Source organism: Haloferax sp. Atlit-6N, assembly GCF_003383195.1.
GTDB lineage: Archaea > Halobacteriota > Halobacteria > Halobacteriales > Haloferacaceae > Haloferax > Haloferax gibbonsii.
In genome coordinates this window covers 1-57,671 of sequence record NZ_QEQJ01000004.1, presented here as the reverse complement: position 1 = coordinate 57,671, position 57,671 = coordinate 1, and the positions used below count along the sequence as shown (strand labels likewise).

General features: G+C 56.7%; 43 protein-coding genes and 1 pseudogene (1 of these 44 running past the window's edge). 20 read left to right on the top strand and 24 right to left on the bottom strand.

Annotated elements, in window-relative coordinates:
* On the top strand, positions 1-295 hold the 3' end of the coding sequence (locus tag DEQ92_RS14315; protein ID WP_004975975.1) for an ABC transporter permease. It extends 848 nt beyond the left edge of the window; only the last 295 of its 1,143 coding nucleotides appear in the window; the start codon falls outside the window, past its left edge; the stop codon is at positions 293-295.
* A 107-nt stretch (positions 296-402) separates the two neighbouring features.
* Here DEQ92_RS14315 and DEQ92_RS23910 read toward each other — a convergent pair whose 3' ends face one another.
* The gene (locus DEQ92_RS23910) at positions 403-552 is read right to left on the bottom strand and encodes a hypothetical protein (RefSeq protein ID WP_199522919.1); all 150 of its coding nucleotides are present in this window, start codon (positions 550-552) and stop codon (positions 403-405) included.
* Positions 553-705: 153 nt separating this feature from the next.
* On the opposite strand from DEQ92_RS23910, the gene DEQ92_RS14310 reads away from it, so the two are divergent.
* Complete coding sequence (locus tag DEQ92_RS14310; protein ID WP_115821055.1) at positions 706-957, top strand: DUF456 domain-containing protein; 252 nt, start codon at positions 706-708, stop codon at positions 955-957.
* Positions 958-1,141: 184 nt separating this feature from the next.
* On the opposite strand, the gene DEQ92_RS14305 is transcribed toward DEQ92_RS14310, so the two are convergent.
* On the bottom strand, positions 1,142-2,350 hold the full coding sequence (locus tag DEQ92_RS14305) for a nitrate/nitrite transporter (protein ID WP_115821054.1): 1,209 nt from the start codon (positions 2,348-2,350) through the stop codon (positions 1,142-1,144).
* A gap of 514 nt (positions 2,351-2,864) precedes the next feature.
* Here DEQ92_RS14305 and DEQ92_RS14300 point away from each other — a divergent pair.
* Positions 2,865-4,193, top strand: a complete 1,329-nt coding sequence (locus DEQ92_RS14300; RefSeq protein WP_115805264.1) for a glycerate kinase — start codon at positions 2,865-2,867, stop codon at positions 4,191-4,193.
* A 273-nt stretch (positions 4,194-4,466) separates the two neighbouring features.
* On the opposite strand, the gene DEQ92_RS14295 is transcribed toward DEQ92_RS14300, so the two are convergent.
* Together DEQ92_RS14295 and DEQ92_RS14290 are read right to left on the bottom strand one after the other, a co-directional pair.
* The gene (locus DEQ92_RS14295; protein ID WP_115805263.1) at positions 4,467-5,207 is read right to left on the bottom strand and encodes an IclR family transcriptional regulator; all 741 of its coding nucleotides are present in this window, start codon (positions 5,205-5,207) and stop codon (positions 4,467-4,469) included.
* A 340-nt stretch (positions 5,208-5,547) separates the two neighbouring features.
* Entirely contained in the window at positions 5,548-6,852 is a 1,305-nt protein-coding gene (locus tag DEQ92_RS14290; RefSeq protein ID WP_233516878.1) for a TAXI family TRAP transporter solute-binding subunit, read from the bottom strand.
* An 11-nt stretch (positions 6,853-6,863) separates the two neighbouring features.
* Here DEQ92_RS14290 and DEQ92_RS14285 point away from each other — a divergent pair, with 11 nt between their 5' ends.
* From DEQ92_RS14285 to DEQ92_RS14275, 3 genes are all read left to right on the top strand, one after another.
* A complete protein-coding gene (locus DEQ92_RS14285; RefSeq protein ID WP_042664948.1) occupies positions 6,864-7,925 on the top strand; it encodes an isocitrate/isopropylmalate dehydrogenase family protein in 1,062 nt (353 codons plus the stop codon).
* 3 nt (positions 7,926-7,928) lie between these two features.
* Positions 7,929-8,351, top strand: a complete 423-nt coding sequence (locus DEQ92_RS14280; RefSeq protein ID WP_115805262.1) for a universal stress protein — start codon at positions 7,929-7,931, stop codon at positions 8,349-8,351.
* A gap of 218 nt (positions 8,352-8,569) precedes the next feature.
* Complete coding sequence (locus DEQ92_RS14275; protein ID WP_233516877.1) at positions 8,570-10,549, top strand: TRAP transporter fused permease subunit; 1,980 nt, start codon at positions 8,570-8,572, stop codon at positions 10,547-10,549.
* Positions 10,550-11,004: 455 nt separating this feature from the next.
* Here DEQ92_RS14275 and DEQ92_RS14270 read toward each other — a convergent pair whose 3' ends face one another.
* From DEQ92_RS14270 to DEQ92_RS14260, 3 genes are all read right to left on the bottom strand, one after another.
* Positions 11,005-11,649 (bottom strand): SDR family oxidoreductase, encoded by a 645-nt coding sequence (locus DEQ92_RS14270; RefSeq protein WP_115805261.1) that lies wholly within the window; start codon positions 11,647-11,649, stop codon positions 11,005-11,007.
* Positions 11,650-11,729: 80 nt separating this feature from the next.
* Positions 11,730-12,770 carry an ATP-binding protein gene (locus DEQ92_RS14265; RefSeq protein ID WP_233516876.1) on the bottom strand — a complete coding sequence of 347 codons (1,041 nt, stop codon included), beginning with the start codon at positions 12,768-12,770 and terminating at the stop codon, positions 11,730-11,732.
* 404 nt (positions 12,771-13,174) lie between these two features.
* The gene (locus DEQ92_RS14260) at positions 13,175-14,614 is read right to left on the bottom strand and encodes an ATPase domain-containing protein (protein ID WP_115821119.1); all 1,440 of its coding nucleotides are present in this window, start codon (positions 14,612-14,614) and stop codon (positions 13,175-13,177) included.
* Between the two features lie 109 nt (positions 14,615-14,723).
* On the opposite strand from DEQ92_RS14260, the gene DEQ92_RS14255 reads away from it, so the two are divergent.
* The 4 genes from DEQ92_RS14255 (at position 14,724) to DEQ92_RS14240 (ending at position 19,236) form a co-directional block, all read left to right on the top strand.
* Complete coding sequence (locus DEQ92_RS14255; protein WP_008096103.1) at positions 14,724-15,407, top strand: transcriptional regulator; 684 nt, start codon at positions 14,724-14,726, stop codon at positions 15,405-15,407.
* 126 nt (positions 15,408-15,533) lie between these two features.
* Positions 15,534-16,547 (top strand): NADP-dependent oxidoreductase, encoded by a 1,014-nt coding sequence (locus DEQ92_RS14250; RefSeq protein WP_115821052.1) that lies wholly within the window; start codon positions 15,534-15,536, stop codon positions 16,545-16,547.
* A gap of 157 nt (positions 16,548-16,704) precedes the next feature.
* The gene (locus DEQ92_RS14245; RefSeq protein ID WP_115821051.1) at positions 16,705-17,916 is read left to right on the top strand and encodes an ABC transporter substrate-binding protein; all 1,212 of its coding nucleotides are present in this window, start codon (positions 16,705-16,707) and stop codon (positions 17,914-17,916) included.
* 84 nt (positions 17,917-18,000) lie between these two features.
* The gene (locus DEQ92_RS14240) at positions 18,001-19,236 is read left to right on the top strand and encodes an ABC transporter substrate-binding protein (protein WP_115821050.1); all 1,236 of its coding nucleotides are present in this window, start codon (positions 18,001-18,003) and stop codon (positions 19,234-19,236) included.
* A gap of 13 nt (positions 19,237-19,249) precedes the next feature.
* On the opposite strand, the gene nhaC is transcribed toward DEQ92_RS14240, so the two are convergent.
* Positions 19,250-20,719 (bottom strand): Na+/H+ antiporter NhaC, encoded by a 1,470-nt coding sequence (gene nhaC, locus DEQ92_RS14235; RefSeq protein WP_115821049.1) that lies wholly within the window; start codon positions 20,717-20,719, stop codon positions 19,250-19,252.
* Between the two features lie 373 nt (positions 20,720-21,092).
* Here nhaC and DEQ92_RS14230 point away from each other — a divergent pair, with 373 nt between their 5' ends.
* The 3 genes from DEQ92_RS14230 to DEQ92_RS14220 all read left to right on the top strand — a co-directional run bounded on the left by DEQ92_RS14230 (position 21,093) and on the right by DEQ92_RS14220 (position 23,667).
* Positions 21,093-21,896, top strand: coding sequence for an IclR family transcriptional regulator (locus DEQ92_RS14230; RefSeq protein ID WP_008096093.1), 804 nt, complete (start codon positions 21,093-21,095; stop codon positions 21,894-21,896).
* A 246-nt stretch (positions 21,897-22,142) separates the two neighbouring features.
* A complete protein-coding gene (locus DEQ92_RS14225; RefSeq protein ID WP_115821048.1) occupies positions 22,143-23,462 on the top strand; it encodes an aspartate aminotransferase family protein in 1,320 nt (439 codons plus the stop codon).
* Between the two features lie 31 nt (positions 23,463-23,493).
* Entirely contained in the window at positions 23,494-23,667 is a 174-nt protein-coding gene (locus DEQ92_RS14220; RefSeq protein WP_115821047.1) for a galactonate dehydratase, read from the top strand.
* Between the two features lie 898 nt (positions 23,668-24,565).
* Here DEQ92_RS14220 and DEQ92_RS14215 read toward each other — a convergent pair.
* Complete coding sequence (locus tag DEQ92_RS14215) at positions 24,566-25,195, bottom strand: hypothetical protein (protein WP_233516875.1); 630 nt, start codon at positions 25,193-25,195, stop codon at positions 24,566-24,568.
* 306 nt (positions 25,196-25,501) lie between these two features.
* Between DEQ92_RS14215 and DEQ92_RS14210 the strand changes: the two genes are divergently transcribed.
* The 3 genes and pseudogenes from DEQ92_RS14210 to DEQ92_RS14200 all read left to right on the top strand — a co-directional run bounded on the left by DEQ92_RS14210 (position 25,502) and on the right by DEQ92_RS14200 (position 28,585).
* Complete coding sequence (locus tag DEQ92_RS14210; protein WP_115821046.1) at positions 25,502-26,839, top strand: hypothetical protein; 1,338 nt, start codon at positions 25,502-25,504, stop codon at positions 26,837-26,839.
* Positions 26,840-26,953: 114 nt separating this feature from the next.
* A pseudogene (locus DEQ92_RS24115) lies at positions 26,954-27,060 on the top strand (RNA-guided endonuclease TnpB family protein); the annotation flags it as partial.
* Positions 27,061-28,027: 967 nt separating this feature from the next.
* Positions 28,028-28,585: a TetR/AcrR family transcriptional regulator gene (locus DEQ92_RS14200; RefSeq protein ID WP_158547631.1), complete on the top strand. Its 558-nt coding sequence runs from the start codon at positions 28,028-28,030 to the stop codon at positions 28,583-28,585.
* 341 nt (positions 28,586-28,926) lie between these two features.
* Here the strand turns inward: DEQ92_RS14200 and DEQ92_RS14195 are convergent, their stop codons facing one another.
* Genes DEQ92_RS14195 through DEQ92_RS14185 form a run of 3 tightly spaced genes read right to left on the bottom strand, consistent with a single transcriptional unit; the run spans position 28,927 to position 33,767 of the window.
* On the bottom strand, positions 28,927-29,697 hold the full coding sequence (locus DEQ92_RS14195; RefSeq protein ID WP_115821044.1) for a TrmB family transcriptional regulator: 771 nt from the start codon (positions 29,695-29,697) through the stop codon (positions 28,927-28,929).
* Entirely contained in the window at positions 29,678-32,176 is a 2,499-nt protein-coding gene (locus tag DEQ92_RS14190) for an RND family transporter (protein ID WP_115821043.1), read from the bottom strand. The genes DEQ92_RS14195 and DEQ92_RS14190 overlap by 20 nt, the downstream gene beginning before the upstream one ends.
* A 7-nt stretch (positions 32,177-32,183) precedes the next feature.
* Positions 32,184-33,767, bottom strand: coding sequence for a COG1361 S-layer family protein (locus DEQ92_RS14185; protein ID WP_115821042.1), 1,584 nt, complete (start codon positions 33,765-33,767; stop codon positions 32,184-32,186).
* Positions 33,768-34,362: 595 nt separating this feature from the next.
* Here DEQ92_RS14185 and DEQ92_RS14180 point away from each other — a divergent pair.
* Positions 34,363-36,636: a BGTF surface domain-containing protein gene (locus tag DEQ92_RS14180; protein WP_233516874.1), complete on the top strand. Its 2,274-nt coding sequence runs from the start codon at positions 34,363-34,365 to the stop codon at positions 36,634-36,636.
* A 330-nt stretch (positions 36,637-36,966) separates the two neighbouring features.
* Here DEQ92_RS14180 and cas5b read toward each other — a convergent pair whose 3' ends face one another.
* From cas5b to DEQ92_RS14155, 5 genes are all read right to left on the bottom strand, one after another.
* Complete coding sequence (gene cas5b, locus DEQ92_RS14175) at positions 36,967-37,749, bottom strand: type I-B CRISPR-associated protein Cas5b (RefSeq protein WP_115821041.1); 783 nt, start codon at positions 37,747-37,749, stop codon at positions 36,967-36,969.
* Positions 37,746-38,783, bottom strand: a complete 1,038-nt coding sequence (gene cas7b / locus DEQ92_RS14170; RefSeq protein WP_115821040.1) for a type I-B CRISPR-associated protein Cas7/Csh2 — start codon at positions 38,781-38,783, stop codon at positions 37,746-37,748. Before cas7b ends, cas5b begins: the two co-directional genes overlap by 4 nt.
* A 99-nt stretch (positions 38,784-38,882) precedes the next feature.
* Positions 38,883-40,916 carry a hypothetical protein gene (locus DEQ92_RS23235; RefSeq protein WP_147299497.1) on the bottom strand — a complete coding sequence of 678 codons (2,034 nt, stop codon included), beginning with the start codon at positions 40,914-40,916 and terminating at the stop codon, positions 38,883-38,885.
* Positions 40,917-40,918: 2 nt separating this feature from the next.
* On the bottom strand, positions 40,919-41,704 hold the full coding sequence (locus tag DEQ92_RS14160; protein WP_115821038.1) for a CRISPR-associated endoribonuclease Cas6: 786 nt from the start codon (positions 41,702-41,704) through the stop codon (positions 40,919-40,921).
* A 59-nt stretch (positions 41,705-41,763) separates the two neighbouring features.
* Positions 41,764-42,573, bottom strand: coding sequence for an undecaprenyl-diphosphate phosphatase (locus DEQ92_RS14155; protein WP_115821037.1), 810 nt, complete (start codon positions 42,571-42,573; stop codon positions 41,764-41,766).
* Positions 42,574-42,851: 278 nt separating this feature from the next.
* Here DEQ92_RS14155 and glmU point away from each other — a divergent pair, with 278 nt between their 5' ends.
* On the top strand, positions 42,852-44,015 hold the full coding sequence (gene glmU, locus DEQ92_RS14150) for a bifunctional sugar-1-phosphate nucleotidylyltransferase/acetyltransferase (RefSeq protein WP_115821036.1): 1,164 nt from the start codon (positions 42,852-42,854) through the stop codon (positions 44,013-44,015).
* A gap of 267 nt (positions 44,016-44,282) precedes the next feature.
* The gene (glmS, locus tag DEQ92_RS14145; RefSeq protein WP_115821116.1) at positions 44,283-46,082 is read left to right on the top strand and encodes a glutamine--fructose-6-phosphate transaminase (isomerizing); all 1,800 of its coding nucleotides are present in this window, start codon (positions 44,283-44,285) and stop codon (positions 46,080-46,082) included.
* A gap of 909 nt (positions 46,083-46,991) precedes the next feature.
* On the opposite strand, the gene DEQ92_RS14140 is transcribed toward glmS, so the two are convergent.
* The 5 genes from DEQ92_RS14140 to DEQ92_RS14115 form a co-directional block, all read right to left on the bottom strand.
* Positions 46,992-47,237 (bottom strand): type II toxin-antitoxin system HicA family toxin, encoded by a 246-nt coding sequence (locus tag DEQ92_RS14140; protein WP_115821035.1) that lies wholly within the window; start codon positions 47,235-47,237, stop codon positions 46,992-46,994.
* A gap of 1 nt (position 47,238) precedes the next feature.
* A complete protein-coding gene (locus tag DEQ92_RS14135) occupies positions 47,239-47,499 on the bottom strand; it encodes a hypothetical protein (RefSeq protein ID WP_115821034.1) in 261 nt (86 codons plus the stop codon).
* A 270-nt stretch (positions 47,500-47,769) separates the two neighbouring features.
* A complete protein-coding gene (locus tag DEQ92_RS14125; protein WP_158547630.1) occupies positions 47,770-48,906 on the bottom strand; it encodes a glycosyltransferase in 1,137 nt (378 codons plus the stop codon).
* Positions 48,907-48,978: 72 nt separating this feature from the next.
* The gene (locus DEQ92_RS14120) at positions 48,979-50,109 is read right to left on the bottom strand and encodes a glycosyltransferase family 1 protein (protein WP_115821031.1); all 1,131 of its coding nucleotides are present in this window, start codon (positions 50,107-50,109) and stop codon (positions 48,979-48,981) included.
* Between the two features lie 218 nt (positions 50,110-50,327).
* The gene (locus DEQ92_RS14115; RefSeq protein ID WP_115821030.1) at positions 50,328-51,746 is read right to left on the bottom strand and encodes a sugar transferase; all 1,419 of its coding nucleotides are present in this window, start codon (positions 51,744-51,746) and stop codon (positions 50,328-50,330) included.
* Positions 51,747-52,057: 311 nt separating this feature from the next.
* Between DEQ92_RS14115 and DEQ92_RS14110 the strand changes: the two genes are divergently transcribed.
* Positions 52,058-53,230 (top strand): glycosyltransferase family 4 protein, encoded by a 1,173-nt coding sequence (locus tag DEQ92_RS14110; RefSeq protein WP_115821029.1) that lies wholly within the window; start codon positions 52,058-52,060, stop codon positions 53,228-53,230.
* Here the strand turns inward: DEQ92_RS14110 and DEQ92_RS14105 are convergent.
* Both DEQ92_RS14105 and DEQ92_RS14100 read right to left on the bottom strand, forming a co-directional pair.
* Entirely contained in the window at positions 53,227-55,563 is a 2,337-nt protein-coding gene (locus tag DEQ92_RS14105; protein WP_115821028.1) for an STT3 domain-containing protein, read from the bottom strand. The two genes, DEQ92_RS14110 and DEQ92_RS14105, sit on opposite strands and share 4 nt — an antisense overlap.
* Positions 55,564-55,817: 254 nt before the next feature.
* Positions 55,818-57,461 carry an O-antigen ligase gene (locus tag DEQ92_RS14100; protein ID WP_115821027.1) on the bottom strand — a complete coding sequence of 548 codons (1,644 nt, stop codon included), beginning with the start codon at positions 57,459-57,461 and terminating at the stop codon, positions 55,818-55,820.
* Positions 57,462-57,671 lie beyond the last annotated feature (210 nt).

The window sequence follows — 57,671 nt, the reverse complement described above, 5'->3', positions numbered from 1 at the left end:
AATCGGCGTCCTCCGGGCCGTCGGGATTCGCCGTGGTGAGGTACTCCGGATGATTCTGACCGAGGCCGCCCTCATGGGTGCCGTCGGCGGATTGATCGGAGCGCTCGGGTCGCTCCTCGTCGGACTGGCCATGTTCCAGTTACTCACGGGTAACGCGATGGCCGTGTTCAACTGGAGTAGCTCCCAGTACCTCCTGTTCGGGTTCGCATTCGCCGTCGTGGCGAGCGTCCTGAGCGGTGTCTACCCCGCGTGGAAGGCCGCCAACGACCGCCCGGTCGACGCGCTTCGGAGCTGAGCCGTCGACTCTTTTCGGCCGACATCCGTCGGCGAGTTTCGGACTCGGGCGTCAAACGGGGTGAAAAAACACGTGCTGACGTGCGGGCTGGAGAGAGAGCGACGCGCCTAATGGAACGCTCTCCACAGCAGACCGAGGAGGATGAACGGTGCGAACGGTATCATGAGCACCGCGATTCCGGCGACGATGAGCGTCCCCATGAGTCCCATCTGGATGTTCGAGTAGTCGGTTCGAACGGGGTTGACTGCGCGAGCCATACGTGGTCGTCGGACGCACAGATATATAAAGTAACTGAATAGTTAATATATAAATGGTCGTGGGAACGGGAGCGGCAGGTGTGGGGAGACACGACGCGGTGGATCCGTTGTGATTTCGGGACGTTTATTTCTATCAATAAGACAACATTAAATATGAGTCAAATAGACTGGACCGCTCTCCTGATGGTTGGTGGTTCATTTCTCGTCGGTGCTGTTGGCTTCCTCCTGCTTGGTCCGGTCGGATTCTTTATCGGACTCGTCGGCACAATATTCGTCGGATTTCCACTCAAATCTGCCTATGAAAACTACCAGTCTCGAATGGCAACACTAGAGGAGCGCGTTGCGAAAACGGAATCAACAGTTGAACAGCTCAAGATAGATGACAGTCCAGACGAGGGCGAATGATTGCGAGAATCTGTTAGAACCTATTTCTACTCTAACTCTCGTGAGACTACCGGTCACTCCAATTGCGTGCTGGGATTGGCGATTTGATAGCCTGACTGATGACCGACTCGCCCGCTGTATTCAGCACGGTCTCGACAAACCATCAGCGGCGGTATATCCCAATAGAGCCGACACGGCGGTGGGCCTACGCCCGACTCGGTTCAGGCGCTCGAAGCGCCAAGAGCACGCCGGCGATAGCGACGCCTCCGGCGGCGAAGAACGCCGGTGCGTATCCCGCGTAGTCGATAATCGCGCCGGCGGCGATGGGGGCGGCGAACGCGCCGAGGAGACCGACGCTCGTCAGGAGCGAGACGGCCGTGGTCCGCACCGCGGGGGCGACGAGTTCGGCGATGTACGAGAAGATGAGCCCCGTCACGAGTTGGATGGCGAAGCCGACGACGACGACCGCGCCGACGACGAGGCCGAGTTCCGAGACGAACGCGAACGCGACGACCGCCGGCGTGGCGACGGCGAACGACGAGACGATGACCCGGCGACGACGACCGCCGAACACGCGGTCGGTGACCACGCCGCTGGTCGACCGCGCGACCGCGCCGATAGCGGGGAACAGCGCGGTCAGGAGGCCGCTCGCGGCCAGCGAAATCGGGAACTCGCTGGCGAGGAAACTCGGGAGCCACGTGTTGACGAAGAGGTACAGCGAGTAGGCGAGAAAACAGAGCGCGCAGACGGTCCAGACCGCACGGCTACCGAACAGTTCGCGGAGCGCCGCCCGGTCGGGTGCGGGCGCGTCGACGCCGGGGACGCGCCGGCGGGTCGCGAGCAAGAAAACCACGACGCCGACGACGGCGACCGCGGCGTACAGCGGGAGAATCGCGGGCCACCCGGCGACGTTCGCGATGAGCGGGCTCCCGAACTGCCCGAGGGCGAAGCCGACGGGCGCGCTCGCGGTGAACACGCCGACTGCGGTCGCGCGCTGTTCCGGGGGGACCGCGCTGCCGACCACGTTCGCGCCCGCGTTCCAGAACGTGACGTACGCGAGCCCGCCGAGCACCCGTGAGACGAGGAGCCAGCCGTACGCCCCGGCGGTGGCCGCGTACCAGCCCCACCCGCCGGCGACGACGAGGGCGACGGTCGCGAGCGCGACCACGCGGCGCACCGAAAAGCGGTCGAGGACGACGCCGATGGGGACGCTCGTGACGACCGCCGTCGCGTACATGATGCTCACGAGCCAGCCTGCCGCGCTCGCGCTCAGCCCGAGAGACTCTTGAATCACCGGCAGCACGCTCGCCGGGGCGATTTCGTAGGCCGCCGCCGCCGTCGAAAGCAGGAAGAAGCCGACGACGATGCCCAGTATCTCGCGTCGCGTGCCCGCCGTGTCCGGTGTCGTACTCACGGTTTCGCTACCTGCTCGGCGTGGACTGAAATCGTTTGTCGTTCTGCTGTGCTGAGCAGACGAGCCACACGATAGTTTTGTGCTTTTTGTCGATTACTACCGTTCTTCGAGCACGGTATTGTCTCGGGCCAATTGACACAGACTAATACAATACTCCAACACTAGTGTAATCTATTTTTGCTCGATTATCTGGGACGACTGTCGATGTGAAACACTATAGGGAAATACATAACGGTGAAAATAGCTGAGATGGCTGATTAAATGTGAGACATACATAGTTTATTGAGGGTGTCTCGAGATATATGGTGAAAACTACGATCTCCTGGGTGACTGGCCCATACCTGAAAACTAGTGTTTGTATTGTTATTTATTTTCAATATTGATGGATGAAGTTACTATCTCCGAGCGGAGGAGAATAGTCTCGTGTAGACACGACAACGTCGCGCAGCTATCCATCAACACGAGACACGAAACGCCAGTACATTTTTGAGTTCTTGGTTGAGAGTATCCACTGATGTTTGCAAATCGGGCTGCCCTTGCAGCTACATCCGAACACAAACTCGTACTCGACTGCCTTGAGGCGGGGATTCGCGCTGCACACCCGCAGTCGGTTATCGAACGGACTGTTTCGGTAGTAGACAACACGTTACACGTCGGTGAGCGCGAGTACGACCTAGACGACTACGATCGCCTGCTCGTGTTGGGCGGTGGTAACGCCGCTGGCCACGTCGCTGCGGCCCTCGAGACGTGCTTGTCCGACCGAATCGACGACGGACTGGTCGTGACAGATGATCCTGTTTCGCTCTCGAGGGTCAGCTGTGTCGAGGGGTCTCACCCGATTCCAGATGCGTCCGCCGTTTCAGGGACCGCCGAGCTGTTGGAGCTAGCGTCGGACGCGACGACAGACGATCTCGTGCTCAGTATCGTGACGGGTGGGGGGAGCGCTCTCCTCCCTGCCCCAGCGGGTACTCTCACTCTTAGTGACGTACAGGCAGTCACCGAGACACTTCTCAGGGCCGGTGCGACGATTGGAGAGATCAATACGGTTCGAAAACATCTTTCAGCAATCAAGGGCGGACGTCTCGCGGTCGCTGCCTCCCCAGCGGATGTCATCGGGCTCGTGTTCAGCGATGTCGTCGGGAACGATTTAGGTGCAGTCGCGAGCGGCCCTGTCTCGCCGGATCCGACGACATATGGCGACGCACAAGCGGTGTTCGACCGCTACAACATCGAACCGCCTGAACCGGTTGTGCGCCACCTCAAAGATGGCTTCCAAGGGGGGCACCCAGAAACGCCTACAGAAGACCACCCGGCTTTCGCTAGTGTGGACGTTCACGTCTTGGCAGATAACGGAACTGCGTTGGAGAGTGCCGCTGAAGTCGCTCACGAACACGGGTACGAGTCGATGATCTTGTCATCACATGTCCGAGGCGAAGCGAGCGAAATCGCGAAAGTACACGTCGGTCTCGCAGAGGAAGCACTCGCCGCGAAACGACCGGTCGAACCACCGGCGGTCGTCCTTTCCGGCGGCGAAGCAACAGTAACCGTCTCGGGCGACGGACATGGCGGTCCAAACCAAGAGTTCGCGTTGAGTGCTGCACTCGAACTCGATGCGGCGGGCGTCGTCGTTGGAGCGGTTGATACGGATGGCATTGACGGCAACACCGACGCCGCTGGGGCACTCGTCGATGCCGAGCTACTTGATGACCAAGAGAGTGCACAAGCTGGGCTCGCACAAAACGACGTCTATCCACACCTCGAGGCCGCTGAGGCACTTCTTCGATCGGGTCCGACCGGGACAAATGTAAACGATCTTCGTGTGATGGTAATCACGTTGACGTGAACTGCCTCGGGGGCTTGACCCCGAGGCACTCGCCTTGTTTTCTCTGTAGACCCGACATTCTGTTTTATTTCTTCGTGGGTCGTGGTCCGCACGAGAACGTGTCAATCGTAACTTGGTATCGGTCTGGCTGGCATCTATCTACACAACAACACATACTATATAAAATTCCATCCCGTGGAATATAATCACCGATGATAGATTATGTGGCAAGGGATTACAACGATATCTTTGTAATGTATAGTACGAACATCGCTTCACCCGCACGGCATTCGTCTACTGGTATTTCATATTGAGCTCGACCTCGTTAACGACACCCAAGAGTTTGTCTGGCAGTTCTTCGCGGTAGAATTCACCTTTGAACCGGTTCTGCGGGCCGGAGATACCGATCGCACCTAACGGCTGTCCGTTCGGCTTGATAACTGGAACTGAGACGGACCGGAGACCCTCAATATACTCTTGATCATTGAAACTGACGCCCTCGTCTCTGATCTCGCGTAGTTCGTCGTAGAGCTCGTCTTCGTCCGTGATGGTGTTCTCGGTGATTTTTGGGAGCCCATGACGCTCGATAATGCGAGCGATTTGGTCGTCGGTCAGTTGAGCGAGAATTGCTTTTCCGCCGGAGGTCGCGTGGATTGGCATTCGCTTTCCGAGCTGCGTGTTCGTCTGAACGGCGTGTTCTCCGGTTTCTCGATAGATGTACACGAGATAGCCGTGTTCTTCGATCATGAACTGAGCACGTTCGTCAGTCTCCGAGGCGAGTGCTTTGACTTTCGGTTCGATCTGAGCGAACGCCTCGTGTCGGTTGTTTACGCCCATACCGATGTAAAGAAATCGGGAGCCGATGTGGTAGAGATCCCCCGTCTTCATCACGTACTCTCGTTCCTCGAGTGTCTTGAGATGCCGGTGAACCGTGCTCTTGGGCAGCTCTAACTCCGTCGCCAGTTCCGATACTCGAGCCCCGTTTCGGTCTCGTAGCTCCTCGATAATCCTGAACAGCTTGTGTGTCGTTTTCATGGTTTGTGTCTCCGTTAGTCGTGATTCTCAGCGATGGTACATAAAGTTTCACAATGTGGAACATAGCACTTGGAGTCTCACTTCGGATTGGCGCGCGTGTCTCGGCGTACACACGTAGTGTTCGTGTGAGTCTCACTCACACATATATTCTTAACAATCATGATGGTTGTTCGCGTGTCCATCCATCTGTCTTCGAACACAACGAAGTGAGACCCCATACTGGCCACCGATCAGCATCGAGTGTGTGCCATGATACGGAACTTTATATGCGAATTCAATGAGTACGAAGTACAATCGGTAACTAATCATAAAAAACGAAACGTCCGTCAGTTTGGTTTCGTTACGCTTCGTCGCCGACGGTCCAGGAGTCGTCCCACACGTCTTGTTCCTTGTAGAACTCAGCGACGCCGGGGTGGACCGGATGTTCTGGAATGACTGCGGTGGCCATATCTGCCGGGTCAGAGTGGTCAGCGTACGTCTGGTCGGCCTCCCGGATCGTCTCGCCGTGTTCGTGACTGATCCGAGCCAGTTCGTGTGCGGCGTCTGCTGGCACTTCCGGACTGAGCAGACACTGCAGGTCAAGATTCCAGCTGACGATCGAGTCGGTAACCTTCGTGACCTCCTGATTCCACCCGTAAGGCTCGATTTCGGCTAAACGTGCGCCGCCGACCTCTTCGATGGCCTGTTTGAAATTGTCGGCGACATCGACGAGATAGACGTCGTTTCGAGCGTCGATCTGCTTCGCCCAGCCAGTCAGTTCGACGCGGTTCGACCCGTATACCGCAACAGCGTCAACGCGACCCTCTTCGATCGCACCAGGGATGTCGCTCGTGTTGACGTTGATGATGTCGACTTCCTCCCACATTCCGGCGACTCGCATCACCTCTTCGGTGAGTAGCCGCGTCCCGAAGCCCGGCTGAATCGGGTAGACGGTCTTCCCCGCGAAGTCTGCGGTCGATTCGATTCCAGAGCCTTCAACGGCAACCCAGAAGATGTCGAGTCCGTTGAACCGGAACGACTGATAGCCGATGTTATCGACCGGTTCATCGTTGAATCGGTCCGTTTCGTTGACCGCCTTGTTGATCGTGTTGTTGTCCGTCGCGACGGCAGGGATGTTACCTTGGTCGTACTGATACATGTTGGCGACGTTCCCCTGGGTCTGCTCGACGGTCATTCGGAGGGAGTCGCTGTGCTCGTTGAGTGCTCGAGCAAGTGCTTGCATCGAGTTGAACGCCGTACTCCCCTGTGAGGAGCCGCCCATCCGTAGTTGGTACGAGCTACCGCCCGAGCCACCGTCCGAACCCGAATCATCGCTCGAGCCGCCGTCCGACCCTGAATCGCCGCCGGATCCACTGCCAGACCCACTGTCGGATTCGCTGTCGCCACCGAGACAGCCGGTGATTGCAACGGTCCCGGCACCCGCAGCGGCTGCTTTGATAATACTCCGTCTAGTCCGTGCGCTGTGTGCTTGCTTAGACATCCGCTCTCGACGTTCATGTACATCGATGATAAATCTTGTTGTTAATTCCAATATTTGATTGATATTCAAAATATCATCAGGGGTTTGCGCCCGTGACAGCCGGCTTGGGAGCGAGATACCCTCTCGATTGGTCGCCACCCAAATGTTTTTATCAGGATAGAGCATCAATCGGACCGATGTCGTATAACATAGCGGTGATTCCAGGCGACGGTATCGGAATCGAAGTGACAGAGGCGACCGAGCCACTTCTCATCGAACTTGCTGCGGCCCACGGCGTTGAGATCGAGACGACGTGGTTCGACTGGGGAAGCGAGCGGTATCTCGAAGAGGGTGCGCTCATGCCCGACGACGGTTTGGAGACGCTCAAAGAGTTTGACGCGATTTTGCTCGGTGCGGTGGGTCACCCAGACGTGCCGGATCACGTTACGCTCCGTAACCTTCGCCTCCCGATCACCAAGGGATTCAACCAGCACATCTGCAAGCGCCCCTCGTATCTCTTTGATGGGGTCGAAAGCCCGCTTCGTGGCTACGAGGGCGGCGATATCGATCTCGTTGTCTACCGACAGAACACCGAGGGAGAGTACGCTGACGTCGGTGGACGCGAACACCAAGGATTCGGAAACGAAGTCGCAGTTCAATCAGCGGTCTACACACGCGAGGGGACCGAAGCAATCGTCCGGGCTGCCTTTGAGGCCGCGACAGAGCGGAGTGGAAAACTAACCAACATCACGAAGTCGAACGCACAGGCTTACGGGATGGTGTTCTGGGACGAAATCGTTGAGGAGATTAGCGAGGAATACCCGGATATCACCGTCGAACGACTCCTCGTCGACGCCGGGAGTATGGACTTCGTTCGTCGTCCCAACGAGTTCGACGTCGTCGTCGCATCGAACCTGTTCGGCGATATCCTCACCGACATCGGTGGCATCATCTCCGGGAGTCTTGGGATGGCCCCGTCGACGAACATCAACCCCAGCGGGGAGTACCCCTCGATGTTCGAACCGGTCCACGGAAGCGCCTTCGATATCATGGGAGAAGGCATCGCGAACCCGGTCGGGATGCTGTTGTCGATGTCGCTGATGTTCGAACATCTCGAAGAGGACGATCTCGCCGAGACGCTTTGGGACGGTGTCGGTGCACAGCTAGCAGATTCGGATGCACCGCGGACCCCGGACATCGGTGGCACGGCAACGACGCTGGATGTCGTGGGCGATCTCGAAGAGCGACTCCTCGAGTAACCTATGTATCACGTGCTACTTGCCGTCGACGGGAATGAAGATCGGACGGCAGCCGCAGTCGACGCAGTTGCCAACCTCCCCGCTGCCGAGTCAGCGGTCACCGTCACGATTCTCAACGTATTCGAGGAGTTCGATGCAATCGACGACAGCGGCGGACACGTGACGTCGGAGGAACTCTTCGAAAAGTACGATCCGCCATCGAGCGTAACTGTCGCCCGCGAGGAACTGGACGAGCGCGGAATCGACTGGACGTTCGAAGCGGCCCACGGCGACCCGGCGGCGACGGTCGTACAGACTGCAGCGGATTGTGACGCCGATGCGATTGCCATGGCGCCCGCCAGTCGCTCGCCGGTTGGGAAAGTGCTCTTCGGGAGCGTCACACAGGGCGTCCTGCTTGACGCCGAGTGTCCAGTCATCGTTGCCTAGTTCCTGACCGCCCGACAGCCTGCAACCTGCCCCACTCCCGTTTTCGTCAGCTGAGATTGCCTCCCAACAGCTTCAGTCACACTCCCCGGAAACCGAGAGCCGATGTACTCGGACGTCTCAGGTGCGGATTCGTTTGTCTGCTGTCATGCGAGACGTCGCCATATGACTGAGCCTACCATAACTAATTTATATGTTTGAATCTACTGTGAGAGTGAACCATGGTAGCAAGACGTATCCAGCGATTGAGATCAACAGACCTGGAAGACGCGGTGGGTGGGACGTTAACGCTCGCTGCTCTCGCGTTGTGGGCACTCGTTATCTTCTATGCCTACACCGTGTCGATGCCGCGGGCACAGTACGGTGTCCTGTTCATTGCCGGTGCAATCGGGGTGTACATCCTCAACGAACTCGAAGACGTCATCGCTGATCGGGACTATCTCGACGCAGCCCTGTTACTCGGGTCGTTGGTGATCACCATTGCCATCACCGTCTACGTCAACCTGCACTTCAGGGAACTGTACATCGACCGTGTTGGCTACGCGTTTCCACACGAGTACGCCTTGGCAGCTGCATTCCTCGCAGCAATTGTCTACCTCTCGTGGCGTTCGTTCGGGCTGACGTTCCTTAGCATCCTTGTGGGTGCGCTCCTGTACGGCTACTTCGGTGATCTGATTCCCGGAATCCTCGGCCACAGTGGGTTAAGCTACAGCCGACTGCTCCTCTTACTCGCACTCGACATCACCGGCTTCTACGGCTTCCTGACTCAGTTAGTCGCGGCGTGGATCGCGCTCTTCTTGCTTTATGCGGGGCTGTTGGAGAGCTACGGTGCGTTCGACCTCATCTTCCGTGGAGCCGTCCGAACGTCGAAGTACATCGACTCGGGCGTTGCACAGACCGCTGTCGTCGCAAGTGCGGTTATCGGCTCGATCAACGGTTCACAGACCGCAAACGCCGGTATGACCGGGTCGTTCACAATCCCGATGATGAAAGAAAACGGCATCAAGCCCTCGACAGCAGGGGGAATTGAGGCGGTCGCATCCACGACTGGTCAGGTTCTTCCACCAGTTATGGGTGCGGGTGCGTTCATCATGGCCTCGCTTCTCGGCATCAGCTACGTGACCGTCATCACCGCAGGGCTCATTCCGGCGATGATCATGATGGTGTGTATAATTCTCGCGGTTCACTACATCGCGAGCAATCAGCTCGACTCGATCGACGTCGATGCCGTCCTTGACGAGCTGGAAGACCGGACTCGTCGGGACACCCTCGTCGACACGGTCAAGTTCATCATCCCATTCGGCGTGTTGGTGTACACGCTCGGTGTCATTCAGCTGACTGTGATGACGTCCGCGCTGTACACCGCAGTCACGATGTTGATCACCGGTATCACATTCCCCGTCTTCCAGGCGGCGTACGAGTCGCGCTCGGTGACGGCCGCGACTCGAGAGACACTCTCGGACACGGTGGCTGGCTTCCGGCGCGGTGCGATCATCACGGCACCCATCGCCATTATCCTCGCGGCGATAAACGGCGTCGTTGACATTCTTATGACCACCGGCGTCCCCGGAATCCTCACCCTCTCGATGATGGATATCTCGGGTGGCATCATGCTCGTCGCTGTTCTGATCTCGATGGTAATCTGTATCCTCCTCGGGTTGGGGATGCCGACGACCGCCGCCTACACCGTTGTGGCACTCCTCGTGGCCCCGACGCTCGTCAGTCGCTTCCTCGTCCCCGATCTGGCTGCCCACTTCTTCGTCTTCTACGGCGCGATTCTCTCGGGACTCACGCCACCGATTGCGACGTGTGCCGCGGTCGCCGCCGGTATCGCGAATGCCGACTTCGTCGAGACGTGCTACGAAGCTATCAAAGTCGCCGCCCCATTGTTCGTCTTGCCGTTCTCGTTCATCTACCACCCTGTCATCGTCTCAGGGGTACTCAGTGGTGGTGCCGTCTTCACCGGGTTGCTCATCTTGCTGGGCGGCATCAGCATCATCCACGGAATCAACTACCGCTTTGGCTACAGCAAATGGGCGCAACTCGGCACTCGAGTGGCGTTCTTTGTGGTTGGTGTCCTCACGATGGTGTACCCCAACTCGACAGTTCAGTACGCGGGCGCTGGCGTGATTATCACGCTCTTCGTCATCCAACAGCTCGCGACTCGTAAAGTTGCTGTCGGCGACACCATCAACAACTAGGCGCATCGATGTACAACCGTCAATACAAGACACCGACCGGTAACGGGTAGCTGGCGAGTCACGTACCATCCCGTCGAGGTTACTCCCGAGGACAGTTGTCGTCTCTTCCCACACAGCACGTATTGTGGGTGTCCTCATACGTGGTTACTACTCTTAGTTGACCACGTTTCCTGAATGTGTCTTCGGATATAGGTGAATAAAAATCCAATGTAGTCATGCTATTCTCGTACATTTTTATATTGGCGCATCATTCTCGAGACTGTGCGTACTGAATAAGAGACTGAAGTCAGCCGCCACTTTCTGTGCACATCTACTGTAGAAAATCAATAGTGGTACTAGAATGTCGAATTTGTTGCTCCATTGGGAGCAGCAAAAACTGGTATCACTCCCTGGTATTGCTTATTTATTACACTTCTATTATCTGTACTAGGTGTCTATATCCAGACAATACCGACTCAGTCGTCTCCGCGAAGCGCCCGCTCGATGGGCGTCTCGCCACCCGTGAGATGCAGCGTCTCGCCGACCGTCCGGTCGATGTCGAGACAGGCGACGACCGTCCCTGCAACATCGGCCCGCGGAATCTCGGCCGTGTCGCCATCGAGGCCGTCGACGGTCAGCGAGACGGTTCCGGTGCCGTCCGCATCGGTGAGCCTCGTGGGACGGAGAATCGTCGCATCGAGCGACGACTGTTCGAGGTAGTCGTCGGCGCAGCGCTTGGCGACCAGGTACGGGCGCAGCGGCTCGGGGCCTGCGAGCGGGTCGCCAGCACCGATGGAGCTAATCATCACGAAACGGTCGATACCCGCGTCGACACAGGCGTCGACCACCCGTCGAGCGCCCCAGAGGTCAACCATGAGCGTCTTGTCCGCGCCGGTCGACCCGCCGGAGCCGGCGGTGAACACGACCGCGTCGGCCCCCTCGAGCGCCGCTTCGAAGTCGCCTTCGAGGTCGCCCAGTCGCGGCTCGCCGCCGCGGTCGCGGACCACCTCGAACTGCGATTCGTCGCGGACGACGCCGATGGGGTCGTGGCCGGCGTCTGCGAGCCGGGGGAGGAGCCGCCGTCCGATACCGCCGTTCGCGCCGATGACTGCGACCTGCATGGTTCGCCGTCGCGTAGTCGGCCGGGCCAGATAGGGGCTGGGGTCGGCGAAGGTGAAGATGGTCCGCGAGAACAGAGCGCTCACTCCGCAGGTTGCGGGAGCGAGACCGTTACCACACTTCCCCGCGTGCTGTCGGTGCTGATATCGAGCTCACCGCCGATACCGTCGACGACGGAGTTCACCATCCACAGACCGAGCCCGCTCCCGTGACGTAACGCGGTCTCTTCGCCTTCGAGCATCGCGAGTTCCTGTTCGGAGATACCGGTTCCACGGTCTTCGATCCGAACCGTTACGGCTGATTGTGCCTCAGTTACGGAGATGTCGACGAGCGGTGCATCCTGCGTCGAGTGGACGATCGCGTTCTCACAGAGTTCGTACAACGCGGTCTGCAGATAGGAGTTTCCGAAGACCTGCGCACTCTCAGGGGCGGTCAGCTCGATTCGGGCATGCGGATACTCGTCGGAGAGCGCTGCTCGAATTCGGTCGAGTACCGCAACGACGTCGAGTGACTGTAACTCATCTCCCGCCTGGAGCGCGTTACTGACGGTTCTGGACTTCTCGCTGAGATCGAGCAACTCTTTGGAGCGGTCGACGACCTTCTCTGCGAACGCACTGACTTCGTCGTCGGCCGTCGATTCGTAGATGAGTTCGCCGTACCCGTTGACGACGTTTATGCTGTTTCGGATGTTGTGTCGCAATACCCGATTGAGTACACGGATCTGCTTTTGTCGCCGGACCCGTTCGGAGATGTCTCGAATCAACAGCAGTACCGACTGTTGTTCGGCGTGTTCGATCGCCGCTGCGGAGGCCTCGGCGTGGACGCTCTGTCCCCACTGTGTGGTACAGATGAGTGTTTTCGTGACGCCAGCATCCTGTTGGGAGAGGTGTTCGGTGAACTCGGTGAACTCACAGCCGTCTTCGAACTGGATGACGCTCGACGGGTCGAGTCGCTGTAGTTCGAACTTGGAGTAGCCGAAGAGTTCGCAAGCGGCCCTGTTGCACTCGGCAATCTCGTTCGACTCGACATCGACGACGACGATGGCTTCCTCTGCGGACTCGAACAGTCGTTCGTATCGCGCTTCGATTTGTTCGTACTGGCTCGTCAGCTTTCGAGATTGCACACGTCGGATACAGAGATTTTCGAGACGATAGTTGAGGACCTGCTCGTTGATCGGTGCAGCGACGATATCGTCGACGACGGCTTGCTCCCGCTGCCACACCTGCTGTGTACCCCCGAGGCTGAACGAGGAATCTTGACGCTTGATCACAACGACTGGACAAAATGTCGGATGTTCGGCCTGTTTTTGCGCTAATAGCTGAGAGCCGTACTTCGGGAGGAGACGGTCTTCAATCAGGTAGCACGACGCGGGTTGAATCTCGTCGTCGACGACGACATCGTACTCCGACAACAGCAGGTCACGGATTGCTGATTGGTCTTGTTCACCACTCACGAGCAACTGAACCGTCGTCTCGTCGTGTCTCGTCTCAAACATCAGTTAAGACCGCCAAACAGTCGTGGGACAGCTCACTCGTCGAAGAGTCCGCGAGTGATGTCTGGGGCCGTCTCAAAGGGCCCGTGCAGTTGCAGCCCCTGTGCATCTTCGATCGTGAACCGGTGAAACTGGTTATCGAAATCGCCGAGGCGCTTTTTCAGCACGCCAATCATCCGTTCCATCCCTCCTGCCTGCTCGACGTACGACAGAAACACGACGTTGTCCGCCAGGTAGCTGGCACCTGCGCTCGTCGGCGACTCAACCCCGGTCACTCTGCCAACTTCGTCTGTGATGATGACCGAAATATCTCGCTGCTTCAACGTCCGTGTGAGTGTGTGAAGCCGTCGGACGAGTTGCATGTCATCACCCCGAATCGACATCTTGTAGCCCGCAATGCCATCGATCAGCACGACCTCTGGATCCCGTCGTTCAACGGCATCGAGCACGAGTTGTGCGAACTCTTCAGGCGAGCGTACGAGCGGTTCGATACCGTGTAGCTCCAACAGCCCGCGATCGACGAGGTCTCCGACAGGCGTCCCGAGTTTTTCAGCACGGTAGCTGAACTGGTCCGTCGACTCCTCGAAGAGGAACCCGAGGGTGGTTTTGCCTTGGCTGGCAACGCCGTGTAAGAACTGTGTTCCAGTCGTCGTCTTCCCGACGCCGCTCGGGCCGCTAATGAACGTTACAGAGCCCTCTCGGATACCGCCCCCCAGCAGTGCATCGAGACTGTCGTTCCCCGAAGTGAGGACGTTCGGGTCGAACGGCGTTGTTCGCTGTTGGGGGGCGATCCGCGGATACACTTCGAGCCCCTGCGCGCGGATCTCAAGTCCGTGTGTCCCAGCCTCCTGACCGAGCCCGCGGTGTTTCTTCACTTCGAATCGGCGTCCAGCAGCTCCATTTGTGAGATTGAGCAGTCCGTCACTCAGCGACTCGGCGTCCTCCGGCCAGTTCCCGCTGTCGTCACTTCTGGTCGTGAGTGTCCCGACGACTGTCGTCTCTCGGTCACGGAGATACCGCATGAGCGACAGGAGACGTTTACGGTACTGGTACTGGTCTGTCTCGATATACTTGAGCTGCGTTATCGGATCGATGAGTATGCGTGACGGATTGTACTCCTCGATCGCGTGCATGATGTCTTCGGTGAGTCGTTCCGACTGTACATCACCCGGCTCGACGAGATCGTACGATTGGTCTTCGGTGAAAAACTCGGTTTCCGGGCCGAGGTCGAGAAAATGCGCCCCAGAAATGTCGATATCGACTTGCTTCGCATTCAGCAAGACGTTCGCTTTCGATTCTTCACCGTGCATATAGACAACCGATTCACCCGCCTCGAGACCGGCTTCGAGGAAATGTGCACCAAGCAGCGATTTTCCGGCACCTGGCTCGCCTCTCACCAGATACATTCTTCCCCTGGCAAACCCTCCATGAAGAACCGTATCCAACCCGGGGATTCCTGAACTGATGCTGTCCATCGTTTCTATCTCCGTGTACCAGAGTATATTCGTTCTGGTACCGGACTGGTACACATGTGAAAGTATACCAACACATGGCCTATAACACCGGCTCGCTGTATATGAGATAATGGAACGAGACAGGATCGAAGCGGCACGCTCGTTCGTCCTCAGTTCCAAATACCGAAAGCACGTGCTAAAGGGGTTGGCGAGAGCTACCCTTGCGACCCCAACCGAACTCGCAGAAAACACGGCGCTCCAACGGTCACATCTCTCCAGGGCGATTTCGGAGTTACGCGAGGAGGACATTGTGGAACTCCACGCGCCAGAAGAGCGAACTGTTGGACGGTACTACGGGCTGACTGATTTCGGTGAGGAGGCGTGGGAGCATCTCCGTACGGACATTCTACAGGTGGAGTGGCAGGACCCCGATCCGACGACTGAGACAAGCAGCCGGCTCGTCGAAACAGTAACCCACCGACTCGGAGACAAACTCCGGTTCGTCGGCATGTACGATGGAGATGCAGCCAGACTCTTGTACGCCGATGATGACGCACTCGCCGAGTACACAGAACAGGAACTGACAGACGGTGCCCGAGAACTGGCGTTCCGCCGGGTTAATTTAGATCTGAATATCCCAAATAAAGAGTGCTGGGCACAGGTGTACTTTTTCGACCCGGAAGCATTACTCATCGCCCAAGACTCGGATGGAACCTTGTATTCCGTCAGTTTCGCACCGTACCAAGATGTCGATATCGCTGGCCTTCTGGACACGATCGAGTCGACGGTTCTGCAGACGGGACACGGCGATTGACGTCCGCTCCGCGCTCAGACAGCGCAAAACGACAGACAGTTCCTCGCCACCCAACACCGCCCCGTCGAACCGGACGGTGCTGCTGGAAGCAACACCGTCGTTACCGTCGGGGGTTGGTGTTCGAGTATGCGAGAGACGAACCGCGAGTGGATTTTTGCCGAGCGCCCCGAGGGCGAACCGGACATGGACAGTTTCGAACTCCGCGAGGGAGAGGTCCCGGACCCGCGACACGGGGAACTCCTCGTGCGCGTGCGATACCTCTCTGTCGACCCGTACATGCGCGGCCGGATGCGAGACACGGAGTCTTATGCCGACCCGTGGTCGGTCGGCGAGCCGCTGCAGGGCGGCGTCGTCGGCGAAGTCGTCGAAAGCGAAAGCGAGGCGTACGACGCCGGCGACTTCGTGACCGGCAACGGCACGTGGGCCGACTACACCGTCCTCGACGCCAGCGAGGTCGCGCCCGTCGACCCCTCGGTCGCGGACCTCCCCGCCTATCTCGGCGTGCTCGGGATGCCCGGCCGGACGGCGTACTTCGGCCTGCTCGAGGTGGGCGACCCCTCGCCCGGCGAGACGGTCGTCGTGTCCGGCGCGGCCGGCGCGGTCGGCTCCGTCGTCGGCCAGATTGCCAAGTTCAACGGCTGTCGCGTCGTCGGCTTCGCGGGCTCCGACGAGAAGGTGTCGTGGCTCACCGACGACCTCGGCTTCGACGCCGCAATCAACTACAAGGACGTCGACGACTACCGGTCGGCGCTCGACGACGCCGCGCCCGACGGCGTCGACGTCTACTTCGACAACGTCGGCGGCCCCATCACCGACGCGGTGTTCACGAAGCTGAACCTCGACGCCCGCGTCGCCGTCTGCGGACAGATCGCCCACTACAACGACGAGGGCGTGCCGACCGGCCCGCGAAAGCTCCCGCAACTCATCGCGCCGCGGGCGAAAGTGCAGGGACTGCTGGTCGGTGACTACGCGACCCGGTTCGAACAGGCGAGCGAGCAGCTCGGCTCGTGGGTCACCTCGGGCGACCTCGAACACCGCGAGACCGTCGTCGACGGGCTGGAGAACGCGCCCGACGCGTTCCTCGGCCTGTTCTCCGGCGACAACATCGGCAAGCAGGTCGTCGGCGTGTCGGAACCCTAACTCGGCTAATACCGGGCGTCGCCGTGTCGACACCCCCAAACTGAGAAGCGATGCCGAACACACTTCGAGCGGCCGCGCTGGGTGGGACGCGACAGCAGCGGCGGCCAACACCGCGGAACCGAAGTGATTATGTTAGTTTAGGCGAGCCTAAAAATGCATGCCAACAGATGACAACGGACGCGGAGGTCCGACGCGACGAGACTACGTGAAGTACGGTGGGGCGGTCCTCGGCGGCGGGTTGTTTGCCGGCTGCTCGCAGCGCGACTCGACCGCGACGCAGACTGAGACCGCAACGCAGACCGCGACACCGACGGCAACCGAGACGGCCACGCCGGAAGACACGTCGTACACGGTGACGATGGCTCCCGCCGGCGACGTTGCGTTCGACGCCGTTCCGGAGACATGGACGGCGTACTACAGCAACTACGGCGACATGGGCATCGCCCTCGGCAAACTCGATTCGCTGGAGGCGCTCGTCTACCGCGAGGGGTGGCCGCTGCAGTTCTACGACACGCTTCCCGGCGTCGACGTCTCGTTCGATGGCGTTCGTCAGCTCTCGTCGGGGACGTTCGACAAAGAGGTGTTCTACGAAGTCGACGCCGACGTGCATCTGCTCGACCCCCACTTCGTCAGCCTGAAACACGACGGCTTTTCGGCCGCGGACTTCGACGAAATCGCGTCGAACGTCGGCCCGGTGGTCGGCAACTACATCCGGCGGCACGGCCAGGACTGGCACGACTACGAGTACTACTCGCTGTACGAGGCGTTCGAGAAGGTCGCCGACGTATTCCACGAACGAGAGCGGTACGAGGGGATACGGACGGTCCACGACACGTTCATCGCCGACATCCAGGCGAACCTTCCCCCGGAGCGCGAGCGCCCCGAAATCGGCCTCATTTCGTCGTTCTCCGACTTCTCGGACGGGTCGCTCGACGCGTACCCCATCGGTGCCGGAAACGGGAAAAAGCAGTATCAAGACCTCGGAATCGTCGATGGGTTCGGTCCCCACATCGACGGGAGTTACGCGAGTTGGGACTACGAGCAGTTGCTCGAAGCCGACCCGGACGTCCTGGTCTTCCCGTACGGCTTCGCCAGTCTCTCACACAGCGAGTTCGAGGCACGGATGGAGCAGCTTCGCGACCACCCACTCGGCCAGCAGCTCACCGCGGTCCAAAACGACCGGCTCTACCGCGGCGGCACGTCGTATCAGGGGCCGATCATCAACCTCATCCAGACCGAAATCGTGGCCAAGCAGTTCTATCCCGAACAGTTCGGCGCGTGGGAAGGCATCGAGACCCTTCACGACGAGGACGCACAGCTGTTCGACCACCAGCGCGTCGCCGACATCATCACCGGAGAGGTGTCGTAAGCCGACTGTTCAGCTCGTGCCAATGATTTTTAGCCCCGCCTAAACTTCGAAGCACCTATATTGGTTTAGGTGGCCCTAATTCGTATGAACGAGACGGACGAGAACGCGGGTCCGACGCGGAGAGACTACGTGAAGTACGGTGGCGCACTTCTCGGTGGGGGACTCCTCGCAGGGTGCGCCGGTCAGTCGGGCGATGCGACGTCGACGACGGCGACCAACACGGAGGCGACCGATACGGACACCGCCGGGACGACGACCGCGACGCCCGAATCGAGCTACGAGGCCGAACTGTCGCCGGTCGGGACGGTCACACTGGACGAGCCGCCGACGAACGTGTTCACCCACTTCCCGTGGTTTCCGGACATGGCGAGCGCGCTCGGACAGGGCGACACCGTCAACAACCTCTGGTGGGACGGCACCGTCGCGGGCCTGGAGTACTTCACCGCCGGCTTCGACGACTTCGAAATCGAGTGGGCCGACGCGGCGGGCGAGTACGGCTTCACGAAGGAGCGGCTGTACGAACTCGACAGCGACCTCCACCTCGTCGACCCCGCGTGGGTGTCCACGCAGGACAACTGGAGCCAAGCCGACCTCGACGAGGTCGCGGACAACATCGGCCCGTGGTTCGGCAACTACTACAGCAATTTTAATTCCGCGCCCCCGGAGGAGTGGGCCGACGGCTACGAGCACTACGACCTCTGGGAGCTGTTCGACCGCGTCGCGTCGCTGTACGGCGAGCGCGAGCGCTACGAGGCCCTGCAGTCCGTCCGCGACGACCAGCTCACCACCGTCGAAGACGGGCTTCCGGGCGACTCCGAGCGCCCGACCGCCGCGTACCTCTCTCTCTCGACCGACCTCTCGAGCATCTATCTCCTTCGCCTGAACGCGCCCGGCTACTGGAACGCTCACACGCGGCCGCTCGGCGCGGTCGACGCCTTCGGCGACGAGGAGTTCACGGGGCCGTTCCAGGAGGTCGATATGGAGGCGCTGTTGGAGGCCGACCCTGACGTGATTCTCACGCTGTGGACGGTCACCGAAACCGTCGACTTCGACGGGCTGAAACAGAACCTCCGGGACGACCCGGTCGGCCGCGAACTGGCCGCCGTCCAGAACGACCGCGTCTACCCGCAGGGGACCCGGTGGCAGGGCCCGCTCATGAACCTGTTCCAGACCGAGATGACCGCCAAACAGCTCTACCCCGACCAGTTCGGCGACTGGCCGACCTACGAGGACGGCGACGACTACCCCGACTTCGGGGCCGACGAACAGTTGTTCGACCACGGACGAGTCGAGGAAATCGTCGCGGGCGAGAATCTGTAGGGGCGGTTCCTCGTCAGTCGTCGGTCGACGAGGGCGAGCCGGGACGGTCGCCGGCGTCATCGGGGGCCGCGCCAGATTGGTAGGTGATCTGCCAGCCGGTCACGCCCATGAGGAGCAAGACGAGCGGCGACAGCAGGCCGAAGAAGTAGTACGGCGCGTACTCGAGGGTCCCGACGCCGAGCGTACCGGCCATGAACAGCGCCCCACTGTTCCACGGGATGAGCGCGCTCGTGGTCGTCCCCGCGGACTCGATGGCCCGCGAGAGGTTCTCGCTTTGGAGTCCCTGTTCCTCGTAGAGATTCCGGAGCGTGATGCCCGGGACGACGATGCTGATGTACTGCTCGGCGGCGAGGACGTTCATCGACACCGCGGAGACGGCGGTCACGCCGGTCAGGCTCGCGACACCGCGGCTCAGTCGGCCGAGGTGGTGTGCAAGCACGGCGAGGATGCCGGCGCGTTCGAGCATCCCGCCGAGCGACAGCGCTGCGATGGCGATGGTGACGACCCACGCGCCGCCGATCATACCCCCGCTGGCCAGCAGGCCATCGACGAGTTCCATCCCGGTCGACGGCGAGGTCCCCGACTGCGCGATGGACCACACGGCCCCGAAGGCGGTTCCCTGCATCACGACCGAGGTGATTGCGCCCGCGAACACGCCCGCGCCGAGCGCCGGCAACGCGGGAACGCCGTAGAGCGCGAGACCGAACGTGATGATGAGCGGGGCGAAGGTGAGCACCGAGATCGCGTACGACCCGGTGAGCGCGCCCTGAATCTCGGCGATGCGTCCCACCGGGATGTTTCCGGAGGCTTGGACGCCGAGGACGGCGTACAGCACGACGGCGATGCCGAACGCGACGAGGGAACTGTCGCGCATGGCGTTGACGTGGTCGAACAGGTCGGTGTTCGTGACGGCGGCCGCGAGGTTCGTCGTGTCCGAAAGCGGCGACTGTTTGTCGCCCATGTACGCTCCTGAGAGGATGGCACCCGCGGTCATCGGGGCTGGAATCCCCAGTCCGGCGCCGATGCCGATAAACGAGACGCCGAGCGTGCCGGCGGCCGTCCACGACGACCCGATTGCGAACGTGACGATCGACGCGAGCACCGCCGTGATGGGCAGGAATATCGTCGGCGTCAGCAGGTCGAGGCCGTAGTACATCAGGCTCGGAATCGTCCCCGCGGCGACCCACGTCGCGATGAGCGCGTAGACGACGAACATGATGAGGATAACCTGAATCCCCATGTGGAGGCTGTCGGTGATGCCGTCGTAGAGGTCCGCCCAGGAGATGCCCAGCCAGTACCGACTGAACAGCCCGGTGAAGGTGATGCCCCAAAACAGGGGGAACTGCGGGTCGAGGCCGTAGACGACGATGCCGACACCGAGGAAGACGAGCATCCCGAAGACGGGGACCAACGCTTCGAGCAGCGACGGTCGCTCGTCGGCGTCGAGTTCCTCGTACAGGCGGGGCTCGAACGCTAACCCCATCGTGGCACCTCCACCGGTCGCCGTCTATCGCCCGCCCGACTCGTCGGTGTTCCGCCGACGAGTCCGCCCGAGACCGGGGCGGCGCGGTCGGCGCATACCGTTGGTCCGCGTTCACCGACCGTCGTTGGAAGCCGATACGTGCGCGCTCGCACCCGGCCCACCGCGGGCGTGTCCCGGCGGCGGCCAGATGGTTGATAATCCATACCACTCGAACAATCATGAATGTCCCATATAAATTTTTATTTGGAGATTTTGGCGCGTAATGTTTGAGAAAGACAAACACAATTGCGTCGATAGCAGACAAACGGCGTTATCAGTCGAATCGTAGTTTGATATAACAGAACTAATGGCACTCCACCGAGTCCGGGTTCGTATGGACGACAGTCGCCCCGCGGACGGCCCGCGTCGAATCAAATCCGTACAGACGGCGAGCGAGATTCTGGCCGCGATACAGCGACGGCCCGACCCGACGTTCAGCGACGTCTGCGACGAACTCGACGCCTCGAAGGGGACCGTCCACACCTATCTCGCGACGCTCGAAGAAGAAGGATTCGTGGCGAAGGTCGACGGCCGCTATCGCCTCGGCCTCCGACTGGTCACGATGGGCGAAACCGTGCGCAACGAGACGCCGCTGTACCGCGCGGGACAACTCGAGGTGGACAAGCTCGCGGACGAGACCAGCGAGTACGTCCACCTGACGGTCGTCTCCCGCGGCAAGGAGGTGACCATCTACGAGAGTCGCGGCGACAACGCGGTCGCGACGGACTATCACCTGCGGATGCGCGAGGCCCCGCAGTACCTCCATTGTACGGCGACCGGGAAGGCGATGCTCGGCCACTTCGACGACGACCGCGTCCGCGACATCATCGACGATCAGGGGCTCGTCGAGCAGACCGACAACACCATCTCCGACACCGACCGGCTGTTCGACGAACTCGAGCGGATTCGCGAGCGAGGCTACGCGGTCAACGACGAAGAGGAACTTCGCGGCATGCGCTCTATCGGCGCGCCGATTCGCGGCGTCGACGGCGACGTCTGCGGGGCGGTCAGCGTTACTGCGCCGACGAGCCGACTCTCCGGGGACCGCTTTCGGTCGGAAATCCCCGAACTCGTGATGCAGGCGGCGAACATCATCGAGGTGAACCTCGAAACGACCACGTTCGACCCGTCCCGATGACCCGGACTTTGACGATGCCAAACGCCCTGTGACGCCGGCGCGTGGCGAGTTTCTTCACGAGGGGCTCCCTCGGCGCGAACCGCCGCCGATTCGCGACCTGCGACGCGTTCGCACGCGCCGAGATAGTTCGTTATTACCAAACTACTCTCTCAAAGAATCAGACGATTGGTTGCTGAGTGATGATTTTGAGGTCGTTACTCATCTTTCTAGGTAGATTTATGTTACATTGTCCATCAGGGTGTTCGTATGGATCGAGACTCAGTCGAGCCGATCGTCACGTCGCTCCCGGGACCGAAGGCCTCAGAGTGGGTCGAGTATCACCACTCAACCGCCGCGACGAGCACGTACGTCTACGAGTTCGTGTGGGACATCACCAAGGACGCCGTCGGTCCGTTCTGTACCGACCCCGACGGCAACGTGTTGCTGGACTTCACGAGCCACGTCGCGGCCGCCCCGCTCGGCTACAACAACCCCGAACTGCAGTCCCGCCTCGACGACCTCGACCTCGTCGACCCGATGAAAATCGCGGGCCAGGACTTCTACGTGAGCACCGGTGGGTCGCCCGAGACGGCGTCGCTGCCCGGACCGGCCCACCTCATGGACCGCCTGACCGACCTCACCGACCACTACGATCTCGACACGGTGTTCCTGTCGAACTCCGGGGCCGAGGCGGTCGAAAACGCCATCAAAATCTGTTACGACGCTTGCGAGACTCCGAAGTACGGCATCACCTTCGACGGGGCGTTCCACGGCCGCACGCTCGGTGCGCTGTCGCTCAACCGCTCGAAGTCCGTCCACCGTCGCACGTTCCCCGAAGTGAGCGGCATCCACGACGTACCGTACTCGATGGCGGGTCTCGAGACGCTGCGCGACAAACTCGACGACACCCACGGTCACCTCCCCGCCGACCAGGTCGCGTTTCTCATCCTCGAACCCGTTCAGGGCGAAGGTGGCTATCACGTCCCGAGCGAGGAATTCATGCGCGAGGTGCAGGCCATCTGCGACGAACACGACATCCCCGTCATCGCCGACGAGATTCAGTCCGGCGTGGGTCGGACCGGCGAGCTGTGGGCCTCGGACCACTACGACCTCGAACCGGACGTCATCACCAGTGCGAAGGCGCTTCGCGTCGGCGCGACGGTGGCGAACGAAGAACTGTTCCCGGACACCGAAGCGCGACTGTCATCGACGTGGGGTGCGGGCGACATCCTCGCGTCGATTCAGGGGACGCTGACGCTCGACGTCATTCAGGAACAGGACCTCATGGCGAACGCCACGGAGAAGGGTACGAAGCTCCGTGCAGCTCTCTCGCGGCTCGCCGAGCGGACCCCCTGTCTCACCGACGTGCGTGGTCTCGGGCTGATGACTGCCGTCGAATTCGACACCAAGGACCGTCGCGACGCGGTTCTCAAGGCCGCGCTGTCCGAGGGGCTTCTCACGCTCGGCTGCGGTAAGCGGTCGCTTCGATTCCTGCCGCCGCTCGACGTGACCGACCGGGAACTCGACCTGGCACTCGAGTGCTTCGAAGCCGCCCTCGACAGCGTCGTCAGCACGCCGCGAGCGTGATGCAAGTGGGTGGCGGACGCTCGCGGTCGACGTGTCCGTCGTCCCCCACCAGTTCCACTTCGCCGACGGTTTCGTCAAACGGCCGACCGACCCGGGACTGGGTATCGACGTGGACGAGGCGTACGTCCGCGAGCGCTCTCGCGGCGAGGTCAACTGGTACAATCCCGTCTGGCACCACGACGACGGCCGACTCGCCGAGTGGTGAGTGGGGTGTCGATTGATTGCTTGTGGACCTGGCTATCCACATTCGTATCGAAACCCACTAAGACACGGCTACAGGGACAGCAATCGTCTAGAAACACTTTTGAGAATATGGTTAGCTAGGCAACATTACTGGCATGTTGCAACAACCTGAACCGCACGTGGACTGGACCGTGCGTGGCCTCCGAACGACTCGTGGCGAGATACGCACCCGGGGCGATGAGTGAACCGTCGTCGTTCGTCGAGCAGACGAAAGTCCATCTGCACAAAGCGCTCGAAACAGACGATCCCGTCGAGAAAGATTTCCACCTTCGAAATGCGCTGCAACTCTGTGCCTGTGACGGCGTGACCGAACAGACGGACTAGCACCGCCGATTGACGCCGTTCTCAGCTTCCTAGCACAACAGCACCAGGTCAAGGTCCGCCCGTGAGATGGAACGACAACCAGTCCAGTTCGTTTTCGCGGTCGATCGCTATGCAGCCGATAATATTATCGTGCGCATAGGAATCCCAGCGGACGTTAATCACACGTACTCGTCTGAGGGTCAGTTCGAAGAATTTCATGTATAACTTCTAATATGATTTAAATATAATCAGATTACTGTTACTATCTGTATCGTAGAAGAGCGTCAATTTTCACGGATTCAATAATAGTATTCCAAGATACAGTAGAATATGTTGCCTATCTCTTTATTTGATGTTGCTTTTTCATCATACTTGGGCCCCCACCTATCTATTTTGGAAATGTATCAATTAAATATACTATTTTTCGAACTGGTAGATGATATTCTTGTCTATCTACGCTCGCGGATGTAACTCACCGCACACCGGGTTGACGCGAATGGGAAACAATTCGGACGCACCACCGGATGCTACGAACGGTCGACGAGGTGGGTCCGAAATCAGGGTTTGAGTAGTGAGACTTCGAAGTAGTGTGCTTGCGCCACGTCCACATCGGGGAACTCTAAGTAGACACTCGATTTCTTGTTGGGGGTCATGTTATTGCTCCAATCTGCGGCACGTGCGATTGCGTTATCCTCAGCGTCAAACAGAATCGCTGCCACGTGGAGATGACCCATCGCTGCCCGTGAGTCTTTTTTAACAGACAGACCCACCTTATACGTCGTTCCATCTTCAGCAAGGTAGCCGTAATCCTGCCAGGTCGTCACAAAGTCGAACTCGGATTTCACAACGACACCCGGCACATCACTTGCAAGTAGTAGCGTCCCTACAACGTCGGGGTCTGCGTCCTTTGGCGTAAACGTGATTCGGTTTTCGAGGGGCTCTGGGGTGGGTTCGGGAGTTGGTTCAGGCGTGGGCTCGGGCGTTGTCGCTGGATCAGATGTGGTCGATGGTCTCACTGGTGCATCGGTCGTGCCTGTTTCGACTGGTTGCGAGGCTTGTTCGCTGCCAGGGATGTTCATCCCGAGACAGCCGGACAGCAATACAACGCCGGTGCCGATTCCACTAAGCAGTTGTCGTCGGTTCATACTCAGTGCTACCACGACAGTACTATTGAGTATGAAGTTCATACTGAACAGATTATCTCTCATAACTGGACAATAACGTTGCAGAAGTTGCTGTATAACAATATGAATAGGACGTCCCGGGGCCGTGAAACAACCGAGAGCAAGTAGTTTCTGAAAAGCACCGAGCCCCCGAGAGTGGTTGCTCGTGTGCTTCAATGACACGCAGTTAAGCAAAACTGCGCAGTCAATACTGGTCGAGCAACCGAATTGAATGTTTTGGGTTCTACTCTCCGGTAGCAACTGCCACGTTCAGCTACTCGCTACAGATGAAGCGTTGATTTTTGTATCAGGAATGTGAATCAGGGCTTAATGAGGTCCCTCCCAATCATCTTCGCGGTCATCTTGCTCGCCTCTCCCGTATTAGGAGTGATGACCCCTGGGGTGGAGACAGCCGACCGGGGTTTCCAACAAGCACCTGTTGCCCAGACAACGGAACAAGTTCAATCGAACGACACTATCCGCGTGTTGGATCTCCCCGCCCGCCAAGAGATCAGCTCGTCGATTACGACACACCACGTTGATCTCGGGCCGTCACTTGGGTTTAGTAGTAGTGCGGTCGGCGCAGAGGTCAAGACACGAGCTATCATCAACCGTATCAACTCAACATCCGATGTGAGTACGCGCAAACAATACATCCTCGGAGAGATGACGAAAATCGAGCAGCGTGTGATCGTCCTTCAGGGTGCCCAACAGGAAGCCATTGTTGCGCACAATGAAGGTGACCTGTCTGCACGAGAACTCCTCATTCGGTTCACAGAGATCAATGCAGAGGCACACGCCCTTGAACAACGGCGGCAAGCGCTCTCTGATGCCGCTGATCGAACTGAGGACTTTTCACTTGGGGCGACGAGACTCGCATCAATTAAAAGCGACCTAAACACGCTGACGAGTCCAGTTCGCGAACATGCACAGGCGGTGTTAACTGGTCGTGCAGACCCGTCTCAGTTCTCGATCCGAACAAGCCAGAGTGCCATCGTCATGACAACAATTGCGAATCAGACGTATCTCCGAGAAGCATACCGTCTGGACCTACGGGCTCGTGATGCCAATGGGTTGACCGCAAATGAGGTTGAAGGGTTGCTGATGCTTGTTGGCGAGAACTACCCCTCACTCCTTGAGAACGGAACTGTCGACACGAATGCAGACATTATCGGTGCTGGCTCGAGTTATGTTGTCAATGTCAACCACGATCGAGGAGAACTTGCGGCATACGTTGATACTGGAAGCAGAAAGGTGTTTAAGGAGACGCAACGGCGGCCGCTGGAGACGATAACGTACCCCCAACGGGTGACCAGGGTCAAAGATGGGCTTCAGTTGACCGTTTTCCGTTCATACCCTGGGGGGCCGGTCCGGATTCAACTAAACGAATCGGACACCGAGACGCCAGTTGACGCAAACGTTACCGTCGGGGTTGCTACTGGGCGAGAGAGCCAGTACCTTGGCCGCACGGGCGCTGACGGAACACTCTGGATGCTCTCTCCGAGCGCGGGATATACGATCACCGTGATTAAGGGGAACGCTGCCGTCATCGTGCAGACTACTCCGACCGACACGCCGGAAATTGTGCAAGAAGAGCAGTCAACGGAGTCGACGGAGACAACGGAAACTGCCTCTCTGGGCGTGTCCCCTCGGATATCTCTTACCTGAATTGAGGCGCTAAGGCCCCTTCCTCAGCGAGCGAGCGTAGCGAGTGAGTAGGGAGGGGTACAGCGTTCACAAGAGCGTAGCTCTTGTGTGCGAACGAGAGCACCGCTCTCGTTAACGCCTGTGGAGACTGCGCTCCCTGTGGATACCGATTCGGTATCTACAAACGCGTCGTGGAAGCAGGAAGCCCCACCCTCAAGCGCGAGCCGGTAGGCGAGCGATAGGATGGGCTAGTTCACCCAAGCTATATGCGACGCCGCTAATGATACCACGCTAACCAGATGGCACGCTCAACGAATCGAGTTGCGCTTGTTGCTGTGATTGGTCTGCTCGTCATTGCAGGCTGTAGTGCGATGCCACCGACCAACAGTACAACTCACTCGCCAACACTTGCGGATGGATACAGTCAGGAGTCAGTCCCACTCAATGGCTCCGCCATTAATTCTCACTATCAGGAACTCGCAGATGAGAGCTACCGAGTTTCCTTCACACGAGGCTCGGCTGTCGGCACTATTGCGATAAATAACTCGACAAACGAGGCCCGTGTCAGGTATACCGCCCCCCAAGGGATAGTCAAGCTGTACGTCCACAACGGATCTGCATCTCGTCAGATTGTCACGGGAGCGAACACAACGGTTCAGCGTCTCAACATCACGGTGGCCCAAGTCCGTCAACAGGTTGCGCTCCCAGCGCTGTCTCAGACGTACCGCTTGGCGAACTATACGGGTGCCGGTGTCGTCACGCACAACGGTCACCAAGCGTATCAATACGATATACGTGGGTTGAACCGGTCGCGAAACGCAACGATGACCGTACCGCCCACAACTAATCTCACTGGACAGTTAACTGTCGATCGTGACGGTCGGATCGTGGCGTATGATTGGAACGCGACGACCAGCAACGAGAGCCTCTCCTATCGATACACCATTACTGCTCGGGAAAACGTGACGGTGACCAAGCCCCCGTGGAGCAACAAGACGTCCACATCAGCGTCAGTCGCATCCGAACTCCCGTCGTAGACTCGAGACTCGCTACCGCGAGGGCTCAGGTATCGATATTCGGCCACGCTGTGGGTGCTGTGCCCCGTTTGCGTCCGTCCTGACTCATTTTTTGTTGAGATACTTAGTCGCCTCATCACTAGCGCCCGAATGGACCGTAGTTCTATGTGGGCTTGTGCGTTATCTTCGAATCGTGATTCAGTTCGATCTCTCATCCTCCTCGTATTCTCAGACGAAACAAGAGATCCTCTCAGGTGCCTTTCGAGCCCTCCGCAAAGCCAGCTATTCGGCAGTCGCCATTAGCGATATTGGCAAAGAACAGCAACAATCGACTGGACTCATTTACTACCACTTCGACGATAAGAATACGCTCTTCGTCGCACTCGCTGATGCAATGCTCACGCAACTCGAATGCGAACTCGACCATCGCCACCAGACCACGGCAGAGTTTGGACTTCGGGATGTTACTGAGCTGCTTTCGATAACAGACAATGCGAGTAGGGATTTCTACACCGTCCTTTTCGATCTTCGTTCACAGGGGTTCTTGCGTGATGAGTATCGAGTCCATGCGAATCGGCTCTCGGCGATTATTCGAGCGCAGCTCCACACGGTCTGCCCATCACTGTCAGAGCAACGTGTCGCAGTCTTCGCCGGAGTACTGATACAGCGTCTCGAAAGTCAGTTGCTGCATGATGACGATACGGCGACGGCGCTAGAAGCTGAGCTTCAGCGGCGTCTCACGACAGAGTAGGCGTATAGCTCCCTTGTGATTCTTGTCTATCTTTTGTCGATTATGGGCCGACACCAAAGGTATATATGAGGTGGCAGCACCAGTATCAGTTGGCTGGCTGTATCCAGTCGCACTATGACACGTCATCAAATGGGTAGACCGAGACCGCAATGTACTCGGTACATGATGGCGATAGTGCCCGACGCGAACTTGTTAGTGCAAACAAACCGATGGGACAGTAGTTCACCCTGGGTAGGTTAGCCTCGGGAACGAGGCTATCATTGGTTTGTTTTCTGCTTGCAATATGAGCCAAGCAGCGACAGGGATGCAACAAAAACGGCGACAGAATTGAACCCTGCCGGCTAGGTCAGACCGGGAAAGAACGTCTCAAGCCGAGCCTTACTCATATCGATCAATACGTTCGCAAACTCTGTTTCAGCACTCCAAATCGCGATCTCACTGTCGCTCGTACAGGCACTCACCAGAATCGCCGTGTCATCAACAACGAGGACATGTCCGGACATTGCACTGCTCGCCTCAAGCTCTGGATCGAGTGGCGGCTGATAGACGGTCGCAATCTCACGAACAGAATCCGAAATCGACTCGTCGGTCGTGATGACCGTGATATCGATTGTGCCGTTATCAAGTCCGTGGAGCTGATTGACGATGTCATCTGCGATAGGTGAGGCTGATTCAAGACCGATAATCAGTGAGTCGGTTGCATCGTTGAGTAGTGTCGTGATACGTGAAAGGACCGCAGCTGAGCCGGTAACGGTCCAGACATGCTCTTGAGATTCCGATCGCTCGTCTTTAAACTGCTCACGGATCATCTTTAACCCCTCCGCGACATCGGCTCGGTGCTGATAGTACTCCGTTTCGAGGTGGTCGAGCACCTGCTCCACCTCAATCGATCGATATCGTTTGGGGTTCGACCGTTCAACCTCGATGAGCCCGCGTTTTTCGAGCGAACCTGCAGCGCCGTACACCTGTGATTGTGGGACGGCTGTTACCTCAGCAATCTCCTTTGCAGTTCCGAGGCCAAGCTTTTGAAGCGCGACGATGATTTGAGCTTCGTAACTTGAGAGCCCAAACCACTCGAGCGACGCCGTGACATCAGATGGATTTGCTGTCATGCTCGATGGATTGGTTTGCAGGTGATGGTTGGAGATAGCGATCCCAGAGAACGAGTGCAGGGGGCAAAACGATCAACGATGTCAGGTATGAGTACAGAATGCTCACACCCGTCAGCAGTCCGAACTGCCCGAGTACAGGCGTGATGGCAATCACGAGCACACCGATCCCTGTCACGGTCGTCAGCATACTCATAGTGAGCGCACCGCCAGTCCCACGGACCGTCCGGTTCAATGCGACAAACACGTCGCCGTCGTGCTCTCGGTATTCCTCGGCAAAGCGATGAACAGTGTGTGCGGAGTAGTCCACACCCAACCCGATCGCAATCGACAGAATCGTTCCCGTAAGCGCATTGAATGGGATCCCGTAGTACCGCATTGTCCCGGCAATGAGCGCGATAGTCACCGCAATGGGTACGAGGTTGACGATTCCCAACGACCCTTTCCGTTCAAGTACGTGATACGCGAGGATGAGGAACGCACCGGTGAGTGCAAGGGCGAGTGCCATGCTGACCAGCGCGGAATTTGCGATCACGTCCGACACCGCTTTTAACACGACAATACTTCCAGTTGCGGTCGCTGTGAAGCGGTAGCGGTCTGCAATCGCTGTCGCGTCATTCGTTATGGCAGCCTGCTTTGCATCACTCTCAACAGTGTATACGACCTGAGCACTCCGGTAGTCAGAGGTGATGTACTGCCGGGCACGATCACCGTACGGCGAGCTTAACAGCTCGTCGTAGATCGTCCGAAGATTGTCATCCGGGATTCCGTTGTCATTGATGTCATTGCGGGCAACAAGTGCAGCGAACTCCGGTGATTCTGCTGCATACTCGTCGATCACTGTAATGATACTCGTTTCTTCGGCACTTTGGCCGTCAGTGACGAATGACTCTGGTGGGTTCTCTCCTGCTGCGGCAATCCCTTCTAATGCTGTATCTTTGTACAACGGCCCTTGGACGTAGATGGTGACTGAATCACCCTGTCCACTCTCGAAGTTGTCTTCGAGATAGTTGATGTTACCCGTGACGGTGTACGTTCCGGGGGCAAACGGCTCTGGCAAGTTCTCCAGATACCCCGGGGTATCCTCCGGTGGAAGGAAGTCTTCTTGGCTGAAGCTGGACTCGACACCAAGCCCGTAGTTGCCGACCCAGACAGTTGAGATCAGCACGAGGGCAAGGAAGATTGCTGGAGCCGCCTGTCCGATCTTTACCCCGACCGGAAGGATCTTGCCGAGGATTGAGTCCTCGGAGCCAATCGGATTCTGCGCAAACATTGGTATCGAGTGGGCCTCTCGGAAGTTGTCCAGCGACACTTTTGCAGCCGGAAGGAAGATCCCGAAAATCAGGAACGTGAAGATGATCCCGATTGCTGCGACCAGTCCGAAGTCCTGAATTGGTGGGAGGTCGCTTGTTATGTTCGCTGCAAACCCAATCACGGTAGTGCCAGTCACTATCGCGAACGCGACGAGGAGCTGGTCAGTTGCCGTCCGCATCGAGTTGACGACGCCATGTCCCTCAACCCGCTCTTCGCGGTATCTGTTAATCGCGTGGATGCCGAAGTCAATCCCGACAGCTAACAACAATGGCGGGACGGCGATCAGCATCTGTGTGAAGGGAATTCCTGCAAGCCCCATGAAGCCGAATGTCCAGATAATCGCCATCGTCAGCGAAACAATCCCGAGGAACAAGTCGAAGGGGTCCCGGTACGAGATGACGAGGAACCCCACGATGAGAAGGACTGCTGCCGGCACCACGAGGAGTAACGAATCACCGATCACGTTGCCGAACTCAGCGGAGACGATGCCGCTCCCGAAGACACGGATATCGCCACCAACGCTGGAGACGATCTCTTTTGCCTGCAGTTGGATCGGCGTCAGCGGGCTCGAGCCACTTGTGCCAGCCGTTGAACTGGCCTCTGTCCCGAGGTTATGTTGAACAACCCCGATCGTTGCCGTTGCGCTCACCGACTGGACGTTCAAATCCTTACTGAGTGAGGATTGTAAGGCGGGGTTTCGCTGGAGCGCCGTCCTAGTTGCGGCACGAACCTCGCTGTTGGAGGCCTGCTCCATCGCGTTGACTTGAGCCTCTAGCGTCGTTGCACTTGGGTCAAGTGTTTGGGCAACAGCTCTCGCGACAGCCGTTGTCGACGCGACCCGCATTTCGCTGTGTTGTTCAAGACGGTACTGCGCGCGCAGCATACGGAGCTGCTCTTCTTTTGAGAGGACGTTCGGTGCAGTTTGAATGAGCTGCGTACTGCCACTCCCAGTGGCAAACGCGTCCGCCCTGAAATCGTCATTAATGTCATCAAGCGCTTCCTGTGCCGGAATATCGTTGGTAAACTGCTCCGTCCCGGAGTCAGTCGAGATCCCACCAAGACCGGCGGTGAAGACCAACGTCAACACCAAGAAAGAGATGATGACACGACGAGACCGATTCACGATCCAGTCGTCGATTGTGTCGATATACGTCTGGTAGTCTACCATGAGTAGCTCACCGACGGCGGTAAATCACGACTGCCCCGCCAATCACGAGCAGAGCTCCGATCCCAATGATCGGCAGTGACAGTCCGCTGCCGCCATCAGGCGAGGCTGCTGTTACTGGGAATTTGTAGGATTGTGAGATCTCAGTATCCCCGTTAGGTCGTTCATATTGGAAATCGACCGACAGTGGGTAGTCTTTTTCCAGTGCACTCCCAGCGACGGAGGTCTGGAATTTGATCTCAGTTGACTCGCCGGGTTCTAACGATTCAATAAACGCTTCGTCGTCAGATAGCGACAGCGGATCGCTCGCGTACGCTTTGGCGTTGATATTTGTGAGTGTCTCATCACCATTGTTCGTGAGCTCGACGGTCACGATCCCACTCGAGCCGATGTCGACCGTTGCGTCGCTCGTCGATAAGGTGAACTCATCCCGCTGCTCGGCAATCTCGGCTCGCGTGTTCAGTGTCTTACTCTTGCGGTCGTCACCGTCTCCGTTCTGGTATGAAACGTAGTACGAGAGTTGGCGGCTGCCAGGGTCAGCGGACTCACTCACGTCGATATCGAAGCGGAAGTCACTCGATTCGTTCGGTTCAAGCGATCCGAGGGCGTACTCCGTCTCTTGGACATTGTAGTTGGGGGAGCTACTCTGGAACACCAACACAGCATCGTTCGCCGTTTCTGGGCCCAAGTTTGTGACAGTCCCAGAAACCCGTCCCTCAGCACCAACTCGAAGGTCCGTCTCGACAGCTGAGAGGTCGAACGACTGCTCAGGTAATGGTGTGACTCCAACGGAGAGTTTGTTCGACTGTGACGGGACCCCATCAACGTCTTCATACGCAACGTTCGCTGTCAGTGCATAGGAACTCGTTGACGCATCTGCCGTCGCTGCAGTATCGAACGTAACCGTTTTTTCCTCACCAGGCGCCCACTCACCGATAAATCGGGTTGCAGTCGATGATTGGCCGAACACCAAGTCAGGGCTGGACGACTCAAGAGAGACTGTCGCGTCCGTTGCCGGTTCCGACCCGATGTTCACCATCTGCATCGATACCTCGCCGTCGCCGCCGACGAGCACGTCACTACTCGTGTTAAGCACGCGGAAGCGCGGGCGATCCTCGACTCGGATCTCAACCATAAACGTTTCCGAAGTCTCGCGGTTGCTGTACGCCTGTGTCGTCTCTGAGATCTGGTAGGTGTACTGGTAGTTCACCGTGATCGGGATCTTGTACGTTCCCTCTGGGACTCGGTCGGGAATCGTGAGTTGTACCTCGGCGGTCGCGGCCGACCCATCAGGGATACTCCCGAGCGCGACTTTATTGATATTCGTCGAAATCGGGGATTTCTCCGTGTCGATTTCAGCAGTCACCCCCCGAGCGGTCGTCACTTGGCTAATGAGTTGTGCGTTTGACGAGCCGACTTCTACGTTGCCCGTGTTCTGGATCTGCAGTTGGAGGTTCGCCTGTTCACCAGGTGCGAAGGAATTGTCCGGGACGATAACTGATAGCTCTGGAGAGCCGCGAACAGCAGCTGTTGCCACAGTCGGCGTGACGAGTAAGCCGACGAGAAGGAGTGCGAAGAGTTGTTTCTTATTCATGAGTAGTTGCGAGGATGTTGTAGGATTCTACAATACCCTCTATTGAGGGAGTCAATATAAAATGTTGTAAACAGCTCCGAATTATCCGCTAGTTTAGCCAGTTTGCGCGGCCGGACGTGTTCAGGAAGTATGCTAGTGATTCACTCTTTAGAAACGTCTGTTGCCACATCACACACTTTAACACAAAGTATTTACCAAAAACGAATAACGTATCTAATGCACCCCTACCCATGACGGCACTACTGAGTATTCGCTCTCAGCGGTTCCCGCTGCGAGGTCGAAAGATAGTGCTGTCGACTGCAACACACAAACTATGAGCGACACAAACTATAAGCTCCGTTCCCTGCTCATGGCGACTCTGCTCGTCATGTCGGTTTTCGCCGGTGCGGGAGTCGGATCGGTAGCCGCAGTTGCTAATAACGCATCTGCGACCGACCTGACCGCATCGCAGGACACGGTCACGCACGACGTGACCTTTGACGAAACGATCGATAGCGATAGTGCCGAAACGATCACTATCGACGCAGCTGACATTGATGACGACGTCACCATCCTCGGTGCTGGTGTTGAAACCAGTGCGGACGATGGTATCAACGTGACGAACGTTGACGTCGACGACAACGTCATCACCGTCGAACTCGAGAACAACGAAGGCTCGTCCGTGACCGAAGGTATCACGGTGACGGTCGTTGCGGACTCCTCTGAAATTAGCGCTGAGGACGTCAGCACTGGCACCACTTCTGTCACGTACGATGTCTCCTCGAGTGACGGCTCCTCCGAAACGGTCACCGTCGCGCTCGCGACGAACACTGTGACGAACAACGGTATCACCTTCCAGGGTGAGACCGCTCACGTCGACATTAGCGGTGTGACCGGGAGTAACCTCCAGCTCCGCTCGGTTGAGAACTACGATACGGACAACGAGCAGAGCAGCTTCGTGAGCGAGGTTACGGCTCGCAGCATCGGCGGGACGAACTACGTCCAGGTCGACACGGACAACCTCGAAGGCGACTACATCGTCACTGACGGTACCAACGACGTCAAGTTCGAAGTTGCTGTTCAGACGCTGAACACGACTTGGGACTCCAACACGGTCAGCCAGGACGACTCCGAGACCCTCGTCTTTGACTCGGGTCGCGGCGACTACCTCGCTGAGATCTCTGCGGATGGTCTGGACGTTGACGACCTCGAATCCATCTTCGGTGACGATGTCGTTGCTTCCAACCCTGACGACGACTCCGTCTACGTCAGCGCAGGTACCGACACCGAAATCGATGCTGACTTCTCCGAAGACATCGATGCTGGCTCCTACGAGTTCAACATCGAAGTGACGGACACGACGGCCTCCGACAGCGCCACGATCGAAGTCACTGAGAAGGACACCGAAGTCTCCTTCGGTCAGTCCGTCTACACGCAGAACGTCGGTGACGTCTCCGAGTTCTCCGTCAACATGGACGACACCGACGAGGCCTACGTCTTCGTCGGCGGTGAAGACGTCAACTACCTCGAAGCCGTTCACCTCGTTGACGACGACGAGGACGGCATGGTGAACTTCACGTTCAACACCTACGCGACGGCGACGGCCTCGGCCGGCCCGACCGACGCGTTCGAGGTCCTTGGTGATGACGAGATGGGCGACGACGGTGTCGTCCGCTTCTCGTCCAACCCTGCAGACACTGCGAACAACTACAACCCTGACATCGACGCCCAACTCGACACGCCTGTCGAAGAGGGTAACTACGACCTCCGTACGTCGTCCAGCCTCGACTACGAGGAACTTCCGGATGACGACGAGGACAACGTCGTTGACGAACAGGACGTTGCGACGCTCGAACTGACCGAGCGTAACACGTCCTCTGTTCAGACGTGGGTTGCCCCGCGCGGCAGTGCTGGTGAGTACGACGACATCGACGAGCTCCTCGACGATGTCTCTCAGTCCAACACGATCGCCGAGGGTGACCGCCTTGTCATCCAGGTTGAGGCCTCCGGCCTCTCCGGTGTCATCGACGAGGACGACCTGAGCACGCTCGTCACGTACAGTGGCGGCGAAGCTGAGTTCTCCAGCGAGGACATCCGCCTCCTGATCGAGCAGGCCGACCCCGCAGCGAACGCGGACGCTGACCAGGTCGTCCTGAGCTCGAGCAACGCCCAGATCTACCAGGACGAGCAGGAGTACCCCGACATGTTCTTCGTTGTCGTGGACACCCGCAGCTCGTCTATCGCTGACAGCCTCGAGGACGACGACGACTACAACGTCGAGTTCCAGGTCGGTGACGAGGACGAAAACGTTGCTAACTTCCCGTACCTCGACGACGATGAGGAAGAAGTTGTCAGCACCACCTTCACCAACGAGGAAGAGGAAGCTGACCTCTCGCTGAACGAGGACGACCAGTACGAAGTTGCTGTCTCCTCCAACGCGACGGTTGAGTCCACGACGAACCTCGCGCCCGGAACGGAAGTCAACGTCCGTCTCCGCAACAGCGAAGGTTCGGCCTTCCTCCTGACGCGTACGGTCGACGTCACGGATGACCAGACCATCGTCGCGAACTTCGACACCTCCGAATTCGAGATCGGTACCGAATTCGACGTCACGATCCGCCGCGGTAGCGGCGAACTCGTGAGCGAAGACGGTATCTTCGTGGAGGAAGTCGAGGAGACGACGACGACGTCTGAGCCGACTGAGACGACGACGTCTGAGCCGACTGAGACGACGACGTCTGAGCCGACTGAGACGACGACGACCGCGACGACGACGGCCGAGCCGACTGAAGAGACGACCACCGAGTCCAGCACGCCTGGCTTCGGTGTTGTTGTTGCTCTCGTCGCACTCGTCGCCGCTGCGCTCCTCGCGGTCCGCCGCGACAACTAACGACAGTTAACGACCGGGAGTTTCCCGGCGTTTTTTTCCTTTCTTTCGACGCTGACCAGTGAGTGACATCACTATCAGAACGTCTCGGACGTGAGATCCCGACGTGCAGTGGCACTCACATCGTCGGAGCAATCGCTCATGGATCGCAAATGGGGAGCGTCAGCAGTCAGACATCGCTGCAAACAGAACTGAAGGAGGGGCGGGTGCCTCTGCCAGACGAACTGGTTGTGTCAACGGGGCAGTCACTCGTTCGCGAGATACTAGTTTAACACACCGATCTACTGATGGGATTCGAGGGTCGCAGTCAGTCACGAACTCGGTTGCAGCGAATTAACAAAATACGTCGGTCTGGTCCATTACCTGTGCAGTGCCGTCAACTGCTGTAGCAAGGGTGAGTGGTGTGTCTTTGGTGAACGCATAATCAATGAACTCCATTGTTTGACGGCCCGTTGTGTCTGCACGCATATAGCCCGGCACACGTTCCCGGTATACGCGATCCGTAGTCGGGATGACCGTTGCATCACGTGTCGGGACCGCAGAGTCAACGTCGACAGTTGTCTCTGACTTGATCGGGGTGGGGAACGCTTCCCCATGATACTCAACCGTTGCGAGATATTCTGATTTCCCCATCGACACAGGATAGTGTGTGTGGCCAGACACCAGTTTGTCTTTGAGTTGCTCGTATCGCTGGTGGTCTGAGAGTGCCACACAGATCCGGTATGCTGGCTCAACCAGATATTCGTATGTGCGGAGTTGCCGCGGGCGCGCCCCATCCGGATATTTCACACGGAGTGATGCCCGTCCTGTTCCTCCTGAACCAGTCAGATCAACATCCGGGTTCGTCCCTAGTTCGTATCGGGATTGGGAGAGGGTTCTGACACCCCCGGTAATGCTGATACTCATCGCGGACGTCTCGGTACGAAATGTCTCATAGTACTCGTCACGCTCCCAGCCCGCAATGGCAGCAATGAGTCCGGCAGCCGTCGTCCGTGGGATGATTCGGTACGTCTGTTTGGTTCCACTCCGGTCGACCCGCCGGAAATGCCCGAGCGAGCTTGCCACGGTAAAACAGAGACAGCGGTCAGGAACACCAGCAGTGAACGCTATGCTCATTGCTCTGCGGGGAGGGTTTCGGGATATTCGTCATAGACGTCGACCGTGGACGTCTCAACGCCGCAGATCGTTTCGAGGGTCTCAGCAATGCCTGCGGCGCTCCCCAGGGAAGTCCCTTCACGCGTCAGTTGGAGTCGATGACTGCCAATGCAGTACACCTGCTTGATCATCTCACGGTGGTTGCTCAGTGCGCCGAGTAATGGCGCAATATCGAGTGTGTAGTCACGTGGACTCGCAATTGGGGTGGTGGTGGCTGCTATATCGAGCAACTCGTCAAGGCGGCCGATATGAAATTCAGGGTGTGTGTACTCGAGTCTGAGGTACAACTGTGGCTCTTGACCAAATTTACTGCGTGAGACGGTCTGATTTTTTATCGCACGCCAACACAGCGTGTCGAGTCGCTGCACGTCGGTCGGTGTTAGTTGGGTTGTCTCGGCGCGTTGCGGATCGATAACCCCGGTGAACGGGAACAGTCCATATGCAATCCGATAATCACCCAGCCCGAACGCGCCGGCTTTGTTTCCCTGTTGGGTCGCCATAATACTGGACAAGGTGTCGTAGCCCTCGTTCAGCTCAACTTCGTTGAGTGAGCGGGCGGGGCTGAACTGTACTGGTCCCGTCAGACTGCGTGGGAATCGGTCGATAATCTCGTTGTATACGTCATCGTGATCCGTTTTCTGAAATGAGAGGACGGCCCCGAAGTACCGAATGTCGACGAGAGCCGCCAGAAACTGCTCGCGAATCGCGTTGATTTCGTCACTCTCGGTGCTAGACGTGATCTCCGCAAACTGTTCGAGTGCGACTTCGGTCCGGGTGAGTGGTGTGTCATCACCAGTCCGCTTCACTAAGATCTCATGGCCATCGGCTTGGAGTTGGTCACGGAGATAGCGTTTCAGACGGACGTCGGTAATGATTGCCTGGCCGGTGTGGGGGTCCACGCGTGGTCGATTCCCTGCTTTTGGATCCCCATTCGGATTACACTCCGCTGCATCAAGGAGAAACAAAATCTCTGAACGCGTTTCGGGTGCCGCCATTGAGTATGCTATCTCCGAATAGCAATGTCCCTTTTTTGGTTGGCTGCCCGGTTATTTGCCTTCGAGAAAAGAATCTCACCGCTTACCACGGGGAGGGCGTCACGAATCCGTCTCGGTTAGTTCGTCAATACGCCCGTAGGCAACCCGTCCAAATGTACTGCCAATTGCCAGATAAAACCGCATCACGACTGAGTCCGACCGGAACTTTGCTGACGTGAACTGGGTTGGCAGCTGGAGTGTTTTGCGCAGCAGCTTGTGCCGGAGTGAGTCCCCGGCTGTTGCAAGGCTCTCGATGAGCGATTGGACTGTCTCTCGACTCTGTGGAGAGAACGTCTCGACCGGATACTGTTCATCAAGTGTGAGTTGCCGGCCATGTCGGCGCTGTAATGCACTTGCCTGCCCAAGCGCGACGCCAAAGTAGAACGCTGCTCGGTGTTGTGTGCTGTGTGCGATGTGCTGTGCAAACTGTGTTGTCCGCGCTCGATGAAACGTTTGCGGAGAGGACCCCAGCTGTGGGGGGTTCGGTGGTGCAGTCGTCTCGAACCCGGGCCACGCTAGATAGCCCGACGCGTCGAGTGCATGGAGCTGAGCTAGCTGTGTGAGCACATGATAATGTGAGAGCCGGCTCTCCGCGTCATCCGCACGAACACGGCGAAGTTTCGTCAGATAGTTGTTGAGTAGCCACCGTGGAGACACAGACGTCTTGGTGAGGAGTGCGTCGGTGAGTTCATCAACAGGGTTGTCCAAGCGTGCTCGGTTATTGTGGAGTTCAACCGGGAGGGTTGCTGCGGCATATCGGCCATCGAGGATTGCTGCAGTGAGTTCCCACTGCTCTGGGGGCGAGAGAAGCAGCCAGTTTGCCACTTCAGTGAATCCACCGTCACTAAACAGCCAGCTCGGAAACTGCGCGCGATGGGCTGCAATGAGTGGTGAACATTGTGTCGGATCAATTCCCCCCGTCTCACGATAGACAGAGATATCGCCTTGGTCGTTATTGACTACTAATCTATAGTACCGGAGTTCGTCTGGAACTGGCCCATTGGCCTCGGTTGCGATTCTGGGAGCAGCACTGACTGGGTGCAGTTCATCCGATCGTACCGCCTCCAAGAGTCGCGAGACGAACGGAAGTGTATCCGTCGTCGTTGTCTGTGGATAGGGAAGCAGATAGGTCTGGAGTCCGTTCCGTGTCCAGCGACAGGCGTCGAGATACTCCGTTGCTGATTGGAGTAACAGTGCGGATTCGACGCGCAGTGGATGTGTGCGCCACGAAGTATCTCGTTCTAGGTGAGCAAAGGTGTCAACCTGCCGTGTCGAATACAAGCCCAGCGGATCGTCAGCCGTTCCGACAAGCTCCCCAGTCGTGTTTGTGACCATCCCCACGCCTTCCCCACGAGCACGACTGTTATGTTTTGTAGAGAGTTTCTGGATCTTTCGGGCTCTCATCGCCGCATTGAACACGTCCAGTTCACCAGGGAAGTACCACTCGCGCTGTGTTGCTGGGGGCACGTCTAGGCGCTCTGGGTGAACGTGGAGGCCAACAGTGACAACGACTCTGGGTTCGTCAGCAAACTGTTCGGCGAAGGCTGCTTCGAGCCGGTCGAACAGGCCATCTTCGGAGCCGACAAAGCTCACAGCCTCAATCAGCCAGCCATCAGGGTGATCTTCTGCGACCGTGCTGATTGCCGGTTCGGAATCCAGGCTGTCGGTCCACTGGAGGAGGCACTCTCGAGCATAGCGGCTGACATCGCCAGCGGATGCCCCTCCCAAACTGCCCCGCTGTGTAATACTGTGGTCGATCGCTTGGCCCCATGGATAGCGTGCATACCCGAGTAGTGGGACGATGTCTGCAGTGAGTGGCTGCACCGTGATGTCGCGTAGTTGTGGTGCTGGACCAGTGACGTCGATATGGAGCACGACGAGTTGGCGAGACATGTCCGTCTCATCAGCTGCGGTAAATGGGGCTAACTCAGTAGGTGTCTGGAAGAGTGCATACGTGTCGTCAACAACGGACTGCTCAGTCCGTGATTCGTTGAGGGCACCATACAGTACTTCGAGCTGACGCAGAGAAGTGATTGCTTCGGGGACGTATTCCTCGTATTCTGGCGCCACGGGTGGGGTGGTCTCGGTAGGCATTGTTACTCCGAATACGTATTCACGAAACCAAAGCCATGTTCGCGACGCTGGCCAATCCCACAGTCGAGTGCTAAATTCAGCAGGTAGCGATGTGTGTCATCCCGAACGCGATAGCCAAGCCGCCATTTCGAGAGAATGTATGTGAGTTCGACCCCGGCTGTCGGCTCAAATGGGAGGGCATACGTCACCCCGTCCTTGATCGGCTCAAACGAGTCAAAGATGTCACCAGTTATCGGGATGTCGTAGGTTTCAGTCGCACCGAACCGCTGGTGGCTCTGGGTGAGTGATTGTGCGAGGACTGCTCGAAACGGCTCGAGTCCATGTGCTGGCCGCCAAAACGTCGGTGAAGCGTCGTCAGCTGCCGTCCGGGTAGCCGTGAGATCATGGTCCGACAGTAGCGATGGGCTGAGCCGACAGACGACGCCTGTCGCGGTTTCGAGATAGCCGCGCGATCCTGGTTCACCGACATCCGGTGCGTGGACGCTGATATCGTCAACGTCGAACTCCATGTCACCGACTGTAAGCCGGTCAGTCGTCATGAGTGCCTCAGCAAGGGTGTCGAGGACCGCACGGTCTGGCGATGCAATCCGGAGCTTTCGGCGGTCGCCCGCTGTGAGCTCTCCCCAAGGAAAGATATTTGAAAACGAGAGGCCGACTGGCTCGTTCGACTCATGAATAGCCGAATACTCCGGACGCAAGCAGTCCCACAGTGCCGACCGAAGTGCGTGGTGGTAAGACCGGTCGTATGGCATGTTGACGGTCGACCGAAGAGAGACCTCAAGGCGCATTCACTCGGTGGATACCCTTTTGTCCACCTTGAGAATTGCCCTCCAGCTGTTGCGTAGAGTCACACAACGAGTAGCCCACCAACGATTGCAAGCGAGCCCAGTCCAAGGCAGATCGCCCAGAAGGACACACGCCGCACAACGCGCATCAAGAGATCGATTGTCACGTAGCCGACGCCCGCAGCCGTCACGAGTGCGATCACTGCGGTCGCAAGCGACATGCCAGCAAACCCACCATCAAAGACGGCAAGGAGGCTTCCACCGAGTGCAGCCGGGATCGAGAGCAGAAACGACAGTCGAAACGCAGCCGGGCCATCATGGCCACGGAACAACAGTGCACTGGTTGTAATCCCTGACCGAGAAATTCCCGGGAGAATTGCAAGCCCCTGTAGCGAGCCCACTAGGAGCGCGTCCCCGAGGCTAGCTGCGTTCCGCGTTCCGAAGTTGACCCCGGTTGCGAACCGCTGGATAACTCCAGTCAACACAAGCAAAACGCCGATTAGGATGATCACCGCTCCGCCAGTCAATGCCGAAACGACCTGCTCGAGGACGAGATATGCGGTCATTCCAACGATACCGGACGCAGCCGTCGCGACGGCGAGAAACGAAAGCGTGGGGGTCTCGCGAAAGGCGCTCTGCGGCCGCCACGTGGGGAGTTCCGCCAGCAAGGTAGTGAGTTCCGACCGATAGTAGAGCGTTGCTGATAGCGCGGTGCCGGCATGCAAAAACAGAGAATACGCCACCGCTTGAGTTGGCTGCTGCCCCAAGGCGGTGAGGACGATCGTGATGTTCCCTTCACTTGAAATTGGGAGCCACTCGAATACGCCCTGAAGCACGCCGACGAGAATCGCAATCACCCACGACTGGTCCATATCCTACAGGGTTTGTTGCTGCTAAATGAGTATTCTCATCGACTCTGTTGTGTGGGATGGGCTGGCGCCTGTCGCAGATTCGTCGTCTCAACGCCCGGACACCCTCGTTGTCAAGCTCTGTGTGATTGGCCACGAGAACACACGTTGTCTGGCGACTCCGACCGCGTGGACGATCCAAATATGTTTGAGTTCTTCCGGCTTCCAGATCGATTCCTTCGTACCACTCTGTGATCTGCCCGACGTAACACTAAAACAGCCGCTACAACACAGTAGACGCAATGAAAGCAGTTATTCTCGCAGCAGGTGAGGGGACGCGCCTCCACCCACTCACACAGACACGGCCGAAATCAATGTTACCGATTGGTGATCGGCCGCTATTAGAACATATCGTCGATGCAGTGACTGCAGCGGGGATCGACGAGCTCCTGTTTGTAGTCGGATACAAACGCGAGCGGATCCAGAACTACTTTGGCAATGGTGAGCGCTGGGACGCCTCCATCGAGTACGTGACTCAGGAGAACCCGCGCGGGACAGGTCACGCACTCCTCACAGCGGAGCCTGCAATTAGCGGTGACTGTCTGGTGATTAACGGTGACCGAATCGTCGAACCGGAGTTGCTACGCCGTTTACTCAACCGGCATGCCGACACAAATGGCGCCTGTTTGGCAATCACGGAAGTCACTGACCCAACACAGTATGGGTCGGTTGAGGTCCACGACGGACTTATCAACAACATTCGTGAAAAGCCAGCACCACACGAGGTGACGTCAAACCTGATCAATACTGGAGTGTACGTATTTGGGCCAGATATCTTCGCCGCGATTCGGCAGACAGAGCATCATGCCGAACTCAAACTCACCGATACCCTCAGGAACTATATTGATGAACACCCGCTCCACGCGGTCCATTACGATGGCTTGTGGCTAGAGCTCTCGCGTCCATGGGATCTACTCGCAGTCAACAATGGAATTCTCGCAACCCAAGGGTCGACAGTTGCTGATTCGGCTGTGATCCATGACGATGCAACGATCGGCGACCCAGTTGTGATCGGCGATCATTCAAGAATCCAGCCTGGTGCCCGTATCTTCCACGATGTCGTTATCGGTGACAACGTCACGATCGGCGCGAACACTATTTTGACAAATTCAGTCATTCTTGAGGATACGGTCATCAAGCCGGGGACCGTCCTGACCGACTGCATTATCGGGTCGGGAACAGAACTCGGGCCACTCAATTCGATTGAGGGCGGAAGCAGTGACGTTCGAGTCGATGACCAGATCTATCCAAACGTCAAATTCGGTGGTCTGATCGGTGATAACGTCAGAACGGGGGGCCACGTCACGGTTGAGCCAGGCAGTATTATCAGCAACGGTGTGACTGTCGAGAGTGGTGCGACCCTGACTGACCGGATCTCAGAAGACGTCCACGTTGTCCGTGGGTGACTCGCTGTGAACTGCCTCGGGGGTTGACCCCGAGGCACTCGCCTTGTTTCTCCGTCGATCAAGCCGTAAAGCTGCTCGGTGTTCACCGATAGTGACGATGACTGTTATCTCCGTATTGAGTCTCTCCGACTCGTAATCAGGGTTGACTACCTTGCATTCGCGTGAACGTGTCGATCACTCAGTAACACTAAATACTCATATGAGGAACTTGTTGTATCACCACAGAGGGCATCGGATTGCAGTTGCGTGCCGCTCTTGTTCACTACTATGTGCGGAATCACCGGCTATATCGGCGAACACACGAGTTCAGCAGTTCTCAAAACAGGATTACAGAACCTCGAATATCGTGGCTACGACTCAGCGGGGATTGCGCTGGTTGGCGACGAGTTGCAGGTCTACAAACAACAGGGTACGATTGACGGCCTGTCGATACCCACAACCGAAACTGCAACACATGGGATCGGTCATACGCGATGGTCAACACACGGGGAACCGACTGATGAGAACGCACACCCCCATACCGACTGTAGCGGAGACGTTGCTGTCGTCCACAACGGCATCATCTCGAACTATGACGACCTCAAACAAGAACTCGGTGGGCATCTGTTCGAAAGCGAGACTGACACGGAAGTCATCCCCCACCTGATTGAAGAGGAACTCACCGCTGGTGCCGACCTCCGCGCGGCCGTCATGCGTGCGTTAACCCGGCTCGAAGGAAGCTTTGCGATCGCCGTGACGCACGTCGAGTATGACGGCATCGTCGCCGCCCGTCAGGACAGCCCACTCGTCATCGGCCACGGTGACGAGGGTATGTATCTCGGTAGCGATGTGACTGCGTTCGTCGAGTACACACAGCAGGTGTCGTATCTCGAAGACGGTGACGTTGCACATATCGACGCCACCGGCATGACGGTGTTCAATGACGGAGAACGTGTGACGCGCTCCGTTCAAACCGTCGACTGGGATGCTACGGCGGCTGGCAAGGCAGGGCATGACCACTACATGCACAAGGAGATTCACGAACAGCCGACCGCGTTACGGCAAGCAATCTCGGGCCGAATCGATGAACTCGCAGGACACGCAACACTGGAGGTCGATCTGCGAGATGCGTTCCTCGAATCAATCGACGAGATTCACATCGTTGCCTGCGGGACGTCCTATCATGCAGGACTGTACGCAAAGGAGTTGTTTGAACCGCTGACGGATGTCTCTGTCCGTGTTGACCTCGCGAGTGAGTATCGCGTCCACGACGGTCACGATACCCAACGGACACTCGTCATTGCAGTCACGCAGTCGGGAGAGACTGCAGACACGCTTACTGCGATCCGGCAGGCGAAGAGTTGTGGGATGACCACATTGGCGATTACCAATACAGTCGGCAGTACGATCACCCGAGAAGTCGACGACGCGTTGTTCATCAAAGCCGGCCCTGAGATCGGCGTCGCCGCGACAAAGACATTCGTGTCACAGGTGACCATTTTGGCACTGTTCGGAACGTACCTCAGCCGCCTTCGAGGTACACTTGCTGCGGGTGATGCCGCCGATCTCCTTGCAAACATTCGCCAATTGCCGAGTGCGGTCCAGATAGTACTGGATGCTGAATCACAGATTCAACGACTTGCAAGTCAGTATGCCGATAGTGAGGCTTTCTTCTTTATCGGGCGGGCGCTTGGCTATCCGGTTGCCTTAGAGAGTGCGCTCAAGCTCAAGGAGATCTCGTACGCCCATGCGGAAGGCTTTGCTGCTGGCGAACTCAAACACGGCCCACTTGCGCTCGTGACGGAGGACACTCCCGTCATTGCATTGCTGAATAGCGGTGCAATAGCCGATCAAACCCGAACCAATGTCAAAGAAGTCGAGGCACGCGGGGGTCCCGTTGTCGGCCTTACGACAACTGGGCAGCCGGATTCGTTCTGTCGGCATACAATTGAGATCCCCGAACTCGGCCGCCTCGAGCCGCTTGTCTCAAACGTCGCTCTGCAGCTGTTTGCATATCACGTCGCAAACGAACTTGGCCGGTCGATCGACAAGCCACGCAATCTCGCGAAAAGCGTGACTGTCGAGTGAGACAGTCCATCTGTGTGGCTCTGTTGAAACCCTCAGGTGCTGATAGTTTGCTGAGGCCGTGATGAATACAGCGCGCAAGTCGGTCACTGACTATTCAGATTCTGACGAGTGATTCAGAGGACAGAGCTAACAGATAGAATAGGTTGATTGGAGTGTCCCATCCGACTCGTACAAGAAGTAAACATCACCGAGACAATCGGAAATGGAAACCTCAGACTGAGCTTGTCCCTCTGATGTAGTGGCGGATACAGTTACTGACCGAGAGTCTTCTGGCAACGATTCTTCAGTGATACCTGCAACAACTTCGGTCGTCTGTGCATCGGCAGTGAATGTGTATTGACATATGATGGTTCCATCACGCTCAACACCGATTGTCAGAGTCACATCGCGGTTGAGCGAATTTTCCACACGGATGTTATGTGGATACTCTCCATCGCCAGACACGATGAATGAAGCATTATCAATTGGGGTTGGTGTCGGTGTCGTAGATGAAGGCTGGTTCTGACTAAGACAGCCGCTCAACGCAAACCCTCCACTAATTGTCGTTACGAGAAATGCTCGCCGTCTCATGGTGTCAACGAATTCACAACTCGCCAAAGGCCTTCTGTTGATTTGAAATCTGGTGAGCGATACGCACACCCACCTGCCCGTTGTTCCGTGAGCTGTCTCTGCTGAACTCAGCCGCTACATTCACAGTTCCCGTCCGACAGAATCTGAGGGCTCTGTTGAGATCCTCTTGACGTTTTGCGATTTGCTAAGAAGCTAATTCCGCATCGGATCTGCGGAATCCGGTGGGAAGAGTGGCTCTCCTCAATGTCAACACTGAAGGATTTCAACAGAGCCAATCTGAGTAAATCGTACTGGTCTAGGGTTGTTTCGCCAGCAAAGTCACAGTCCGAAATTCAAGTGCTAACAGTGGTCTTCAATCCACTCACAGAACGAGTGGAAATCTTCTGCACCACACTGCTCTGCGATACTCCCAAGTGTTCCACGAGGAATCTCGCCGTGAAGTGGCACAGTCGGCCGTCGAACCTCGCCCGTGTCGGGGTTGACGTACTCCAGCGTGAGGTGACTCCCAGTTCGTGACTTCGGTTCGTACCCGAATTTCAGCAGCACTTTCGCGACTTCCCGGCCTGTGAACGTCGTTCGACCCACGTTACTCGTCCCACGGTGGGCGGCCTTCACTTCCGGTTTCGTCTTCGTTGAGACCGAGTTCTGCGGCCAGCTCGTCGTCGTCGACGGGCTCTCCCTTCCCGTGGTAGGCATCGAGGGCGTCAGCGAGCATCCGCAGTGCCTCCGCGCGGTCGTCGCCGAAGGAAGCGACACCCGTCTCGATGTCCTTTGCGGTGACTCGTCCATCATTCTCGTGGATGAACTCAACGCCCCCGTTACGGTTGTCACGAGTCGTGCTGGCCATCTCTACCAGAATTGAGTCGACCTCTACAAATAAGCGTTCGGACGGTCTTGCATCGAACTCTGACCGCCACCACAACCATCGGAGAAATCTTGCTGAACTCACCCTCTATATTCAACACGCGACAACTGTCAGGCTCGGAGGGTTTCAACAGAGCATCTGTGTCTATCGGGCTTGCACAGAGAACTCCGACGCTTAGAGTCAGATTCACGCTCGGCATAAACAACGGAACTGGCGGAACGTCCTCAGTGAGTCAGGAGTTCCAACGCCGTGTCAAGAGGTGTTGGAAAGCACTTGCTGTACCGCTGTTCGTAGCTGTTGTCCGATGCGTTCCCACGTATACGTTGACGCAATTAACTCGTGGCCAGCCCTCCCGAGCCGGGCGCGACGGGCGGGGGAGTCCAGTAAGCTGATCGTTTCGTCTGCCAACTGCTCTGCCGTGTCTGCAACAACCAGATGTTTGCCATCAATGGCCTGAATCCCCTCCCACGCGAGTGGGGTGACGACAGTCGGACAAGACAGAGACAGCGCTTCGAGGACTTTGTTTTGCAGACCCGCGCCGTATCGCATTGGGGCAACCGCGACATCAGCCAAGTCGAAATACTCGACTGGGTCATCAACGAATCCGGTGACGGTGACACCTGGGTGGTCGGCTAACGCAGTGACCTCCGCAGTTGGGTTTGACCCAACGATGAAGAACTCCGCCTCGGGGCGTGCTTCGCGAATCTGTGGGAACACTTCAGTCGCGAAGTACGTGGCAGCATCTTCGTTCGGGAAGTAATCCATCTTCCCCAAGAAAACGATTGTTCCTCCGTCAGTCGATGCAGTTGTTTCAGTTGGGGTATGCGTGCGATCAAGCAGTTCGGGTTTGACACCGTTTGGGAGGACAGACAGGGTGCTCTCGTCGCCCGCTGGGCTCACGAACTTGCGATCCTCCTCAGTCGTAATAAACGCGTGGTCAAACGACTCAACAACCGTACGTTCGTACCGAGCTAACCGCCGCCATTCAATCGGGTAAATCGCTCGCCACAGTCCTCGTGCACGAGATTGTGCGGCACGGTAGTTCCGCGAAATCGCATCAACGAGGTCAACGACCCGAGGTGTCTCTCGGTGACGGACGTACTCAGTTGTCCGCACGTGATTGCAGTACATGAGGTCAAACCGGTCCTCGTTAGCATCAAGCCACGAATCAAGCGCCGTAAACCGGTAGTAGTGTGTCTGCAGCGGATGTCGTGAGATGATTCCCCGTAGCGTGTTCATATAGAACCGGTACGTCGGATAGCTGAACACATGGACGGCGTCAAAGGTCTCTTCGAGCGTCTCGACGGCAGACCTCCCAACGGGTTCTTCGTCGACGACAAGCAGTTCGACGTCGTGGTCTTGCGCGAGTTCCCGTGCTGTGTAGAACATTCGGAGTTTAGCCCCACCGGTCAACGGATACGGGAGTCGCGAACAGAGGACTAAAATGCGAGCCATCAGGCGTCAGGCCTCCTCCAAGACAGCGTCGATCGTTCGTTGGACAGTGCGGCCAGTAGACTCCCAAGTAAACCGCTGTGCACGGTTGAGTCCACGGGTTCGAAGTTCAGTTGCAAAGGCATCATCGGTACACACATCAGTAATTGCGGTCGCAAACGCCGAGACGTCAGTTGGATCGACAGTTACCCCAGCGTCGCCGACGACCTCCGGGAGCGACGACCGATTCGACGTGATTACTGGCGTTCCAGACTGCATCGCTTCGAGCGGTGGAATCCCGAATCCCTCATACACTGACGGATAGACGAACGCTGTCGCCATGTTGTACAGTTTCGGCAGGTCCGAATCAGGGACGTAGCCGGCCCGGTGGATGAGAGAATCCGCCCAGTCTGCGTTGAGACGACGCTCTAACTCTGGCGCTGGGACGTGATGTTGGCCAACGATAACGAGTGGGAGCCGGTCCGTTTCTGGGAGTTTTCGGAGGGCATCAACGACTGTCGACAGGTTCTTTCGTGGTTCAATGTTGCCGACATAGAGGAGGAACTCTTCGGGCAGGTCGTATGCTTCTCTGAGGCGCTGCCGTTCGTTCTCCGACAGCGAGCGGGGTGTAAACCGGTCGTCAGCAGCGGGTGGGGCGACGGTTACCCGGTCGTCTGCCACGTCGTACAATCGGTGGAGGTCTTGTTTGGTACTCTCCGAGACAACGAGGATGTGGTCCGCTGTTCGGATCGAATTCGGGAGGAATGCTCGCAGGTACCATCGATATAGCGGCGTGTGGACCTCCGGGTGTACGCGGTGGACTAAGTCGTGAACGACGATCACGCTCGGGAGCGAACAGCGGGCCGGCTTGAGGAAATTCGGCCCGAAATAACAGTCGACGTTGTCGTGTCGGAGCGCCCGCCGAAGCGTTAGGTTCAGCCACCAGATCGGTTGGGCCGGGCCAAGCGCCCGTTCAGCAAGCACGAAGGGCTGTGCAACAGTCCTGGTGAAACGTGGCCCGTCAAACGCGATCTCACCCGCTGTTGCGGTATACCCTCGGGTCTCGTATGTGAATGCATCCGACGCCAAGACCCCGCGGAGATAGTTGCCGACTCCAGACGGGTTCCCGACCAACGAGCGCGCATCAAGTCCGAGGGTCACTACGACTGGCTTGTCATGAGTGGCTCATATATACTTCGTCTTCTCGGCTCTATCGTGTGTTGGTGGCCTCTTCTGACGTGAGCTGCTGACCATGGTGATCGGCATGCTCTAAGCGGGCAAACAAATCAACTAGTATAACCCCAGACAGCAATGGCCTGACGTGTGCAAAGCTATTGCCCCCACCAGTCCTTCTCTGTCGAAACAAGAAACCATCACAATCAGTCGTTGGTGCCACGAACCATCATGACCACGTCCTCGAGGACTTTCCAGATCTGCCGCGTAACGAGCATCACATCCAGGCTGAACGACTGCTCTTTGACGTACTGGAGATCGTAGCGGAGTTTCTGTTCTGGGTCCGTACTTTTTACATCGTTGACCTGCGCCAGCCCAGTCAGTCCCGGTTTCACAAACCATCGCTGACGCCATGACTGCGTCTCTGCAGCCAACAGTGGCTCCTCTTCAGTCCACACCGCGCGGGGACCAACAACGCTCATATCTCCCACTAAGATGGACCACAACTGAGGAATCTCGTCTAGGTGTGTTCGGCGGAGGACCCTGCCAACGCTCGTAATCCGATCGTTCTGGTCGTCATCGACCGGCTCGGCTGATTCACCCTCTGGGACCATCGACCGGAACTTGTACACGTCAAACGTCTCGCCGAAGACCGCCGTTCGTGCCTGCTTGTACAAGACTGCACCTCCATCGTCGAGTTTGATGGCAGCCGCAATTAGCACGATAATAGGAGTTAACACGAAGAGCCCAACCGCGGCGAAGATAACGTCGAATGCTCGTTTCAACATATAGTCTTGGACGTCCCAAGGCTCAACCGTCACGTCGACAATTGTGCCAACTTCCTCTTCTCCCGTAAGAACCTGGTCTGCATGGTCGCGGTGTACTTTCGCGTCCACACCGTGTTCGTAACATGCATCAAGGATACCGAAGAACTCGGCCCGGTCGGAGTGCTCGAAGGCTAAGATGACTGTATCAACGTTGTACTCAACGAGGATGTCTTCAATCCGTGAAAGCCCACCAAGCCGTTCAACACCGTCAAGTGTCATCCCACCGTCGGCGATAGCCGTTGCACCCTCGGCTGAGAATTCGGGTCGGTTCGGGAGAGAAGTTGTCGGACAGAGATAACCCAAGACGGGAAGCTCAATATCGGAGAGCGTCCGCCGGACTTCTTTGTGATTATCGCTCACAATGATTGCCCGTTGGCTCTCTTCCAGTGGCCGCTGCCGGATCCATACGAACCAAACCGGAAGGACAGTCAGTAAGACCGGCGTAATAGCGATGAGCGTCAGCCGTGGAAGACGATAGGTGTAATCGAAGTAGCCGATTGTTGCAAGTGCTAACACGGCTACGAACACACGTTTGTGGACGAGCGCAACGACGTCAATGATTCGTCGTGGACGGGGTTTATACAGTGGAATAAACGCCCCAGTCACGACAACAACCGCAGTCAACACCATTACTGCCCCTTCTGGAACCCCTGGAAGTGGTGTGACAAGTCGGTTCAGGACCGGGACCAGACTGAACAGTTGCTGAAACAACGGCCCATTAACTAGTGTCACGGTAAATGCCGTGACTAATGCAACCCCGAGAGAACTTTCAACGCGATACCAGAACCCCCTATTCATCGTTCCACAGGTATGTTGTTACCTTCTTTAACTGTTCTGTCCTGGAGCGCGCATGGCAAGTGTGTCTCAACCACACTTCTCAGAAACGGCAATTGATATCTTCCCCGCGCTAAAGCGCGAGGATTCCCGACCACCGTTGGGATATTGTGGTTTACGACGTGACCTGTTCTTGAGGTGCGAACGCACCAGTTTCCTTGTAGACCCCTTGATTAGGATGAGTTTCAGACTCATCCAAGTATCGATGTCAGGAACGTTCAGACAGGGGAATCTGAATCTCAAGACGTAAGTTTTCGTCAATCAACGTTCCACGTATGAAGGCGGAACCTACGTTGGCGGTTGTCCACCCCGACTTTTCACAAAGAGGTGGCGCGGAGTCTGTTGGCATGTGCGTACTTGAGACGTTACAAACGGAATATGATCTTACCCTCATCACGATGTCAACACCAGATTTTGACGCTTTGAATGAGTATTACAGCACTACTGTAGATCGTTCGAAAATTGAAGTTCGGACACACGGCCCACAACAGCGTCCGTTCACAACGGCGACCGCGTCGACCGTCAAGAGACTTACTGGCTTTGATTGTCTCCTGCTACAGATTGCAGGGTTTTATCGAAGTGTGCGGTCGGTAGCAGACGAGTTTGACCTACTTGTTAGTACATATAATGAACTAGGTGACTGCGGAGACTCGGTTCAATATGTCCACCATCCATTATTTGACCGATCAGTGCTTCCCGGGCGAGCGGGAACTGATAGTTCTGTTTACGCAGCTTACGATCGGGCCTGCCAGTTCATCGCAGGAGTATCTTTCACAGATCAGCGTGATACTCGTGTCCTCACAAACTCTGACTGGATGGGTAACCGTGTCAAACAAGCGTATGGCGTCGAGTCCACAACGCTTTATCCACCGATTGACACAGACAACACCCAGAGCGTGTCGTGGTCAGAAAAAGAACAAGGGTTTGTCACACTAGGACGGCTTTCTTCGGATAAGAATATTCAACGGAATATTGAGATAATCGACCGCTTACGTGAGCGGGGTCATGATCTTCACCTTCACATCGCTGGGCCTCCTACTGATCCCGAGGTCGTAACGGAAGTCACAGAGATGGCCCACGAGCGACCCTATATCAAGTTAGACGGGCAACTGTCAAGGAAAGAGGTCACGGCCCTACTCAACAATCATCGCTTTGGGCTCCACGGCAAAGAGTACGAACATTTTGGAATGGTTGTTGCAGAGATGTCGCTTGCGGGTATGCTGCCATTTGCTCACGACAGTGGTGGCCAACGAGAGATCGTCAACGAAGAACAGCGATTGCTTTACGAGGATATTGATGATGCAGTGGAGAAAATACACCACGTTCTAACTGACAGTTCAACCCAGTCGTCTCTTCGAAAATCTCTCCCAGATATTGACAGTCGTTTTGGCCGTTCTCGGTTCAAAGAGGAATTTCGAACAGTAGTGAAGAACTCATTAGCAGATTAACTCGTTATACTGATCTGTGCCCCGCTTGTTGTGCTGTTATCCGTGATGCGAATCCGCTCATCTTGAATCGTGTAGTTCCCGGGTTGGGGGATTCTAAGTTGATAAGTTCCATTCTCGTCCGATCTTGTTTGATACGTTACGGACACCTCATTTCCGCTCACAGTAGTCACCCCACGTGCAGTCACCTGCGAATCAGGTGCGGTGCTACCTGTAACCCTGGCACCAGGGACTAAAGTGAATACTTTCTTCGTACCATCAGCACTGACCCACATGGCTCGATAATGTGCTGTATTGCTTCCCCAGCCGTTGTACAACCGGTTATAGATAGTTTCATCACCAGATCGATTCAGTGATGGATTCTGTTCAACAACAATAAATCCAGTACGTGGGTTAAGAGTGTTAAACCAGCCTGTTGCATCGGTTGACACGAGGAAATTGTCGTAGTTTTCATATGAAAATTGGTAGCTTCTAGACTGGTTATTCACCAATCCATTGTATACACGACTCTGGCCCCAGTGACTCAAGACGTAGTTTTGTGGGTATTCCCATTCTTGTTGTTCAGAGTACTGGTCCATCCATGTGGCCGCATTATATGTTGTATCATCAACCGCGAGTTGATTGACCCGCAGGGGAGTCATGATCACGCCAAGGCCGCTGATAAGAAGAAATACCGCACTTACAGCGAATATCGTTTGTCGGCTCGGCATCTGAAGTCGAATCTCTGTATTCACTTCTGGTTTGCTTGTACCAGAGTTGCTTTGGGTGAATGTGACTCGATCTCCAACTCCAATAAGGGCGATAATATCGACAAGTGCGAGTCCACCGTAGACCGCTGCAAACATTGCAAGTGCACCCGCGAAACGCACTTGCAGAAGTGCCAGAGTAAACAGTAATCCAGTATATGACCCAATCAACAGCCACCCAGAGAGATTTCGATGATATGCAGTATATACGGACCTCAGACAGTACCAAAGAGAGAAGAATAGTGAGAGCCCGAAAAAGAAAATCGGGCCTGTGATCGTCCCATATGTCGGACTGAAAATCGACTTTACCTCTACGATATCTCGATCACCGCCAATGAGGCGAGTTACTTCTTCAACGAACTGAGTTCCGAACGTAGGGACAAGTTGGAATGCCACAAGGAGGATGGCTCCACCTGCAACGCAGATTCCAAGCAAAACGAACGCTCTCGGATGCTTTCGAGATCGAGCAACCTGGCTTAATCCAAAGACTAGCCCAAGCCCAATTGCGAGTAAGAATGTCGGGAGAATTATGTACATACGTTGCCAATTCAATGCGAGATGTACCACCATAGATAGCACAGCGCCAAGAGCGATGCCAAAAACTAGCGAGAGATCTGCGCCCAACCCAGAGTCGTGCTTCGCTGCCACTAACGAACGTACAACACCGTAGACGCCGAGTGGGAGCAATAATAGGGGCCCAGCATTCCATGCTAACACTTGTGCACACACACCGACACCAAGTACGAGGGTCCAACCAATTCGTGTGGGATCACCGAAACCACTCACTTCAGAAGCGGTGGTGCGATCAACGAGCTTGAGAGCTGCAAACGCAGTTATCGCTAACCAGATATAGTCAAACGCATGGTGGTCCGCGAAACCAATCGCAGTTCTATAGGCATGCACGGGTGTTACTGCTAGGACCGCAACCGCAGCAAGCGCGACACGTTGATTCGCAGTCAAGCGATACGCGATGAGATATGTGGCCGTGGCAGTGATAAGCGCTGCAACGACTGGATACCACGACAGAACTAGTTCTGCGACCTGTATTCCTCCTCCAAGTGCCTCAGTTACTCCAAGTAAGGTTGCAATTAGAAATGGCTCACCCGCAGTGATACTGTATGGGAGATCAAGTACCGATGCGTCCGAACTCAGTGTTCTAAACAGCCAGTATCGGTAGTAGTACGGGTCGTTTCCAAGTAGTACGACATCAGATCCACGAAAGACCGATTCAAACGCAAGTAATCTAAACGCCAACACAAATCCGATCACTCCGAGAAATGGAAGGACGACATTCGAAGGCGGGAGCAGCGAAGCGAGAGCAGAACTCGAGCGACTAGACGGATCCCGTTCGACCTGTTCTCCATCAAGCGCGGCACGGACCGCAGCCGGGTCTGCGACTTTGTATCCGTCATTTGCTTTTTCGACGATTCCTCGACTTACAAGCTCACCAAATAGCCCCGAACCAATATCAAGATCATCGAACGTCCAAACATCATCCTGGGCATCGATCTCCAGTACTTGTTGGAGATCCGGTTTGATCTCTGGCCGATCAGTAAGCAGAGAGTTCGTTGCCTCCCAGACCTCACTCATTGGTTAACGCCTCGGGGCACTAGCCTTTAAATTCAACTCTTGCAAGTGTGTCGACTAGGCCCTGTTGAAATCCTCATCACGTCTGGCGATTTGCTGAGTGCAAGTTTCCAACAGCATCGCAAAAACCAGTGGGATGAGTGGCTCTCTGCACCGTCAACGCTGAATGATTTGACAGACCGTCGCTATTTCGCCATTTCGCTATTTCGCTCTGAGGTGGCCAACGAGAGGGATGAGATGCCTCAAGAGCACCCAGTTCAACCCACAGTCTTTCTTTTCTCGTTGTTCGCTTGTACGCCAACGATACTACCGACTAGCAGCCAGAACGGAACGAGATAGGTGAATCGGATGTTTATGACCCAAAACAGCACAGCAAGATACCCAACCAGGCTAGCCAGTAGACCCACAGTAACAACAGTCTCTGAGAGTTGCTCTGTGGAACGGTACAGACCCCACGCGTTCCACAAGCCTACAGTGATCGCAGACATATAAAAGATAAATCCAGGAAGACCAGTCTCTGTCAGTAATGCCAAGTAGAGGTTGTGAATTGGATAGGCGAGTACTTGGCCTGCAGGCTTGGCGATCCCGTATTTAGCACCGAGATATGGGAAGTTACCTCCGCCGATACCAAAGATTGGGTCGCGGAAAAACAGGTATGCAGCAAGGACGTATTGCTGAAGCCGGACGCCAAGCGTGTCGAGGTTAAAAAATGGTATCGATGGGGGAGTTACATCAGTCGAGTTTATGACTCCATCAGAAATACCAGCGTCACCTGTGCTAGCTGTTTCGCCGGTGTTGGGTGGGGTTGCATCTGTGGTGTACGTCGGATAGAGTAGGGAACCTACACTCACAAGTAGTGTAAACGCAAGTGGAACCAGCCTCCACATCACTTTGCGCTGAACAGTCCGAATATACGCCCTGTTTTTCCATACAAGCAGCGTAACGAACATGAGAATTGAGATAAGAGCTGCAGCACGTGCGGCATCTTTGGCGGTCAATCGGAGTACAATAGACATAATCGCCGTTACTGAAAGGAGACAAATCCGTACCACACTCTGATATTCATACGCAAGGGCGAGTGTGATGGGGAGTGCCATTACAACTAGCACTGAGAGTGGACCACTCCCACCAGAGAATCCACTTATTATGACTCCGATTTTATATTCGCCAAGTAGCCCTAGACTCACGAAATTTGTCCAACTCATACGCCCAGTTTCACCGAGAAATGAAAATCCGAATGGCTTCTGGTTGATGAATTGGGCTATGCCAAACACCGTGTGCCCAGCAACCGCGATAACAAAGCTGATCATCACATCATATAGATCGAGTATGCCAGAACGGACACACCGATACCCCACACTCAGTGCTAACAGTCCGAATGACATATATATCGAATAGTACAGCGCGACACTCCGCTGTTCTGGGTTTCCAATGAGCGCAGAGGCAATACTCCACAAAACAAACAGGGAAAGAAGAACCTCTGGGACCGTGATTGTCCCAAGTGAAAACTCACCATCATATATAAGAATACCAATCAGTACGACAAGTGGCAGATGTAGCAACCAAATCTTTGGTCCAAGACTGCCTGGGAACGATCCACTATACCCGAATAGTGGTACGTCCGCCGCGAAGGTTGAAGTGACAACGAGTAGAACGCCCATCGAAAGTCGAACGCGACCGGTAATGACCGAGAGCAACAGGTAGGCAAATCCGGTCACAGCAACACCGACTAAGAGAGGAATCGGAATCGGTAATTGTAGCGTGTGGACTGTTTTAGCAAAAACAGGTGTCAGCAGAATGAGGCCAGTAACCAAAAACAGCGAGAATACTGTGGATGCTTTTCGGGAGTTGCCCATCGCGTAGTCTTCCAGTTGTCGTAGACTCTTCCCAGCGAATTTCATCTAATTGCTAGCAGATATTTATACGAGGTGTATATCTGTTTTGAATCGGATTTGAGATTCTGCGATATAGTGTGTATTCTATTCTATAGTAACCGTTAGAACTTTTTGCACGGGAACTGTTGCAAGAGATAGTGAAGCATCTCGACGAGATCACCGTCGAGGAATTGCACGATGCCCTCGACAACGTGGACGGAAAGAAGCCGACACAAC

What these genes read in the sequence shown, in the direction of transcription:
- DEQ92_RS23910 (WP_199522919.1), bottom strand. Translation starts at nt 552, where the DNA reads ATGGCTCGCGCAGTCAACCCCGTTCGAACCGACTACTCGAACATCCAG.
- DEQ92_RS14310 (WP_115821055.1), top strand. Translation starts at nt 706, where the DNA reads ATGAGTCAAATAGACTGGACCGCTCTCCTGATGGTTGGTGGTTCATTT.
- DEQ92_RS14300 (WP_115805264.1), top strand. Translation starts at nt 2,865, where the DNA reads ATGTTTGCAAATCGGGCTGCCCTTGCAGCTACATCCGAACACAAACTC.
- DEQ92_RS14295 (WP_115805263.1), bottom strand. Translation starts at nt 5,207, where the DNA reads ATGAAAACGACACACAAGCTGTTCAGGATTATCGAGGAGCTACGAGAC.
- DEQ92_RS14290 (WP_233516878.1), bottom strand. Translation starts at nt 6,852, where the DNA reads ATGCTCTATCCTGATAAAAACATTTGGGTGGCGACCAATCGAGAGGGT.
- DEQ92_RS14285 (WP_042664948.1), top strand. Translation starts at nt 6,864, where the DNA reads ATGTCGTATAACATAGCGGTGATTCCAGGCGACGGTATCGGAATCGAA.
- DEQ92_RS14280 (WP_115805262.1), top strand. Translation starts at nt 7,929, where the DNA reads ATGTATCACGTGCTACTTGCCGTCGACGGGAATGAAGATCGGACGGCA.
- DEQ92_RS14275 (WP_233516877.1), top strand. Translation starts at nt 8,570, where the DNA reads ATGGTAGCAAGACGTATCCAGCGATTGAGATCAACAGACCTGGAAGAC.
- DEQ92_RS14270 (WP_115805261.1), bottom strand. Translation starts at nt 11,649, where the DNA reads ATGCAGGTCGCAGTCATCGGCGCGAACGGCGGTATCGGACGGCGGCTC.
- DEQ92_RS14260 (WP_115821119.1), bottom strand. Translation starts at nt 14,614, where the DNA reads ATGGACAGCATCAGTTCAGGAATCCCCGGGTTGGATACGGTTCTTCAT.
- DEQ92_RS14255 (WP_008096103.1), top strand. Translation starts at nt 14,724, where the DNA reads ATGGAACGAGACAGGATCGAAGCGGCACGCTCGTTCGTCCTCAGTTCC.
- DEQ92_RS14250 (WP_115821052.1), top strand. Translation starts at nt 15,534, where the DNA reads ATGCGAGAGACGAACCGCGAGTGGATTTTTGCCGAGCGCCCCGAGGGC.
- DEQ92_RS14245 (WP_115821051.1), top strand. Translation starts at nt 16,705, where the DNA reads ATGCCAACAGATGACAACGGACGCGGAGGTCCGACGCGACGAGACTAC.
- DEQ92_RS14240 (WP_115821050.1), top strand. Translation starts at nt 18,001, where the DNA reads ATGAACGAGACGGACGAGAACGCGGGTCCGACGCGGAGAGACTACGTG.
- nhaC (WP_115821049.1), bottom strand. Translation starts at nt 20,719, where the DNA reads ATGGGGTTAGCGTTCGAGCCCCGCCTGTACGAGGAACTCGACGCCGAC.
- DEQ92_RS14230 (WP_008096093.1), top strand. Translation starts at nt 21,093, where the DNA reads ATGGACGACAGTCGCCCCGCGGACGGCCCGCGTCGAATCAAATCCGTA.
- DEQ92_RS14225 (WP_115821048.1), top strand. Translation starts at nt 22,143, where the DNA reads ATGGATCGAGACTCAGTCGAGCCGATCGTCACGTCGCTCCCGGGACCG.
- DEQ92_RS14215 (WP_233516875.1), bottom strand. Translation starts at nt 25,195, where the DNA reads ATGAACTTCATACTCAATAGTACTGTCGTGGTAGCACTGAGTATGAAC.
- DEQ92_RS14210 (WP_115821046.1), top strand. Translation starts at nt 25,502, where the DNA reads ATGAGGTCCCTCCCAATCATCTTCGCGGTCATCTTGCTCGCCTCTCCC.
- DEQ92_RS14195 (WP_115821044.1), bottom strand. Translation starts at nt 29,697, where the DNA reads ATGACAGCAAATCCATCTGATGTCACGGCGTCGCTCGAGTGGTTTGGG.
- DEQ92_RS14190 (WP_115821043.1), bottom strand. Translation starts at nt 32,176, where the DNA reads ATGGTAGACTACCAGACGTATATCGACACAATCGACGACTGGATCGTG.
- DEQ92_RS14185 (WP_115821042.1), bottom strand. Translation starts at nt 33,767, where the DNA reads ATGAATAAGAAACAACTCTTCGCACTCCTTCTCGTCGGCTTACTCGTC.
- cas5b (WP_115821041.1), bottom strand. Translation starts at nt 37,749, where the DNA reads ATGAGCATAGCGTTCACTGCTGGTGTTCCTGACCGCTGTCTCTGTTTT.
- cas7b (WP_115821040.1), bottom strand. Translation starts at nt 38,783, where the DNA reads ATGGCGGCACCCGAAACGCGTTCAGAGATTTTGTTTCTCCTTGATGCA.
- DEQ92_RS23235 (WP_147299497.1), bottom strand. Translation starts at nt 40,916, where the DNA reads ATGCCTACCGAGACCACCCCACCCGTGGCGCCAGAATACGAGGAATAC.
- DEQ92_RS14160 (WP_115821038.1), bottom strand. Translation starts at nt 41,704, where the DNA reads ATGCGCCTTGAGGTCTCTCTTCGGTCGACCGTCAACATGCCATACGAC.
- DEQ92_RS14155 (WP_115821037.1), bottom strand. Translation starts at nt 42,573, where the DNA reads ATGGACCAGTCGTGGGTGATTGCGATTCTCGTCGGCGTGCTTCAGGGC.
- glmU (WP_115821036.1), top strand. Translation starts at nt 42,852, where the DNA reads ATGAAAGCAGTTATTCTCGCAGCAGGTGAGGGGACGCGCCTCCACCCA.
- glmS (WP_115821116.1), top strand. Translation starts at nt 44,283, where the DNA reads ATGTGCGGAATCACCGGCTATATCGGCGAACACACGAGTTCAGCAGTT.
- DEQ92_RS14135 (WP_115821034.1), bottom strand. Translation starts at nt 47,499, where the DNA reads ATGGCCAGCACGACTCGTGACAACCGTAACGGGGGCGTTGAGTTCATC.
- DEQ92_RS14125 (WP_158547630.1), bottom strand. Translation starts at nt 48,906, where the DNA reads ATGTTCTACACAGCACGGGAACTCGCGCAAGACCACGACGTCGAACTG.
- DEQ92_RS14115 (WP_115821030.1), bottom strand. Translation starts at nt 51,746, where the DNA reads ATGAATAGGGGGTTCTGGTATCGCGTTGAAAGTTCTCTCGGGGTTGCA.
- DEQ92_RS14110 (WP_115821029.1), top strand. Translation starts at nt 52,058, where the DNA reads ATGAAGGCGGAACCTACGTTGGCGGTTGTCCACCCCGACTTTTCACAA.
- DEQ92_RS14105 (WP_115821028.1), bottom strand. Translation starts at nt 55,563, where the DNA reads ATGAGTGAGGTCTGGGAGGCAACGAACTCTCTGCTTACTGATCGGCCA.
- DEQ92_RS14100 (WP_115821027.1), bottom strand. Translation starts at nt 57,461, where the DNA reads ATGAAATTCGCTGGGAAGAGTCTACGACAACTGGAAGACTACGCGATG.